General features: G+C 70.3%; 46 protein-coding genes, 1 tRNA gene, 1 rRNA gene and 1 pseudogene (1 of these 49 running past the window's edge). 16 read left to right on the top strand and 33 right to left on the bottom strand.

Annotated elements, in window-relative coordinates:
* The 3 genes in view from ACIQLK_RS11725 to ACIQLK_RS11715 are tightly spaced (at most 12 nt apart) and all read left to right on the top strand, a layout consistent with a single transcriptional unit that may run on beyond the window.
* A protein-coding gene (locus ACIQLK_RS11725) for a hypothetical protein (RefSeq protein ID WP_400364976.1) crosses the window boundary here: on the top strand, positions 1-589 show its 3' end. 971 nt of this gene lie to the left of the window's left edge; only the last 589 of its 1,560 coding nucleotides appear in the window; its start codon lies beyond the left edge, outside the window; the stop codon is at positions 587-589.
* 12 nt (positions 590-601) lie between these two features.
* Entirely contained in the window at positions 602-1,093 is a 492-nt protein-coding gene (locus tag ACIQLK_RS11720) for a hypothetical protein (protein ID WP_400364975.1), read from the top strand.
* Entirely contained in the window at positions 1,090-1,731 is a 642-nt protein-coding gene (locus tag ACIQLK_RS11715) for a hypothetical protein (RefSeq protein ID WP_400364974.1), read from the top strand. Before ACIQLK_RS11720 ends, ACIQLK_RS11715 begins: the two co-directional genes overlap by 4 nt.
* A 33-nt stretch (positions 1,732-1,764) precedes the next feature.
* Here ACIQLK_RS11715 and ACIQLK_RS11710 read toward each other — a convergent pair whose 3' ends face one another.
* The 6 genes from ACIQLK_RS11710 to ACIQLK_RS11685 form a co-directional block, all read right to left on the bottom strand.
* Positions 1,765-6,294: an FtsK/SpoIIIE domain-containing protein gene (locus tag ACIQLK_RS11710; protein WP_400364973.1), complete on the bottom strand. Its 4,530-nt coding sequence runs from the start codon at positions 6,292-6,294 to the stop codon at positions 1,765-1,767.
* A gap of 24 nt (positions 6,295-6,318) precedes the next feature.
* The gene (locus tag ACIQLK_RS11705) at positions 6,319-7,731 is read right to left on the bottom strand and encodes an RDD family protein (RefSeq protein WP_400364972.1); all 1,413 of its coding nucleotides are present in this window, start codon (positions 7,729-7,731) and stop codon (positions 6,319-6,321) included.
* A gap of 108 nt (positions 7,732-7,839) precedes the next feature.
* Complete coding sequence (locus ACIQLK_RS11700; protein WP_400364971.1) at positions 7,840-8,385, bottom strand: hypothetical protein; 546 nt, start codon at positions 8,383-8,385, stop codon at positions 7,840-7,842.
* 19 nt (positions 8,386-8,404) lie between these two features.
* The gene (gene purH / locus ACIQLK_RS11695) at positions 8,405-10,012 is read right to left on the bottom strand and encodes a bifunctional phosphoribosylaminoimidazolecarboxamide formyltransferase/IMP cyclohydrolase (RefSeq protein ID WP_400364970.1); all 1,608 of its coding nucleotides are present in this window, start codon (positions 10,010-10,012) and stop codon (positions 8,405-8,407) included.
* Positions 10,013-10,050: 38 nt separating this feature from the next.
* Positions 10,051-10,632 (bottom strand): phosphoribosylglycinamide formyltransferase, encoded by a 582-nt coding sequence (gene purN / locus ACIQLK_RS11690; RefSeq protein ID WP_400364969.1) that lies wholly within the window; start codon positions 10,630-10,632, stop codon positions 10,051-10,053.
* A gap of 4 nt (positions 10,633-10,636) precedes the next feature.
* Entirely contained in the window at positions 10,637-11,971 is a 1,335-nt protein-coding gene (locus tag ACIQLK_RS11685; protein ID WP_400364968.1) for a DUF6350 family protein, read from the bottom strand.
* 79 nt (positions 11,972-12,050) lie between these two features.
* Between ACIQLK_RS11685 and ACIQLK_RS11680 the strand changes: the two genes are divergently transcribed.
* On the top strand, positions 12,051-13,478 hold the full coding sequence (locus ACIQLK_RS11680) for an NCS2 family permease (RefSeq protein ID WP_400364967.1): 1,428 nt from the start codon (positions 12,051-12,053) through the stop codon (positions 13,476-13,478).
* 144 nt (positions 13,479-13,622) lie between these two features.
* On the opposite strand, the gene sucD is transcribed toward ACIQLK_RS11680, so the two are convergent.
* From sucD to ACIQLK_RS11655, 5 genes are all read right to left on the bottom strand, one after another.
* Positions 13,623-14,525 carry a succinate--CoA ligase subunit alpha gene (gene sucD / locus ACIQLK_RS11675; RefSeq protein WP_018188891.1) on the bottom strand — a complete coding sequence of 301 codons (903 nt, stop codon included), beginning with the start codon at positions 14,523-14,525 and terminating at the stop codon, positions 13,623-13,625.
* Positions 14,526-14,562: 37 nt separating this feature from the next.
* On the bottom strand, positions 14,563-15,729 hold the full coding sequence (gene sucC, locus ACIQLK_RS11670; RefSeq protein WP_400364966.1) for an ADP-forming succinate--CoA ligase subunit beta: 1,167 nt from the start codon (positions 15,727-15,729) through the stop codon (positions 14,563-14,565).
* A 133-nt stretch (positions 15,730-15,862) separates the two neighbouring features.
* On the bottom strand, positions 15,863-16,612 hold the full coding sequence (locus tag ACIQLK_RS11665) for a phosphotransferase (protein ID WP_400364965.1): 750 nt from the start codon (positions 16,610-16,612) through the stop codon (positions 15,863-15,865).
* A gap of 3 nt (positions 16,613-16,615) precedes the next feature.
* The gene (locus tag ACIQLK_RS11660; RefSeq protein ID WP_400364964.1) at positions 16,616-17,218 is read right to left on the bottom strand and encodes a response regulator; all 603 of its coding nucleotides are present in this window, start codon (positions 17,216-17,218) and stop codon (positions 16,616-16,618) included.
* Entirely contained in the window at positions 17,215-18,411 is a 1,197-nt protein-coding gene (locus tag ACIQLK_RS11655) for a sensor histidine kinase (RefSeq protein ID WP_400364963.1), read from the bottom strand. The genes ACIQLK_RS11660 and ACIQLK_RS11655 overlap by 4 nt, the downstream gene beginning before the upstream one ends.
* Before the next feature lie 152 nt (positions 18,412-18,563).
* Here ACIQLK_RS11655 and ACIQLK_RS11650 point away from each other — a divergent pair, with 152 nt between their 5' ends.
* Positions 18,564-19,064: a small multidrug efflux protein gene (locus tag ACIQLK_RS11650; RefSeq protein ID WP_400364962.1), complete on the top strand. Its 501-nt coding sequence runs from the start codon at positions 18,564-18,566 to the stop codon at positions 19,062-19,064.
* A gap of 1 nt (position 19,065) precedes the next feature.
* Here ACIQLK_RS11650 and ACIQLK_RS11645 read toward each other — a convergent pair whose 3' ends face one another.
* On the bottom strand, positions 19,066-20,580 hold the full coding sequence (locus ACIQLK_RS11645) for an FAD-dependent oxidoreductase (RefSeq protein ID WP_400364961.1): 1,515 nt from the start codon (positions 20,578-20,580) through the stop codon (positions 19,066-19,068).
* Between the two features lie 74 nt (positions 20,581-20,654).
* On the opposite strand from ACIQLK_RS11645, the gene ACIQLK_RS11640 reads away from it, so the two are divergent.
* The 4 genes from ACIQLK_RS11640 to ACIQLK_RS11625 are packed head-to-tail and all read left to right on the top strand — an operon-like array spanning position 20,655 to position 24,917.
* Positions 20,655-21,320 carry a TetR/AcrR family transcriptional regulator gene (locus ACIQLK_RS11640; protein WP_400364960.1) on the top strand — a complete coding sequence of 222 codons (666 nt, stop codon included), beginning with the start codon at positions 20,655-20,657 and terminating at the stop codon, positions 21,318-21,320.
* 59 nt (positions 21,321-21,379) lie between these two features.
* Entirely contained in the window at positions 21,380-22,606 is a 1,227-nt protein-coding gene (locus tag ACIQLK_RS11635; protein WP_400364959.1) for an acyl-CoA dehydrogenase family protein, read from the top strand.
* A gap of 47 nt (positions 22,607-22,653) precedes the next feature.
* Positions 22,654-23,694, top strand: coding sequence for an ATP-dependent DNA ligase (locus ACIQLK_RS11630; RefSeq protein WP_400364958.1), 1,041 nt, complete (start codon positions 22,654-22,656; stop codon positions 23,692-23,694).
* Between the two features lie 44 nt (positions 23,695-23,738).
* Positions 23,739-24,917 carry an AI-2E family transporter gene (locus ACIQLK_RS11625; protein ID WP_400364957.1) on the top strand — a complete coding sequence of 393 codons (1,179 nt, stop codon included), beginning with the start codon at positions 23,739-23,741 and terminating at the stop codon, positions 24,915-24,917.
* Between the two features lie 6 nt (positions 24,918-24,923).
* On the opposite strand, the gene ligD is transcribed toward ACIQLK_RS11625, so the two are convergent.
* The 8 genes from ligD to ACIQLK_RS11585 all read right to left on the bottom strand — a co-directional run bounded on the left by ligD (position 24,924) and on the right by ACIQLK_RS11585 (position 35,698).
* Positions 24,924-25,937 (bottom strand): non-homologous end-joining DNA ligase, encoded by a 1,014-nt coding sequence (ligD, locus tag ACIQLK_RS11620; RefSeq protein ID WP_400364956.1) that lies wholly within the window; start codon positions 25,935-25,937, stop codon positions 24,924-24,926.
* Between the two features lie 55 nt (positions 25,938-25,992).
* Positions 25,993-27,057, bottom strand: a complete 1,065-nt coding sequence (locus tag ACIQLK_RS11615; RefSeq protein ID WP_400364955.1) for a hypothetical protein — start codon at positions 27,055-27,057, stop codon at positions 25,993-25,995.
* Between the two features lie 54 nt (positions 27,058-27,111).
* A complete protein-coding gene (locus ACIQLK_RS11610; protein WP_400364954.1) occupies positions 27,112-28,347 on the bottom strand; it encodes a hypothetical protein in 1,236 nt (411 codons plus the stop codon).
* 97 nt (positions 28,348-28,444) lie between these two features.
* On the bottom strand, positions 28,445-30,895 hold the full coding sequence (locus ACIQLK_RS11605; RefSeq protein ID WP_400364953.1) for an ATP-dependent helicase: 2,451 nt from the start codon (positions 30,893-30,895) through the stop codon (positions 28,445-28,447).
* Between the two features lie 58 nt (positions 30,896-30,953).
* Positions 30,954-32,057: an aromatic acid exporter family protein gene (locus ACIQLK_RS11600; RefSeq protein ID WP_400364952.1), complete on the bottom strand. Its 1,104-nt coding sequence runs from the start codon at positions 32,055-32,057 to the stop codon at positions 30,954-30,956.
* Between the two features lie 92 nt (positions 32,058-32,149).
* A complete protein-coding gene (locus ACIQLK_RS11595) occupies positions 32,150-33,691 on the bottom strand; it encodes a glycosyltransferase family 2 protein (protein ID WP_400364951.1) in 1,542 nt (513 codons plus the stop codon).
* Between the two features lie 65 nt (positions 33,692-33,756).
* Positions 33,757-34,437 carry a LuxR C-terminal-related transcriptional regulator gene (locus ACIQLK_RS11590; RefSeq protein ID WP_400364950.1) on the bottom strand — a complete coding sequence of 227 codons (681 nt, stop codon included), beginning with the start codon at positions 34,435-34,437 and terminating at the stop codon, positions 33,757-33,759.
* On the bottom strand, positions 34,430-35,698 hold the full coding sequence (locus ACIQLK_RS11585; protein ID WP_400364949.1) for a PspC domain-containing protein: 1,269 nt from the start codon (positions 35,696-35,698) through the stop codon (positions 34,430-34,432). Before ACIQLK_RS11585 ends, ACIQLK_RS11590 begins: the two co-directional genes overlap by 8 nt.
* Positions 35,699-35,811: 113 nt before the next feature.
* Between ACIQLK_RS11585 and ACIQLK_RS11580 the strand changes: the two genes are divergently transcribed.
* The 5 genes from ACIQLK_RS11580 to ACIQLK_RS11560 all read left to right on the top strand — a co-directional run bounded on the left by ACIQLK_RS11580 (position 35,812) and on the right by ACIQLK_RS11560 (position 39,810).
* Positions 35,812-37,263 (top strand): PspC domain-containing protein, encoded by a 1,452-nt coding sequence (locus ACIQLK_RS11580; RefSeq protein ID WP_400364948.1) that lies wholly within the window; start codon positions 35,812-35,814, stop codon positions 37,261-37,263.
* Positions 37,260-37,619, top strand: coding sequence for a hypothetical protein (locus ACIQLK_RS11575; RefSeq protein WP_400364947.1), 360 nt, complete (start codon positions 37,260-37,262; stop codon positions 37,617-37,619). The genes ACIQLK_RS11580 and ACIQLK_RS11575 overlap by 4 nt, the downstream gene beginning before the upstream one ends.
* An 87-nt stretch (positions 37,620-37,706) precedes the next feature.
* Entirely contained in the window at positions 37,707-39,176 is a 1,470-nt protein-coding gene (locus tag ACIQLK_RS11570; protein WP_400364946.1) for a serine/threonine-protein kinase, read from the top strand.
* A gap of 81 nt (positions 39,177-39,257) precedes the next feature.
* Positions 39,258-39,332: transfer RNA gene (locus tag ACIQLK_RS11565), tRNA-OTHER, on the top strand.
* Positions 39,333-39,378: 46 nt separating this feature from the next.
* A complete protein-coding gene (locus tag ACIQLK_RS11560; protein ID WP_400364945.1) occupies positions 39,379-39,810 on the top strand; it encodes a hypothetical protein in 432 nt (143 codons plus the stop codon).
* Here the strand turns inward: ACIQLK_RS11560 and ACIQLK_RS11555 are convergent.
* Positions 39,795-40,424 (bottom strand): annotated as a pseudogene (locus ACIQLK_RS11555) (DUF1684 domain-containing protein). The gene ACIQLK_RS11560 and the pseudogene ACIQLK_RS11555 sit on opposite strands and share 16 nt — an antisense overlap.
* A gap of 73 nt (positions 40,425-40,497) precedes the next feature.
* Between ACIQLK_RS11555 and ACIQLK_RS11550 the strand changes: the two are divergent.
* Positions 40,498-40,917, top strand: a complete 420-nt coding sequence (locus tag ACIQLK_RS11550; protein WP_400364944.1) for a hypothetical protein — start codon at positions 40,498-40,500, stop codon at positions 40,915-40,917.
* Between the two features lie 58 nt (positions 40,918-40,975).
* Here ACIQLK_RS11550 and ACIQLK_RS11545 read toward each other — a convergent pair whose 3' ends face one another.
* The 5 genes from ACIQLK_RS11545 to ACIQLK_RS11525 form a co-directional block, all read right to left on the bottom strand.
* Positions 40,976-44,089, bottom strand: coding sequence for a S8 family serine peptidase (locus ACIQLK_RS11545; protein WP_400364943.1), 3,114 nt, complete (start codon positions 44,087-44,089; stop codon positions 40,976-40,978).
* A gap of 157 nt (positions 44,090-44,246) precedes the next feature.
* On the bottom strand, positions 44,247-45,326 hold the full coding sequence (locus ACIQLK_RS11540) for an ABC transporter permease (protein ID WP_400364942.1): 1,080 nt from the start codon (positions 45,324-45,326) through the stop codon (positions 44,247-44,249).
* Complete coding sequence (locus ACIQLK_RS11535; protein WP_400364941.1) at positions 45,323-46,255, bottom strand: ABC transporter ATP-binding protein; 933 nt, start codon at positions 46,253-46,255, stop codon at positions 45,323-45,325. Before ACIQLK_RS11535 ends, ACIQLK_RS11540 begins: the two co-directional genes overlap by 4 nt.
* A gap of 31 nt (positions 46,256-46,286) precedes the next feature.
* A complete protein-coding gene (locus ACIQLK_RS11530; RefSeq protein ID WP_400364940.1) occupies positions 46,287-47,537 on the bottom strand; it encodes an MFS transporter in 1,251 nt (416 codons plus the stop codon).
* Positions 47,538-47,627: 90 nt separating this feature from the next.
* Positions 47,628-48,626: a glycerophosphodiester phosphodiesterase family protein gene (locus tag ACIQLK_RS11525; protein ID WP_400364939.1), complete on the bottom strand. Its 999-nt coding sequence runs from the start codon at positions 48,624-48,626 to the stop codon at positions 47,628-47,630.
* A gap of 164 nt (positions 48,627-48,790) precedes the next feature.
* Here ACIQLK_RS11525 and ACIQLK_RS11520 point away from each other — a divergent pair, with 164 nt between their 5' ends.
* Entirely contained in the window at positions 48,791-49,687 is an 897-nt protein-coding gene (locus tag ACIQLK_RS11520; RefSeq protein WP_400365568.1) for a Bax inhibitor-1/YccA family protein, read from the top strand.
* 227 nt (positions 49,688-49,914) lie between these two features.
* Here the strand turns inward: ACIQLK_RS11520 and ACIQLK_RS11515 are convergent, their stop codons facing one another.
* From ACIQLK_RS11515 to rrf, 7 genes are all read right to left on the bottom strand, one after another.
* The gene (locus tag ACIQLK_RS11515; RefSeq protein ID WP_400364938.1) at positions 49,915-51,507 is read right to left on the bottom strand and encodes an ATP-binding protein; all 1,593 of its coding nucleotides are present in this window, start codon (positions 51,505-51,507) and stop codon (positions 49,915-49,917) included.
* A 124-nt stretch (positions 51,508-51,631) separates the two neighbouring features.
* Positions 51,632-53,212, bottom strand: coding sequence for a glutamine-hydrolyzing GMP synthase (gene guaA / locus ACIQLK_RS11510; protein WP_400364937.1), 1,581 nt, complete (start codon positions 53,210-53,212; stop codon positions 51,632-51,634).
* A complete protein-coding gene (locus tag ACIQLK_RS11505) occupies positions 53,209-53,727 on the bottom strand; it encodes a DUF3817 domain-containing protein (protein ID WP_400364936.1) in 519 nt (172 codons plus the stop codon). The genes guaA and ACIQLK_RS11505 overlap by 4 nt, the downstream gene beginning before the upstream one ends.
* Before the next feature lie 10 nt (positions 53,728-53,737).
* Positions 53,738-54,601, bottom strand: coding sequence for an SURF1 family protein (locus ACIQLK_RS11500; protein ID WP_400364935.1), 864 nt, complete (start codon positions 54,599-54,601; stop codon positions 53,738-53,740).
* Positions 54,601-55,722, bottom strand: coding sequence for a GuaB3 family IMP dehydrogenase-related protein (locus tag ACIQLK_RS11495; protein ID WP_400365566.1), 1,122 nt, complete (start codon positions 55,720-55,722; stop codon positions 54,601-54,603). Before ACIQLK_RS11495 ends, ACIQLK_RS11500 begins: the two co-directional genes overlap by 1 nt.
* 47 nt (positions 55,723-55,769) lie before the next feature.
* Positions 55,770-57,458, bottom strand: coding sequence for an ABC-F family ATP-binding cassette domain-containing protein (locus ACIQLK_RS11490; protein WP_400364934.1), 1,689 nt, complete (start codon positions 57,456-57,458; stop codon positions 55,770-55,772).
* Positions 57,459-57,584: 126 nt separating this feature from the next.
* Positions 57,585-57,671: ribosomal RNA gene (rrf, locus tag ACIQLK_RS11485) — 5S ribosomal RNA — on the bottom strand; the annotation flags it as partial.

Below are 57,671 nucleotides of genomic sequence, written 5' to 3'. Positions count from 1 at the left end.
GTACACCGTGACCCTCCCGAGCACCCAGGAGTGGCTGTCCCGGTTCGGCGACCAGGGCGCCGTGAACGACCTCGACAGCAACCTCGCCCTGATGCTGACCCCCGCTCTCCAGACGCAGTACGAGCGCGCCGTCCTCGAGGCGATGGCTCAGGAGGGCATCGGACCGGACGACCCCGTCATGCTCGTCGGCTTCAGTCAGGGCGGGATCATGGCGGGACACCTGGCCGCCTACAACACGGACTACAACTGGCAGGCCGTGGTCGCATCGGGCGCACCGATCGACCACATGCCGATCCCCGATTCGGTGGACGTCGTGTCGGTGCAGCACAACGGGGATCCCGTGCCGAACCTCGACATCGTCACCGGGGACCTCGGTACCGAGCACGGCTCGAACTGGACCAGCATCCGCGTGGACCCACCCAACCCCGACCCGATCCTCGGGGTGGACGTCGGCGCTCACAACGCGGAGAAGTACTCGTCGACGTATCAGGACCATGTCGCCGAGATCCAGGCCGCCCACCCGGAGCTCGCGAGTTTCTTCAACGAGGATGGCTACACCGATGTGTCCTACTACCGATGGAACGAGTGACCGATGAGACGGATGCGGCGCCGATCCCCTCTCGCGGCCGCGGCCCTGCTGGGTTCCGCTCTGGCCGTCAGCCTGACGGGATGCGCCATCGCGTCGCCCCCGGCCGCACCCACGACCACTGAGGAGGCTCCCGTGGCGGAGTACGGAAACCTGACCGCCGCCCTGTCGGCCGCGGTCCCGCGGATCGTCGGCGTCGAGGGCCTGAGTCGGTCCCGCAACGGCCTCGGCGAGCGTCTCAGCGCGACGCTGATGCTCGACTCCGCGGAGCCGTTCACCGCTGAAGAATTGGATGCCGTGGCGCACGCCATCTGGCGCGCTCTGCCGTGGGAACCCAACGCGATCGCGCTCGTCGCCGGCGTCGGCGCCACCGACGGCCCGGAGCCGGTCGACCTGCGGGAAGCGGCGGCGGGACTCGAGCCCATGGGCTTCACGAACGTCGGCCAGGGCGGCGTGAGCCTGTTCGACATGTCGGCGCGATACGGCGACTGGGCCGCGCCCGAATGACCGTCGGCGAGCTTCGCTTCCGTCTACCGGGCCGCTGGTTCTCCGTCGACCTCTCGACCGAGGCGTCGACGGCGGCGTCCATCTCAGCGATCGCGCGCGATGCCGTAGGACCGGCCGACGATCGCGCGACGGAGCGAGCCACCGTGCGCCGCGGGCTCCGCGAGGCGGTCGCTGCCGGCGCAGCCGGTGACATCCGCGCCCTCATGCTGGCCCACGAGATCACCCCGGGGACACCGCTCCCCGTGACCCTCCTGGTCTTCGAGCCGTCCGATCTGCGGATGAGCCCGGCCGTCGGCACCGAGCCCTCCAAAGTCCTGGGGGTCTTGACGGAGGCACTGGCACGACTCGACCCGGAGGCGCACGCCACACTGACTCAGGTGAGCGGGCCCGGCGTACCGGCGCTCCGCACGCACCGTGTCGAAGAGGTGGGACGGGATGAGGATCTCTCCGGCACCCGGCGGCTGAGCGCCGACTACTGGGTCCCGGTGCCCGAGACGAAAGGCGTCCTCGTCGTGCGGCTGGCCACCCCGCTCGGCGACATCGAGAACCTCATGCTGTCGCTGTTCGACGGGTTCGTCGCCGCCGCATTCTTCGCTGCCCCCGAAGCGTCGCCGTTGCGTCGAGCCCTTCGGCGCTGAGGCGGCAGCCCCGGTCGCTGCCGCCTCAGCGACTCACGTGTTCGCCGGTTCCGCCGCCGGAAGAGCCGCGGCTTCCACGAGCGGCATCTGCACGACCACTGCGCGACCGGCCTGCACGAACATGCCGCGGCCGGCCGGGAAGTCCGAGCGCTTGATCTTCGGGAACGGCACCTTGAAGACGGCGTCGCCGTCGAAGGCGTCCGGCTTCAAGATGATGCCCTTCCGGCCGCCCTTGAAGTCACCGATGAGTCCGAAACCGCTCGTGACCTGGTTCACGTCGGCGTCGCCGATGAGCAGATGGTCGCTGCGGTTGATCGCCTGGAAGAGCGCCTTCAGCGGGCGTTCCGCCGGGGAGTCCGCGAACTGCGGGACATCCTCGATGACGATCATGAGGCGCTGCCCGAGCGTCTCGTCCAGGACCAGTTCCGCCAGTTCCGTCGCGAGCTCCTTCGCGTCGTCGGGAGTCGTCGCGGTCCGCATCCACGGGGCGAACTCCTTGAGCTGCGCACGCCTCCCGCCGAAGTGGAACAGCTTGATCGACGGATCGAGTCGCGTCATCGAGAGGATGAGCGATTTGAGCGCCGTCGTCTTACCCGCCTGCGGCGGTCCGGCGACGATGAAGGTGCCCACCGGGTCGAACTCGCGAGCAGCGAGGGTGTCCTCGGCGACGCCGAGCGCGGGGAACTCCCCGATGCGGTCCGGAAGATCCGAGGCATCCAGTCGCGTCGGGAGCGCGCCGATCTCGGGGACCTCGCGGGCACCGCGCGCGCGCAGCTCCTGCGCGAGCTGATCGAGGAGCTTGGTCTGCTCGGCGACGTTCGGGGTTCCACCCAGGACGGCGATCTGGGTCTCCATGCCGTCCACGATCGCGCGGCCGGGTTCCGAGCGCTCGTCGAGCACGTCCTTGGGCGCGTTCAGCAGCGCGTAGGCGTTCGCGTCCGACAGGCGGAGGATGACGCGGCGCGACACGTTCGAGCTGACCGCCGTCGGCACCGAGCCCGAGCGGTCCGCCGTCGCGACGACGTGGACGCCCAGCGGGCGCCCCTCGCCGAGGATCCGCATGAACGCCTGGTAGAACGGCATCCGTGCGGTCGTGGACTCCCATTCCGCCCGGAACTGCGGCAGACCGTCGAGCAGTAGCACGATGCGCGCCTCGTCTCGCCCGGTGATCTCGCGGTACTCCGCGATGCTCGACGCGTTGGCTGCGCTGAACCGCTTTCCGCGCTCGTCGAGGACCGCGCCGAGGGAGCGCATGATGCGTTGGACGCGCTCGCTGTCGTCACCCGGGATGATCGACCCGACGTGCGGGAGCGTCTCGAGGCTCTTGAGCGAACCCGACCCGAAGTCGAGGCCGTAGACCTCGACGTTCTCGGTCCGGCGGCCCATTGCCGCCGAGATCGCGATGGTGCGGAGCACAGTCGACTTGCCGGATCCGCTGGTGCCGTAGACGAGCAGCGAGCCGTCGCGGTCCGGCTCGAAGTAGACCGCCTCCTGAAGCTGTCGCTCCGGGATGTCGGCCTTGCCGAGAAGGATCGCGCCGCGGCTGCCGCCGGGCAGTTCGCGGATGTCCACGTTGGTGGGCAGATCGTCGAGCCACGGTCGCCGCGGAGCGGGGATGCCGGCCTGGTTCGAGGCGGCGATGAGGGTCGAGACGATGCGCTTCTGGTCGTTGGGACCGGGATCGACGTCGTGGGAGTCGCTCTCGCCGGCATCCTCCAGCTCCCACCTCTGGATGGAACCGAAGCGGAGCTCGGCGACCGACACGTCGGCGGCGACGACCTCGTCGGTCGTCCACCCGCCCGCGTACGCCGACTGGAAGGGGATGAGACGCCCCGGTCCCGTCTTGGCGATACCGCGACCGGGGATCGAGGGCGGGAAGCTCGCCGCCACCGGATCGTCGACGACGTCCTTCGAGTCGGATTCGTCGGCCATGCGCAGCGCCACGCGGAGGTTCGTGTTCGCGCGGAGGTTGTCCTTGATCACGCCGGCCGGGCGCTGCGTGGCCATGATCAGGTGGATGCCGAGGGATCGACCGCGCTGTGCGATGTCCACCACGCCGTCGACGAACTCCGGGACCTCGCCCGCCAGCGCGGCGAACTCATCGATGACGAGCACGAGGGCGGGCGGGGTGTCGGGGTCGCGGCGCTTCTCGAGCTCGAGGAGATCCTTGGCCTTCTTCCGGTTGAAGAGATGCTCGCGATAGTGGAGTTCGGCCCGGAGGCTCGTCAGCGCACGCCGGACGAGGTGGGGGCTCAGGTCGGTCACGAGGCCGACGCAGTGCGGCAGCTCGACGCAGTCGGCGAAGGCGGACCCGCCCTTGTAGTCGACGAACAGGAACGTGACCCGGTCGGGACTGTGCGCGGCGGCCATCCCGAGGACCCACGCCTGCAGGAACTCGGACTTGCCGGCGCCCGTCGTTCCACCCACCAGGGCGTGCGGGCCCTGCGTGCGGAGGTCGAGCGTCATCGCGTCCGTGGCGCCTTGACCGACGATGGCGCGAAGGTTGCCCGCCTTCTTGAGCCGCGGGAGGGTCGCGCCGGACCGGTCGATGATCGTGTTGTTCTCGCGCCACCGCTCGATCGCGAACGCCGGATCGGAGGCGGTCTCGTTGCCCACGAGGGACAGGAACATGACCGAGTTCGGGATGTCCGACGAGTCCTCGATGACGGTGCTGGAATCCACGACGGGAGCGAGGCGCTTGGCGAGGACCCGCATGAGGTCGTTGGAGACGCCCTCGACCTTGGCCGGCGTGTAGTCCTCGCCGCTGCGGACGACGCCGACGTGCGCCTCGTCGAGTCCGCGGGAGACGTCGACGAAACTGCGGCAGACGGCCGGCAGGGCCTCGACCACCGGCGCGACGAAGAGGCCGTAGACGCCCACGTCGGCGCCGCGTTCGAGGACCTGCGTCAGGCGCGCACGGTCGACCGGGGCATCGGCGGTGACGATCACCAGGACGGCGGTCTGACCGGGGAACGTCGCCTCTTCCGCTGCGCGCCGGACGTCGGTGCCGAAGCGCATCGGATCCCAATCGTCGTCATACGGCAGGCGCGGGGCGGACGCGGCACGGGAGCGCCGCATGACCAGTTCCTCCAGACCTGACAGAAGGGCGTTTCCGGTCGAGGCCGAGTCCGACAGCGGCATGTCGCGGAACGGGCTGCGTTCACTCGAGGTGTGCGGGAGCCAGGTCAGCCAGTCGAGCTGCTTCGCCCACTCGGGCTCGGTCAGAGCGATGGCGACGAGCTCGTTCGGCGAGTGCAGGCCGAACAACTGCGTGCAGATGCCGCGCAGCGCGTCCCCCGCCTCGCGGTCGGGACCGGCGACGCCGATGACGCCGACGCTCTGCAGGGATTCGAGGACGGGGACGTCGTCGATCATGCGGTACCGGTCGCGCAGACGATCGACGCGCTCCACGTACTCCTGGAGCGCTTCGGGCGCATCGGCGCGCTTGATGGTGGTGCGGGACGGTGCCACGCAGGTCCCAAGGCGGACCGCGAGGAAGTTCCAATGCTCGGGACGGCGCGTCCACAGCATCCCGCCGAGCTTCATGGCCTCCTCGAAGACGACGGCGACGGGCGGGACCTCGGCGTTGCGGACCTCGCGCTCACGGGGTCGCTCGCGATAGAGGGTCTCTTCGAGCTCCTCGAAGCCGCGCTCGAAGATCTCGCCCTCCTTCCGGATGCGCTGGCCGATCTGGGTGCGTTGCGAGACGAAGTTGCCGAGCATCATCATCGGCGTCATCGCGACGATGAACAGCGCCTGCGGACGGTTGAAGACGAAGTACATCGTCACGCCGAGCAGGATCGGTGCCACCAGCATGGGCCACGGGAACAGCCGTGCCATCGGCTCCTTCGGCATCCGCGGTTCGGGAAGCTCCTCACCGACGTACCGCGGCTCGACGCGGGGGCTCCGGTTGAACAGCAGGGCGCCGCCGCGCTCGAGCACGGGGTCCTTCTCGACCGGTGCGAAGTCCGGCACGAGCTGGATGACGAGGTCCGAGTCGCCGAGCGTGAAGCGCTGCCCCGGGATGACGTTCAGGCGGGGTACGAGTCCGCCGTCGACCACGATGCCGTTGGCGGAGTTGAGGTCGACGACCTCCACCCCGCCGGAACCCACCTCGATGCGGGCGTGACGCTTCGAGACGAGCGGCTCGTCGAGGACGACATCGGCGCCGGCGGCGCGGCCGATCGTGAAGTGCCCCTTGGGGAGGGGGATCTCACGCCCGGTGAGGGGCCCGCCGACGATGTGGAGGATGGCCGCCGCGGGGCCGCCTCCCCCGCGGTTGGGGACGTGGTCGGGCCCGAGGTTCACCACCGTCGCGATGAAGCCGGAACCGACGGCGGCGTCGCTGATGAGGGTGCCCGGGTCGAGGAGGACATGATCGTTCGACGTCGGCGGGGCGACGGTCAGGGTCACGACGTCGTCGGGGCCGGCGATCGTCTCCCGAGCCGGATCGGTCTCGATGATGCGCCGGGCGACGTCCTGCACGGTGGCGGTCGTGTCCGCCGTGACCACGACGTCGATCGTCCGCGAGTCGCGACGCTGGAGGGTCAGTTTCAGTCTCATCGGGGGGTCCTCATCGGCCGGAGATCAGGTGAGGCGGACCGACGCGTGCCGGTCGCCGAATCGGAGGGTGTCGCCCGAGCGCAGCGTCGCGGGGGCACCGGCGTCGAGCTCGGTCTCGGCTCCTTCGCGGATGACGCCGCTGCCGTTCGTGGAGCCGAGGTCGACGGCGACGAGGGCGCCGTCGACCCACCGGAGCGCGACGTGGGTCTTCGAGACGGACTTGGTCGAATCGGCCACCGCGAGCGGTACGGCACCGGCATCCGCTCCGGCGACGGACGGGGCGCGCCCGAGGACCGCACCGGTCGCGGGGATGTCCAACTGCTCCCCCGAATCGAGGACGAGAGATGCCGTCGGTGCGGCGGCAGCGGCCGGAGGCGGCGGATCGTGAGGAATCAGCTCGGGGGCGGACCAGGTGGACGAGGTCGCGCCGGGAAGCAGGGTTTCGGCGGGAGCCGCCGAGGAGGCGGATGCCGCTGGGGCACCGAGCGGCTCGGGTCGCGACGCGGGCGCGGATTGCGGTTCGGGGGTCGGCGCAGCGGCCGTCGGCTCCGTCGCGGGACGCGCGATCACGACGGGCTCCCGCGTCGGCGGCGCGACGGCGGGCGCCGAATCCACGGCGAACGGGGACTCCTGGATCGGCGCGGCCGGACCGTCGTCGGCAGAGGGACGCTCCCCGGAGCCGACCCGATCCTTCGGTGCGCCGAGGACACCGCCGCGGTTGCGGGCGACGGGGATGTAGACGTCGGTCGCGGGACCGCTCACGGGGGTCGCGAGCGAGGGCAATGAGGCCTTCTCGTCCCGCAAGTCGGTGGCGAGGGTCTTCCGGGCGATGCGCATCCGCTTCGCGTCGTACGGGTTCAGACCCTTGCGGATGTCGACGAGATAGGTCTGCCCCGCGAGATCGGGCCATCCGCGACGCCGACGGTCGGGATCGAATAACGGCGACAGCGCGATGACGAGGAGCGGGCCGATCACCGGGATGAGCAGGCTCCCGACCTGGACGAGGTAGCGGACGACGGCGCCGCGCCAGAAACGGGGCCGCTCGAGCGTCTTGACGTTGACGGCTCGAAGCCCCGTCAGCGCCTTGCCGAGAGTCGCACCGCGTCGGCCGAGGACGATCAGCTGAACGAGGAGGAAGACGGTCGTGAGCGCGTACGGGACGACGGAGCACACGACGATCCAGACGGCATCCGATCGTCCGAAGACGGCGTCGACGGGGTCGGCCGTCCCGACCGCATCGATGATCGCCGGGAGTGCCACGAGGAGCATGGGCAGCTGCAGCAGCCCGATGAACACGCCCTCGATGATCATGGCGAGGACCCGTCGGCCGATCGGCGCCGGGACCAGTCCCAGGCCCGCCGCGTATTCAGGACGCGGCCGTCCCCGTTCGTCGAGCCCCTCGATGGCGCGCGGGCCGTCCTCGATCTCCCAGATCACCTGATCGGACCTCCTCGAATCCCCGGCATCGAGACTAACGGTTGGACGAATCCGCGTCGCAGGCAGAACTCCCCCTTGACCGCGACGGCCGCCTCCGCCAATGCTGGGTCATCCCGTCCCCGGGTGCCACGACAGATCGACGGCGCGGATCCGCCTCGACGGCGACACCTGCGACACCCATCCGAGCGGAACGACGTGCAGCGCGGACGCAGGTGCCGGCTCCTCCTGGGTCACCAGGACGAGCGCTTTCCGACCCGAGCTCCACCAATCCGCGCGACGGGCGCCCTGAGCGCGCAGCGCCGACACGTACGCGTTCGGCGCGTCACCCTCGAGATCGACCGACAGTCCGGCGCCGTGGCGGAACTCGCAGGCCCCGCGGATGCCGCGCCACAGCTCGCCGGCGCGCCGGCGGTGCTCCTCTTCTTCCGGCTCCGACACCGGTTGCCGGTACGTGAGCGGAACGATCCACGCATCGCCGCGCGAGAGGACGGGCACGCCCTCGCACAGCAGATCGGTCGGCCGAGGCGAAACGGCCGCACCCAGGTGCGCCTCGGCCGCCTCGACGATCCGGTCGCCGAGCGCGAGCATGCTCCCGCGCCCGGCCCCGGAGCCCCCGGTGACCCACGCGGCTCCCGCGCGGTCGGGAATGCTCATGCGATCGCGCGATGCCGGATCAGTGGAAGAAGTGACGCTCGCCCGTGAAGTACATCGTGACGCCCGCGGCCTGCGCGGCGTCGATGACCTCCTGGTCGCGCACGGATCCGCCCGGCTGGATGATCGTCGTGATCCCGGCATCCAACAGAACCTGCGGCCCATCTGCGAACGGGAAGAACGCGTCGGATGCCGCGACCGACCCGGCGGCACGGTCACCGGCGCGCTCGACGGCGAGGCGGCACGAGTCCACACGGTTGACCTGGCCCATGCCGATCCCGACGGTTGCGGAGTTCTTCGCCAGGACGATCGCGTTGGACTTGACCGCTCGGCAGCTCTTCCACGCGAACGACAGGTTCTCGAGCTGGTCGTCGGCCGGGCGCTCGCCCGACACGAGCTGCCACGAGTCCACGAGCGATTCGATCTCGTTCGGGAACCGGTCGGCGTCCTGGAGCAGCAGACCTCCCGAGACGAGGCGCACGTCCATGGGCTCCTGGCGCCAGTCGGCGGGCAGCTGCAGGATGCGGAGGTTTTTCTTGAGCCGGAAGACCTCGAGCGCCTCGGGCTCGAAGTCGGGCGCGACGATCACCTCGGTGAAGATGTCGCGCAGGTTCTCTGCCATCTTGAGCGTCACGGTCCGGTTGGCGGCGATGACGCCGCCGAAGGCCGACACCGGGTCGCATTCGTGCGCGCGCAGGTGCGCGGAGGCGATCGGGTCGAGAGCCTGCGGCGCGCCGATCGCGATGCCGCACGGGTTGGCGTGCTTGATGATGGCGACGGCCGGCTTGACCAGGTCGAATGCGGCCCGCAGTGCGGCATCCGCGTCGACGTAGTTGTTGTAGGACATCTCCTTGCCCTGCAGCTGCGTCGCCTGCGCGATGCCGTGACCGCCGACGCGCGTGTAGATCGCCGCTCGCTGGTGCGAGTTCTCGCCGTAGCGAAGGGTGGCCAGGCGCTCCGCTTTGATGGTCAGGTGCTGCGGCAGGTCGCCTTCGCCCTCGAGCGTCTCCTCGGCGAACCACGCGGCGACCGCACGGTCGTACGCCGCCGTGTGCGCGAATGCGCGCGCCGCCAGCTCTCGTCGCTGGACGAGGGTGGTGCCGCCCTGGCCGAGGGCGTCGACGATCGCCGGGTACGACTCGGGCGAGACGGCGATCGCGACGTTGGCGAAGTTCTTCGCCGAGGCGCGGACCATGGCGGGACCGCCGATGTCGATCTGCTCGACGACGGCGTCGCCCTGGGCGCCGGAGGCCACGGTCTCGACGAAGGGGTACAGGTTCACGACGACGAGCTCGAACGGCAGGATGCCGAGCTCGCCCAGCTGCGTCTCGTGGTCTTCGAGGCGCAGGTCGGCCAGGAGCCCCGCATGCACGCTGGGGTGGAGGGTCTTCACGCGTCCGCCGAGCGACTCGGGGAATCCGGTCACCTCGGACACGTCCTTCACCGCGATCCCGGCGTCGCGCAGCAGCGCCGCCGACCCGCCCGTCGAGACGATCTCGACATCGGCGGCGGCAAGAGCCTGACCGAGCTCGAGGAGCCCGGTCTTGTCGCTCACCGAGACGAGCGCGCGGCGGACGGGCACGACATCGCGTGCGCGGTAGAGGGACGGGTCGATCTGCGGGCCGGCCATGCGGGAACTCCTCGGGTCGGGGGCGTTCGGGTGTCGGTTCAGGGGGTGAGCGCGAGCTCGCCCGTCGCGATGCGACGGACGACGTCGATGAGCAGGCGACGCTCCACCGGCTTGATGCGCTCGTGGAGGGAGTGCTCGGTGTCGCCGGGCAGGACGGGCACGCGCTCCTGGGCGAGGATCGGCCCCGTGTCGACGCCGTCGTCCACGACGATGACGCTGGCCCCGGTCTGCTCGGCGCCGGCGGCGAGGGCGTCGCGGACGCCGTGCGCGCCCGGGAATTCGGGCAGGTACGCGGGGTGCGTGTTGATGAGTCGCGGGGCCCAGGCTTCGACGACGGCCGCGGGCAGCAGACGCATGAGACCGCTCAACACGACGAGGTCCGGCTCCCACACATCGAGATGGGCGAGCAGTTCCTCGCCCCACGCCTCGCGGCTGTCGAACTCCTGGAACGGGACCATGAAGGTCGGGATGCCGTACGCCTCGGCGTGAGCGAAGCCGTCGGCCTGCCGGTCGGCACCGACGACGATCACACGGGCGGGGAAATCGGGCTCGTTCGCGGCGTCGAGGAGGGCACGCAGATTGGATCCCGTGCCCGAGATGAGGACGGCGACCGTGAGCACCGGGTCAGTCTAGCGGGGTCGTGGGGAACTCATCGGGCGACGCCGCGGCGGCGGGCTCTCGGCGGGGTGCCGCGGCGGGCGCCGGTGCCGGCGCCTCCCGCGGGACGTCCGCCGCCGTGCGATGGCCGTGCTCGTCGGCGTCGTCGCCCCGAGGCGAGAACAGCACGACAGCGGCGCCGACACCGACCTCCACGGCAGCGAGGAGTGCCACGGACCACGGCTCGGGGCCCACCTGCGCGAGCCGTCCCGGGCCGATCGCCCCCCGTGCGGCCCATGAGAGGACGGCGACCACGATGCCGGTGCCGATCACGAGGACCGAGAGGGCGACGGCGCGCGGACGCAGCGGCTCGGCATCCGTCGTCGAACCCACCAGGAGCGATCCGCGCGAGACGGCGCCGGCGAGGGCGCCCGAGCCGACCACGACCAGAGCCAGCAGCAGCAGCCACGGCGACGTCGAATCCGGGACGATGCCGAGGACGGGGATGCCCGGCACGACTCCCAGACTCGTGCCGGCCGGCGACACCGCTGTGCCGGTTCCGACCGCGAAGCCCGGTCCGACGGCGAAACCCGCGAACCAGAGGACGAGGGTGGGCAGGTAGAGGATGCTGCCGAGCGCGAGGACGACCACGCCGATCAGGTCGGTCTGCGCCGCCTGCGTCAGGGCGATGACCTCACCGCCACGGGCGAAGAAGAGGACGCCGAGGATGAGAGCGCCGATTCCGACGATTCCCGCGACGGCGATCGCCACGCCGCGGACGCCCGCGTCGACGGCGTTCTGGACGTCGTCGGGGAGTCGTTCCGACACGGCGTCGACGATCCCGTCGTCGCCGTCGCTCCACGCGCGGACGATCGCCCCCAGAAGAGCGGGGACGGCGAAGACGAGCACAGGTCCGAGAACGGCCGGAAGGAGGTCCACGGACGCGACGTCGGCGTGTCCGGTGAGGGCGATGACCGTCGCGAGGAGCGCCACCGTGACCGTTCCGGCGAGGACGCCCGTCAGCCACGCGCCGGCGCGGGCGGCGCGTGCGCCGGAGCGCCACGCCGAGAACGCGGTGACGGCGGCCAGTGCGGTCGGGGCGAGCGAGACCGCGAAGTCGGCCCCCTTGGCGGGGAGCCCCGCGAGGACGACCAGTTCGGCCGGGAGCGACACCGCCACCGGGGCGAAGTGGCCCAGCTGCCAGATCGTCGCGCCCGCGGGCCAGAGCGCCGCCCAGTCGGCATCCCCGCTGATCCCGAACACCCACACGAGCGTGACGGGCGCGAGCACGATGCCGACGCCGACCGCGACGGTCACGAGGGCGTCGACGGCGGCGAGGAGGGAGACGAGCAGGCGATTCACAACGAACCGACCTTACCCGCGCCGGACCCCCTCCCCCGGCTCCCGCACCGGGCGCGCGAGCACCCACTACCCTCGGAGGGTGAACAGCACGACTTCCCGCGCGTCCCGCGGTGCCGCAGCCCCGGCATCCACCTCGTTCCTCGACCGCTACTTCGACATCACCGGCCGTGGCTCCACTCTCGGCACGGAGATCCGCGGCGGCATCGTCACCTTCGTGACGATGGCCTACATCGTCATCCTGAACCCGATAATCCTGTCGACCCCCGACGTCGACGGCGTGACCCTGCCCGGCACCGCCGTGGCGACCTCCACGGCCCTGACCGCCGGCGTCATGACGATCCTCTTCGGTCTCGTCACGCGACTGCCGTTCGCATTCGCGGCCGGGCTCGGCATCAACGCGTTCCTCGCCTTCTCGGTCGTCGGCCAGGTCACGTGGGGCGAGGCCATGGCGCTCGTCGTCATCAACGGTCTGATCATCGTCCTGCTTGCGGCCACCGGCCTCCGGAAGATGATCTTCGACGCCGTGCCCGTGCAGCTGAAGCTCGCGATCACGGTCGGCATCGGCCTGTTCATCGCCTTCATCGGCTTCGTCAACGCGGGCTTCGTCACCACGACCGGCAATGCCTCTCCCCCGCTCGACCTCGGCGTGGGCGGCTCGATCACGACGATCAGCACGGTGATGTTCATCGTCACGCTCTTCCTCTCCGGCATCCTGATGGCCCTCCGCGTCAAGGGCGCGCTCCTCATCGGCCTCGTCGGCGGCACGGTCATCAGCTACATCGTCAACGCCATCTGGCCGACCGCCCTCGGCCTGAAGGTCAGCGGGCTGCAGATCGTCGCCCTCCCCGACTTCGGTCTCGTCGGCAGGATCGACTTCGGCTTCGACTGGGCGAAGGTCGGCATCGTGTCGGTCGTCATGATCGTCTTCACCCTCGTCTTCTCGAATTTCTTCGATGCGATGGGCACCATGACGGGCCTCGCGAAGGAGTCCGGCCTCGCGAACGACAAGGGCGACTTCCCCCGCATCAGGTCGGCGCTCATCGTCGAGGGCGTGGGCGCGATCGCCGGTGGTGCGACCTCGTCGTCGTCGGCGACCGTCTTCGTCGAGTCCGGTTCGGGTATCGGCGAGGGTGCCCGCACGGGCCTCGCGAACGTCGTGACGGGTGTGCTGTTCCTGCTGGCGATGTTCTTCACGCCGCTCACCTCGATCGTCCCCGGCTACGTCGCCGCGGCGGCGCTCGTGCTCGTCGGCGCCCTGATGCTCGCGCAGATCAAGAACATCGACCTGAGCGACTTCAGCGTCCTGCTGCCGGTTTTCCTCACGGCGACCGTCATGCCGCTGACGTACTCGATCGCCAACGGCATCGGCGCCGGCTTCATCAGCTGGGTCGTCGTGAACGTCTTCGCCCGCAAGGCCAAGCAGGTCCACTGGCTGCTGTGGGTCGTCGCCGTCGGGTTCGTGATCTACTTCGCCCGCGGACCGATCGAGGCGCTCATCGGCGCCTGACCCCGCTCGCCGCCCCGAGGTCCCGATCGGGCCGGATACGCCCCGCGCGTCCCCAGCCGGATCGGGACCTCGGCCGTTGTGGCGACGCGCCGGGAACGACGAAGGGGCGGATGCCGCTCGCATCCGCCCCTTCGTTCGTGTGGCTTAGAGCGCCTCGATGATCGCGCGCATCAGGTCGGCGGTCTCGGACGGGGTCTTCCCGACCTTGACACCGGCGGCCTCGAGGGCCTCCTTCTTGGCCTGCGCGGTGCCCGCCGAGCCCGAGACGATGGCGCCGGCGTGGCCCATCGTCTTGCCCTCGGGAGCGGTGAAGCCGGCGACGTAGCCGACGACCGGCTTCGTCACGTGCGCCTTGATGTAGTCGGCCGCGCGCTCCTCGGCGTCGCCGCCGATCTCGCCGATCATGACGATGGCCTTGGTCTCGGGGTCGGCCTCGAACGCCTCGAGGGCGTCGATGTGCGTCGTGCCGATGACCGGGTCGCCACCGATGCCGATGGCCGTCGAGAAGCCGAGATCGCGGAGCTCGAACATCATCTGGTAGGTCAGGGTGCCCGACTTCGAGACGAGGCCGATCGGGCCTTTGCCGGTGATGTTCGCGGGCGTGATGCCGACGAGTGCCTCACCCGGGGTGATGATGCCGGGGCAGTTCGGCCCGATGATGCGGGTCTTGTTCCCCTTGCTCTTCGCGTAGGCCCAGGCCTCGGCGGTGTCACCGACGGGAACGCCCTCGGTGATGACGACGAGCAGCGGGATCTCGGCGTCGATCGCCTCGATCATGGCGTCCTTCGTGAAGGCGGGCGGCACGAACGCGATGGAGACGTCGGCGCCGGTCTTCTCGATCGCCTCGGCGACCGAGCCGAAGACGGGGAGTTCGACCTCGCCCTCGTGCGGCTTCTCGTGGGTGACGGTCGTGCCGGCCTTGCGGGCGTTGACGCCGCCGACGACGTTCGTCCCGGCCTTCAGCATGAGGGCGGTGTGCTTGGTGCCCTCACCACCGGTGATGCCCTGGACGATGACCTTGGAGTCCTTGTTGAGGTAGATAGACATGTCTGTGGTCCCTGTATCTCAGTAGTCTCGGCGCGTCTCAGGCGTTCGCCAGCTCGGCGGCCTTGTCGGCGCCCTCGTCCATACCGGCGGCGAGGGTGACGAGCGGGTGGTTCGCCTCGGCGAGGATCGCGCGACCCTCTTCGACCTGGTTGCCGTCGAGACGGACGACGAGCGGCTTGGTGGCCGCGTCGCCCAGGATCTCGAGGGCCTTCACGATGCCCTCGGCGACCGCGACGCACGACGTGATGCCGCCGAAGACGTTGACGAAGACGCTCTTGACCTGCTCGTCGCCGAGGATGACGTCGAGGCCGGAGGCCATGACCTGCGCGTTCGCGCCGCCGCCGATGTCGAGGAAGTTGGCGGGCTTGACGCCGCCGTGGTTCTCGCCGGCGTACGCGACGACGTCGAGGGTAGACATGACCAGGCCGGCGCCGTTGCCGATGATGCCGACCTGACCGTCGAGCTTGACGTAGTTGAGGCCGGATGCCTTCGCCTTCGCCTCGAGCGGGTCTGCGGCACCCTTGTCCTCGAGCTCTTCGTGCTCGGGGTGACGCACCTCGCTGGCGTTGTCGTCGAGCGAGACCTTGCCGTCGAGGGCGACGATGTCACCGGCGCCCGTGCGGACGAGCGGGTTCACCTCGACCAGGGTGGCGCCCTCGCCCTTGTAGACGTCGAAGAGCTTCACGAATACGTCCGAGACCTTCTCGACGAGGTCCTCGGGGAAGTTCGCTGCCTTCGCGATCTCGACGGCCTTGGCCTTGTCGATGCCCTGCAGCGGGTCGACCTCGATGCGCGCGAGCGCCTCGGGACGCTCGACGGCGAGCTCTTCGATCTCCATGCCGCCCTCGACCGAGCACAGGCTCAGGTACGAACGGTTCGAGCGGTCGAGCAGCACCGAGAAGTAGAACTCCTCGGCGATGTCGGCACCCTGGGCGACCATGACGCGCTGGACGACGTGGCCCTTGATGTCGAGGCCGAGGATGGCTTCGGCTGCCGCGTAAGCCTCGTCGGGGGTCTTGGCGACCTTGACGCCGCCGGCCTTGCCGCGACCTCCGGTCTTGACCTGAGCCTTGACGACGACGACGCCGCCGATCTTCTCGGCAGCCGCCTTCGCCTCCTCAGGGGTGTCGGCGATGATGCCGGCGAGCACCGGCACCTCGTACTTCTCGAACAGGTCTCGTGCCTGGTACTCGTAAAGGTCCACTGCAATCCTTCGCTGGGCGACGGTGGGGGTGACGGGCGCGGAATTATCTCGATGTCGAGAGATCGCCCGGTCGAAAAGCCTACTACCCGCGCCTGAGTGCCCCGCGCGGCCCCCTCGTCCGGCGGGGGTCGGCTCACGTCCGCAGTGCGGCTGCCCAGGCGTCCCGGTGATGCTCGACGTAGGCCGTGACGTTCCGCCAGTGCTCCCCGTGCCCGTGCACGAACATCGACGCCCACGGCTCGACGCCGATGTCGCGGGACCGGCGCAGCAGGTCGTGCATCGCCGCCGTGCGCTCGACCATCGCGTCCGGCAGCGCACGCCGGAGCTCGGCGTCGGCGCCGTACCCGTCGACGAGGGCGGCCACTCCCCGGGCCGCCTCGTCCGCCGCGACCGACGTGTCGTTCAGGGCGAAGGACTGCGCGGCGTAGGCGAGGTCCCACAGACGCGTGCTGGGAGCTGCGGCATCCCAGTCGATGAAGACCCAGCGCTCCCCCACCACGAGGTTCCACGGTGCGAGGTCGTTGTGGCAGACGAGCTCCGCCCCGGGCGCGGCGATCGCGGTCTCCCAGACGCTCCCGTCGGGCACGAGGTACCCGACGCTGGCGTCGTGGATCTTCCGCACCATCTTCCCCACGCGAGTCAGCTCGGCCGGGGACATCGGGCCGCGCTCGATCGCGAGCTCCCCGGGCACGTACTCGATCACCTGGCGTCCCGCCTCGTCGCGGCCGCGCGGCTCCGGCGCCTCGACCCCGGCGACGCGCAGGGCGGACACGTATGCGACGACGCTCGACGTCGACGCCGCCCAGGGCTTGCGGACGGTGTCGCCGATGCGCACGACGGCGCCGCTGGCGTTGCCGCCGTCGAGGGGCTCTTCGTGCGGCATCCGTCAGATCCAGCCGCGTTCGCGTGCCGTGATCGCCGCCTGCTGGCGCGTCGCGAGTCCGAGCTTGCCGAGGATGGACGACACGTGGTTGCGGACGGTTCCCGCCGACAGGTGGAGGGATGCCGCGATGTCGGCGATCGTCTCTCCCCGGGCACCCGCGCGCAGCACATCGAGCTCGCGGCCGGTCAGGGGCGAGCGTTCGTCGCTCAGAGCGTCGGCCGCGATCTCGGGATCGACGTATCGACGCCCTGCCGCGACCTCGCGTATCACCGCGGCCACGTCGCCCGCGGGTCGGGACTTCGGGACGAACCCGTCGACACCGGCGCTCAGCGCGCGACGTAGGACGCCGGGGCGGGCGTGACGGGTGACGACCACGCAGCGCGCCGGGACGCGCTGACGGATGCGGGCGGCGGCCTCGACGCCGTCGATCCCGGGCATCTCGAGATCGAGCAGACAGACGTCCGGGCGCAGCTCCAACGCGCGGGCGACGGCAGCTTCGCCGTCGGCGCACTCCGCGACCACCTCGAGGTCGTCCTCGAGCCCGAGCAGGGCGGCCAGCGCCGTGCGGATCATGTCCTCGTCGTCGGCGATCAGCACGCGGATCATGCGGCACTCCTGTCGACCGGCAGGGTCACCACGAGCTCGAACCGCTCTTCGTCCCGGCTCGACGCGACGTCACCGCCGGCCACGCCGACGCGGTGTGCGATCCCCTCGAGACCCGCTCCCGAGCCGATAGCCGAGCCCGGCCCCGGATCGTTCACCATCGTCAGTCGCCACGCGTCGCCGGTTCTCGCGAGTCCGAGCCGCGCCCACCGACCGCCGCCGTGCTTGAGCACGTTGGTGGTGCACTCGCGGATCACCGGCCCCAGCAGGTCGGCGGGAGCGGATGCCGCATCCCTCGCGACGTCGAGCGTGACCGACACTCCGGCCGCCCGCAGCAGATCCGCCGCGTTGGCGAGCTCGTCGGGCAAGGGCACACCGCGGAAGCGTCCGGCGAGCGCGCGCGTGCCGTCGCGCGCCTCGTCGACGGAGGTCCGGGCCAGCGCGATCTGGCGGGCGGCGGCATCCGGGTCCCGCCCGATCATGCGCTCGGCGAGTTCGAGCTGCAGGGCGATGACCTGCAGATGGTGCCCTTGCAGGTCGTGGAGCTCCCCGGCGAGGCGGAGACGCTCCTGGACGGCGGCGAGGCGCGCTTCGGTGCGGCGGGCGCGGTCGAGTTCGAGGACGACGTCCCACGACCAGAGCGAGAGCGCCTGCGTCATCGGGAGCGCGACGGCGAAGAACACGAGCACGAAGGCGTCGCTTCGCGACGTCGAGGCGGTCTGCTCGGCCACCCACAGCACGACGAGGGCGATCTCGAGCAGCACGACGCCGCGCCACCGGATGCCGGGGCCCCAGCGGATCAGGCAGAGGGTGGCTCCCACCAGCGCGGCACCGAGGAGCGCCGAGCCCGCCACGACGCCGAGAACCACTGAGGCGAGGACCGCCGCGACGACCGGGAGCGAGAGGAACCGGCGCCGCCAGGATGGGCGGTCGCCGTCGTCGAGGTCGCCGTCTCGGCGATACCGGGTGAGGAGCAGGACCGTCGCCGCCAGGACGACGACCGCCGAACCGACGAAGGCGACGAGGGCGACGGGGCTGCGCCACCCCTCACGGGCGACGAGCACGACGAGTCCCCACACGACCAGGGTGCCGAGCAGGAAGAACACCATCGACGTGGCGATGTACCACCCCGTCGCCGCGACGCCGCGCGCGAGCGATGCGGCGGTTCGCGTCGGAGTCGGGTCGGGCGTGGTCACACGGCCACAGTACGTCCATGACGAATGTCACCCCTCGACGCGCAGGACCTCCCGCCGGAAGGTGACCCGACGACACTGCCGCGCTCGGGCCCCGGGCGGTGGACTGGGGTCACGGCGATACGAGATCCGATCGCCGACTCCGAGAGGACACCATGTCGAACCCCGTCTCCGACCTCGTCGCCGGCTTCCAGGACCTGGTGGCGCAGATGCCCGACCTCGTCCAGCCGCTCGTCGTCGCACTCGCCGGCGCCGTCCCCTTCATCGAGGGCGAGGGTGCCGCCGCGATCGGTGTCGTCGGCGGCATCCACCCCGTCATCGCCGCGATCGCGGGGGCTGCCGGCAACTTCATCTGCGTCGCGATCGTCGTGCTCGCGACCGCTCGTGTGCGCACCGCCGTGACCTCCCGCGCGGGGGCGGCGGAGAAGACGCCGTCGGCACGGTCCGAGAAGTTCCAGAAGGCGTACCACCGCTATGGGACGCCCGGCGTCAGCCTGCTCGGACCCCTCATCCTCCCGACGCAGTTCACGGCCGCAGCGCTCAAGGGCACGGGCGTCCCCACCCGGACGGTGCTGTTCTGGCAGGCAACGGCGATCGCGCTGTGGACGACCCTGGTGACGCTCATCATCACGGGCGTGATCGCGGCGGCATCCTGAGTCAGTCGACCGGTCGAAGGCCTCTCGTCGCGGGGCCTTCGATGCGGTCGCCGGACGCCGTGAAGCGCGACGCGTGCAGCGGGCAGTCCCACGTGCACTCGAGGTCGTTCCACTCCAGGATCCCGCCGAGGTGCGGACACACGGCGCTCACCGCCCGGGTCTCGCCGTCGGTGGTCGAGATCGCGACCGGGCGCCCGGCGCGCTGCGCGACGACGCCCTGGCCCTCGGCCGGCTGCGACACGGGCACGGCCTCGGCCTCGGCTTCCACCCACCCCTTCGCGGCGGCGAGACCGACCTTGGCGTTCTCGACCGCCCCCTGGGCGACGTCGGCGGGCATCGTGAGGCGCGTCCCGATCTGCGTCATCCACCGCGGACGTTCGCTCCTCCTCTCGCCGCGCAGCTCGCTGACGATGCGCAGCGCTGCCGCGGGCGCGTTCGTCAGTCCCCACTTCGCGTAGCCGGTTGCGAACCGGACGCGCCCCAGCGACCGGGGCATCGCGCCGATGAACGGGATGCGGTTGTGGGACGTGTAGTCCTGCGCCGACCAGCGGTGCGTCTCCTCACCCACCGGCAGGGTCTGCTGCGCCCACCGCGACAGGTCGTCGAGCATCGTCCGTTCGGACACGGCCCGCCCGACCGGGTGCCCCGCACCTCCGACGACGATCTGCGCGACGTCGGCGGGGCCGTCCTCGGGGAGGACCGTGCGCACCGAACGCGTCGGTTCGTCAGCCGAGAGGTACATGCCGTCCGGCAGCGGTGCGGTGAGGGTGAACGAGACGCAGGCCGACCGCATCCCGCTCACCTTGGCCCAGTAGAGACCGCGGTCGAGGATCGGGATGCCGGTGGCCACCACGACGCGGGCTCCGAACATCGTTCCCCGATCGGTCTCGACGCGGGGCTCGGGGAAGACCTTCACCCCGCTGACCTCGACGCCGAGGTGGAGGGTGCCGCCGGCGGCGACGAACGCGTCGGCGAGCGCCGCGAGCATGCGCATCGGGTCGATCGCCCGCTGATCGTCGAGCGCGACGGCGGCGGTCATCGGAACGGCGGCGGCGCGCAGCTCCTCCTCCTCCACGAGGCGCACCGCGAGCCCTGCTTCGCGAGCGGCGTCGTACTCCTCCACCACGGATCGCTTGCCCTCGTCGCCCTGCGCGTAGGTGTAGGCCGTGCGGGCGGTCAGCGGCACGCCGAGGTGCGCCGCGGTGTCGGTCATCCACGCGAGCCCGTCCCGGTTCGCGTCGACATAGGCGCGGACCAGGGATGCCGGGTGCCCCGATCGCAGCGACGAGAGCGTCGTGCCCTGCAACAGCGACACCTTGCCCGTGTTGGACCCGGAGGCGAGCTCGCCGATGCCTCCGCGTTCCAGGAGGGCGACGTCGACACCGGACCGCGCCAGTTCGTAGGCGGTGGCCAGACCGGTGAGCCCTGCACCGATCACGACCACCTCGTGACGTGCATCGGGCTCGAAGGGAGTGCCGGCGGTCTCGGACGGGTGCTGCTTCCACAGGGAGGACATCTGTCGAGTCAAGGGGAGCACGGACGCCGGAACACGGGCCTTGACAGAACAGGGTGCGCACTAGGCTTCCCTCCATGGCCGACGACCTCCGCCCGACGGGCAGCACCGTGGTGGCCGCCGCGCTCGCGCTGTTCGCCGAGCACGGCTACGAGCAGACCTCGGTCGAGCAGATCGCGCAGTCGGCAGGAGTGTCGCGGTCGACCTTCTTCCGCCAGTTCGGCGGCAAGGACGATGTCGTCTTCGCCGATCACGAGCTGCTGCTCGACCGGCTGCGCGCGTACCTCTCCCAGACGCACGAGAATCCGTGGGCGGCGGTGTGCGAGGCGTCGGTGCAGATCTTCCGGCACTTCGCGTCGGACCCCGAGGTCGCCCGCCTGCGGTACGCCGTCGTCCGGCAGGTGCCGTCGCTGCGCGACCGTGAGATCGTGACGGTCTTCCGCTACGAGCGGGTCTTCGACGAGTATCTGCGCCGCTCGGTGCCGGGGCTCGATCCCGTCGACGCCGTCGCGTTCGCCGCCGCCGTCACCGCGGTGCACAACCACGTGCTGCGTCGTCTGCTGCGGGGGTCCGCCCGCGTGCCCGCCGCCGTGCTCGAGACCGCATACGACGAGCTCCTGCGCCGGTTCGGCGTGCACCCCGAGCCCGATCGCGCGGCCGAGGACGACATCGTCGTCGCGACCTTCCCCCGGCGGATGCCGCCCGCCGAGGTCGCCCGCCGGCTCGGCGCGCTCCGCGACTGACCTGATACGGCGTTCCACACGATGTGGAACTGAATCTCAACCGAGCGTATCCTGGCGCGATGACCACTCCCCTGCCCGGCGGCGCCTCCGGTCGCTACGACGTGCTCGGCCGTCTCGACACCGACTACTACGCCGTCTTCGCCGACATCCCCGACGCGGACCGCGAGGTGTGGCAGCGGACGCAGGGTTTCGTCGACGAGGTCGGCGATCGGATGCGGGACGCGTGGGACGCCGCGGAGTACCCGCTCGACATCGCCCGGCGCTTCGGCGAGCTCGACCTGCTGAACGACGGCATCGACCACCCGCGGCTGACGCGCTTCTCTCCGCTGGCAGCAGGCCTGGTGAACATGGAGATCTCGCGCGGCGACGGGTCGCTCGGCACCGTCCTCGCCGTCCAGGGCGGGCTGGCCCTGCGCACCCTCGCCCTCTTCGGTAGCGACGAGCAGCAGGACCGCTGGCTGACCCCGGTCGCCCGGTTCGAGGTCCCGGCCGCCTTCGCCCTCACCGAGCCGGACCACGGCTCGGACTCGGTCTCGCTCGAGACCGTCGCGCGACGCGACGGCGACGAGTGGGTGCTCCGCGGCGCCAAGAAGTGGATCGGCAACGGGGCATCCGACGGCATCACCTTCGTCTGGGCCCGAGTGGACGCCGAGGGCGACGAGCACCACGGCAACGTCCGGTGCTTCCTCGTCGAACAGGACCGCCCCGGCTACACCGGCACCGTCATCGCCGGCAAAGCGTCGCTGCGCGGCATCCATCAGGCTCACATCGCCCTCGATGACGTCCGCGTTCCCGCCGACGCCGTGCTGCCCGGTACCCGGACGTTCAAGGATGCCTCGACCGTCCTGTACGCCACGCGTTCCGGCGTCGCGTGGTCGGCGCTCGGCCACGCGACCGCCTGCTACGAGGCCGCGCTGCAGTACGCGCAGCAGCGCGTGCAGTTCGGCAAGCCGCTCGCCCGTTTCCAGATGGTGCAGGAGCGTCTCGCGCACATGCTCGAGGACCTCACCGCGATGCAGCTGTACTGCCGACGCCTGGCCGATCTCGAGTCATCCGGCGGACTGCGCCCCACGCAGTCTTCGCTGGCGAAGTACCACAACACCCGGGCCGCACGTCGCGTCGCCGCGACGGCGCGCGACCTGCTGGGCGGCAACGGCATCCTGCTCGAGAACGGCGTCATGCAGCACATGGCCGACATCGAGGCGATCCACACGTACGAGGGGACCGAGTCGGTGCAGGCCCTGCTGCTCGGACGGGACATCACCGGCGTGAGCGCCTTCGCCTGACCCGCAACCCCGTTCCGGTGGCGATGCCGGATAGGCAGGATGGGCGCATGTACGAGATCCCCGCGCCGATGCTCGCGAAGTCCGTCCCCGCAGTCCCCGACCCGGCCAGAACCGCCGGTGGATTGCTGTACGAACCGAAGTGGGACGGGTTCCGTGCGCTGATCGGCTGGGACGGTTCGGACGTCGAGATCGGATCGCGGGGGTCGAAACCGCTCACCCGATACTTCCCCGAACTCGTCGATGCGATCTCGCGTGTCGTACCAGAGCCCTGCCTGCTCGACGGCGAGATCGTCGTCGCAGACGGGGAACCGGGATCGCAGCGCCTGCAGTGGGAGCAGCTGTCGCAGCGCATCCACCCCGCGGCGTCCCGGGTCGCGATGCTCAGCGAGACCACGCCGGCCATGTTCGTCGCCTTCGACCTGCTCGCTCGCGGCGACCGCGACCTGCGCGACGAGCCCTTCTCGGAGCGCCGCGCCCAGCTCGAGGACCTGCTGCGCGATGTGCCGCATCCGATCCACCTCACCCGCACGACGACGGATCGGGCCCTCGCCGAGAAGTGGCTCGCCGATTTCGAGGGCGCCGGGCTCGACGGCGTCGTCGCGAAGCCGCTCGCCCTGCCGTACGCCCCGAACAAGCGTGCGATGTTCAAGATCAAGCACGCCAGGACCGCCGACGTCATCGCCGTCGGCTACCGCATCCACAAGAGCGGTCAGGGCGTCGGATCGCTCCTCGTCGGCCTGTACGACGGCGACGGGAACCTCCGCCAGGTGGGCGGAGTGGCCGCGTGGAGCAACGCGCGCCGGCTCGAGCTCATCGACGAGCTCGCCCCGCTCGTGGTCCGCGACGACGACGGCGAGGCGGTCACCGGCGAATCGGACCGGTCGCGGTTCACGGCGTCGAAGGACACCTCCTTCGTGCGGTTGCGCCCCGAGCGGGTCCTCGAGGTCGCCTACGACCAGCTCGAGGGCGACCGATTCCGGCACACGGTCCAGTTCCAGCGCTGGCGCCCGGACCGGGATGCCGCGTCGTGCCGATTCGACCAGCTCGAGACCGTATCGGCCTACGATCTGGCCGACGTGCTCGACTGAGTCAAGGGTCCTCTTTCGAAGAGGCGGGTCGATAGGGTCGCCTCATGGGCCTCTTCTCGTCATCTCCCCGATCGGTGCGTCTCGATGACGGGCAGCCCGTCCGCACGGCCGCAGCCGGCAAACCCGCGAGCATGTGGTCCGACGGCTTCGGCACCCTCGCGACACGCTCGCTGCAGGTCATCATCGTCGCGGTGATCGCGACGGCCCTCATCCTCGGGATGCTGCAGCTCACCGTCGTCGTCATCCCCGTCCTGCTCGCCCTCATCATCGCCTCGGCGGCGGCGCCCCTCATGGCCTGGCAGCGGCGTCTCGGCATCCCCTCCGTGTTCGCGACGATCCTCACCCTGCTGGCCTTCGTCGTCGTGCTCGGCGGAATCGGCTGGCTCGTGGTCAACGCCGTCCAGAACCAGTTCGACGAGCTGTCCAAGAAGGCCCAGGACGGCTTCCAGAGCGTGCTCGCCTGGGCGGAGTCCCTGCCGTTCGACATCGACCAGAAGCAGATCGACGAGTGGGTCGGGAACGCGACCGACTTCCTCACCAGCGCGCAGTTCGGTTCCGGAGCCCTCGCCGGCGTGAGCGCTGTGGCGAACTTCCTCACCGGCCTGGTCCTCATGATCGTGACGCTGTTCTTCTTCTTGAAGGACGGCCCGAGGCTCTGGGAGTTCCTCATCCGCCCGTTCCGCGGATCGGACTACGACCGCGCCGTGCGCGTCGGCCACAAGGCCGTCCAGACCTTCGGCGCCTACCTCCGCGGTACCGCGGCCGTCGCGGCCGTGGACGCGATCGGCATCACGATCGGTCTGCTCTTCCTGCAGATCCCCCTCGCCCTCCCGCTCGGAGCGCTCGTGTTCGTGCTCGCGTTCATCCCGATCGTCGGCGCGACCGTGGCGGGCATCCTGGCGGCGCTGGTCGCCCTGGTGACCAATGGTCTGGTCGCGGCGATCTGGGTGGTCGTCATCGTCGTCGCGGTCAACCAGCTCGAAGGCAACTTCCTGCAGCCGTTCCTCATGGGTCGGTCGATGAAGCTCCACGCGTTCGCCGTGCTCATCGCGCTGACGATCGGCACCGTCCTCGGCGGGATCGTGGGTGCCATCCTCGCTGTTCCCCTCACCGCCGCGGCATGGGGCATCATCCAGGTGTGGGACGGCCCGAACACTCCGGCCCGCTGGGCGCGACGCCGTCCGCCCGTCGAGGAGAGGGTCGACACGGTCGTCGCGGGCTGAGGCCTGTCAGTCCCTCTTCGCGCGGGAGGGCTGCACCCGCGGCGGTTCGCCCGGCATCTTGGGGAACTCGGGCGGGAACGGCAGTTCGCCGAGACCCGCCTCGAGGTCGCGCTGCCACCACTCCAGCAGCGTGTCGATGCGGCCGGGTGATTCCTGCAGGTCCTCCCACGGGTCGCCGGTCGCGGCGAGGCGGTCGGGCACCGTGCGCACGGTGAATGCCGCGGGATCGACGCCGGCGGCGAGCTCGTCCCACGAGATGGGGGTGGCGACGGTCGCGCCGGGGAGCGCGCGCGGGCTGTAAGCGCCGGCCATCGTGCGGTCGCGGTTGGCCTGGTTGAAATCGACGAAGATGCGTTCGCCGCGCTCTTCCTTCCACCAGTTGGTGGTGACCTTCTCCGGCATCCGTCGCTCCAGCTCGCGTCCCGCAGCTATCACCGCATGGCGGACGTCGAGGAACTCGTGCGTCGGCTCGATCGGGCAGAAGAGGTGGATGCCGCGATTGCCGCTCGTCTTGAGCCAGGACTCGAGCCCCGCCTCACGGAGCACCTCGCGCAGGACCGGCGCGACGGCGGCGGCCTCGGCGAAGCCCGTGCCGGGCTGCGGGTCGAGGTCGATGCGCAGTTCGACGGGGTTGTCAGTATCGACGGCCAGCGAGGCCCACGGGTGGAAGACGACCGTGTTCATCTGCACAGCCCAGACGACCGCGGCGGCCTCGTTGAGGACGACCTGCGGATGCCGCCGGCCACTGTTGTAGGTGCACATCACCTGGTCGACGTAGTCGGGGGCACCCTTCGGAGGATTCTTGGAGAAGAAGCTCTCCCCATCGACGGTGTCGGGAAAGCGCTCGAGCGAGACGGGTCGGTGCCCGTTCGCCCGGAGGAACGGTTCCGCGACCGCGATCACGTACTCGGCGAGCTCGTGCTTCGTGATCCCCGGTTCGGGGAAGACGATCCGATTGGGGCTCGAGAGCGACAGCTCTCTGCCTCCGGGAAGCTGCAGGGTGATCCGCTCCGACGCCATGCGGCCACCCTAGGTGCGGGCCGCGGGTGCGGCCAGGGGCTTGCTCCTCGCCGCCTCAGTCCTCGTCGGACTCGGCGGCGGCGTCGACCGTCTCCGCGGCGTCGGCGATCGTGATGAGCGGATCGAGGTCCTCGCGCTCGAGCCGGATCCACGGCCCCGCGGCATCGACGAGGAAGCCGCTGAGCTCCGGTTCGCTCTTGAGCGCCTCGCCCAGCTGCGCGGCGGTCAGCGGCATGGGCTGATCCTCGCGACGGAGGGTGAGGATCTCGAGCGGGTGCGAGAAGACCTGCAGGTAGCGGGTGCCTTCGGCGGATCGCGCCTCGGCGACGCCCATGCTGCCGTCGGGACGACTGCCTGCCGCGATCCACCCGCCGCGGGTTACGAGCGCATCGATCACGGCGCGCGCCGTTTCGGGGGTCCGCGGCCCTGCCAGCAGGTTCTTGATGGTGAAGTCGGGGTCGGCCTGGTCGAGGGCACGCGAGATCAGGCCCGTCGGGAGGATGATGCGACGACCGGGGCCGGCGTGATCGAAGACGATTCCGTCGTAGCCCGCATCGACGACGTTCCGCAGCACGTTCTGCGCCGGCTGACCGAGGACCGACGTGTTGGCGGCCTCCGGGTCGTCGCCCAAGCCCGCCTGCAGAGCAGCGGCACCCGTGTACGCGAGCAGGAATTTCTTGTCGTTCATGATCGAGATCGCGAGGCGCAGCGGTTCTCCCGCGGCGACCTGCGCCTGTGCGTCACCCATGATGCGGAGGTACAGGGTTCCTTGAAGCGCCTGGCGCGTGACCCCGAGGATCGCCGCGTTGTCGGGCTCTTCGGGCGCCTCCATGAGCGCGGCGAGGAGGAGGGAGTTGTCGGGCATGCCCGGACGACCCTCGGTCCGCTCCGGGGCGGTCTCCTCGACCTGCGGCAGCCGCTGCTGCACGGGCGGCGGCACGGGCTGCCCGTAGGTCGACATCGAGATCGGCACGAACGGCACGTCCTCGGCATCCGCCTGCTCCGCGGCGACCGCGGCGCTCACGTCCTGCTGCACGTCGGACACGTCCGCCTGCGCGTCGACGGGAACCTCGTCGGATCCGTCGGAGTTCTTCTTCGGACGGCGGGAGAACAGAGCCATGTGCTCAGCGTACGCGGGTCGCGCAGGGCTCAGCCCCGCGCGACCCGCATGCTGTCACCGCTTGGCGGCTACCGCGGCTGTGGCGCGCGAGGTGGTGCTCACCGTCGCGTAGCCGGACTTCGTGCCGGTGACCTTGACCGTGATCTTCTTGCCCTTCAGGTTCGACGACACCGTGAAGGTCGGCTTCGTCGCCTTCGAGATCGCCATGCCGTTCGCGTACCACTGATACGACAGACGCGTGCCCGCGGTCCATCGACCGGGCTTGGCCGTCAGCTTCTGACCGACCTTTGCGCTGCCTGAGATCGTCGGCGTCGCCGACAGCGCGACCTTCGCGGTGGCCTTGGACGCCTTCGAGGTAGTGACGTGACCGGCTTTCTTGCCGGTCACCGTGACGGTGATGTTCTTCCCGACGAGCGAGGACCCGACCTTGTACGTCGACTTCGTGGCGCCGGTGATCTTCTTACCCGAGGCGTACCACTGGTACGAGAAAGTGGTTCCCTTTGCCCAGGTGCCCGTCTTCGCCGAGAGGGCAGCGCCCACCGTGGCCGTGCCGCTGATCGACGGCGTGCCCGACGGGAGCGCGGCTGCCTTGACGGGTGTGGTCTCGAGCGTGCGCTTGAACTGGATGGTCTCATCCGACGGCGTGCCCGTCGGATAGAGGTAGGCGTAGACATCGACCGAGACTCGCTTGCCCACGGCGTTCGCGCCGAGGGTGAGAGTGGCGGAGGTTCCCTCCTGCAGGAGGTCGTCCCCCGCGTACCACGCGTACTGGAGCTCGGTATTCGCGGGCCACGCGCCCCGCGACACCGAGAGTTTGTTTCCAACGACCGCCGAACCGGAGATCACCGGGTTGCTGGCGACCTTCCCGACCTGGTCGACGTTCGCGTCGATGTCGGTGACCGGCGCATCGCTCACGGGCACGCCCCTGCCGTCTGCGAGGGTCAGCGAGTCGTCGTACCACTCCATCCAGCTGGTGACAGTCTCACCGTCGTCGTAGCCCAGCTCGTTGAAACCTACGTGGTACGTGCCGGCTGGAAGTCCCGTGATCGCATACGTGCCGTTCGACGCGATCTCGCCGTAGTAGACCTCGTACTCCGAGCCGTTGTCGAGCCAGGCGGTTACGAGGCCGTTGCCTTTCGCGATCTGATCGCCCGTGACCTTGCCCGAGATGGCACCGGTCGGTGCCGCGTCCTCGGCGAGGGCTGCCTGCGGCAGCGCCCAGATCGTGCCCGTCAGAAGTGCCGCGCCGGCTGCGAGCGCAACCGTACGACGGCGCAGCGATGCGCCCATTCATTTCCCCAGTCCCGCGACCCCCGTCGCGCGCTATCAGCGAATTCCCAGCGAATCGCTGGGCACAGTCTGACACATCGTGAGACCGGCTCTGTGCTCAGAGCTTCGTGATCGGCGCGACCTTGATCAGGAGCTTCTTGGGGCCAGCCGTGTCGAAGCGGACGTGGGCGACGCGCTTCGCGCCCTCGCCCGTCACCATGTCGACCTTTCCCTCGCCGAAGTCGTCGTGACGGATGCGGTCGCCTGCCGACAGCTCCATGTCTCCGTTGTCGCGGATCTTGGCCGGGATGCGGTTGGCGAACTTCGCGAGCGCATCGGACTTCTCCCGCGGCGGGAGCGGCACGAGGTCGTCGCCGTACCGACTCGACCCGCCGAAGCGCGAGCCCCCGCCGGGGCGGCCGTTGAGCGCTCGCGACTGCGTCCCGCCCCGCGAGTTCACGTCGCCGGGCGACTGCCGCCAGTCGATGAGCTCGTGCGGGATCTCTTGCAGGAACCGGCTCGGCATCGCCGCGGAGACCTCGCCGAACTGCGCGCGGGTCATCGCGAGCGAGAGGTGCAGTCGCTTGCGAGCACGCGTGAGCGCGACGTAGAACAGGCGCCGCTCCTCCTGGGGACCGCCCGGCTCCCCCGCCGAGATGCGGTGCGGGATCAGGTCCTCCTCGACACCCGTGACGAAGACCGCGTCGAACTCGAGCCCCTTCGCGGTGTGCATCGTCATGAGCGAGACCGAACCACTGGCGTCGTCGAGGTCATCGGCATCCGACACCAGCGTCACCTCGGTGAGGAAGTCGAGCAGCGTCCCGTCGGGGTTGTTGCGGGCGAACTCGCGCGTCACGGCGACGAGCTCGTCGAGGTTCTCGACGCGAGCCTCGTCCTGCGGATCCTTCGACATCCGCAGCGCGTCGTAGTATCCGGATTTGTTGAGCAGAACCCGCAGCCCCTCGGTCACCGACGTGGACGGAGCGATCTCACCCGAGCTCGGGAGCATGATCTCGGATGCCTCGACGAGGACGGCGTCCAGCTCGGCGATCGCCTTCTGCACCTTCGCCCCGACGCCGAGGGCAGACGCATTGGCGAGGGCGTCGCGGAAGGTGATGCCTTCGGACGCCGCGTACCGGCCGATCGCGGTCTCGGTGACGTCTCCGATGCCGCGACGGGGCTTGTTGAGGATGCGGCGGACAGCCATCTCGTCGGCGGGGTTCGCTACCGCGATGAGGTACGCCATCGCGTCCTTGATCTCGGCCCGGTCGTAGAACTTCGTGCCGCCCATGATCTTGTACGGGACGGCGGAGCGGATGAAGATCTCCTCCAGTGCGCGGGACTGGGAGTTCGTCCGGTAGAACACTGCGACCTGCGAGTAGTCGACACCCTTGCGATGGAGGGCCTCGATCTCGTCGGCGACGAACTGCGCCTCGTCGTGCTGCGAGTACCCGGTGAACCCGATGATCGGGTCGCCGTCACCGACGTCCGTCCAGAGCTTCTTGTCCTTGCGGTCGAAGTTGTGGCCGATCACCGCGTTCGCGGCGGACAGGATGTTCTGCGTCGACCGGTAGTTCTGCTCGAGGAGCACGACCTTGGCGCCGGGGAAGTCGCGCTCGAACTCGCTGATGTTGCGGATGTCGGCGCCGCGGAAGGCGTAGATCGATTGATCGGAGTCGCCGACGACGGTGAGCGAGGCACCGTCGACCTCGGGCGCCTCGTCGGGCTCGAAGATCATCATGCCGCCGCTCGAGAACGCATCACCGGCCTTGCCGACGACGGGTCGGGTGAGCTCGTGGATGAGCGCGTACTGCGCGTGGTTCGTGTCCTGGTACTCGTCGACGAGGACGTGCCGGAACCTCTTGCGGTACACATCGGCGACGTGAGGGAACGCGCGGAAGAGATAGACGGTCTGCGCGATGAGGTCGTCGAAGTCGAACGCGTTCGCCTTCTGCAGCGAGCGCTGATAGTCCGCGAAGATGTCGACGAAGACGCGCTCGGAGGGGTCGCTCATGTTCGCCTGCCGCGCGTAGGACTCGGCGTCGGCGAGCTCGTTCTTGAGCTTCGAGATGCGCCCCTGGACGGCCGCGGGAGTGAAGCCGAACGAGTCGCCCTCGTGCTCCTTGACGAGTCGCTTGATGAGGGCGCGCGAGTCGCCCGAGTCGTAGATCGTGAAGCTCTTCGTGAAGCCGAACTGGTCGGCCTCGCGGCGCAGGATGCGCACGCACGCGGAGTGGAAGGTGGAAATCCACATGCCCTGCGCGCTGTCGCCGACGAGCTGCCGCACGCGCTCGCGCATCTCTCCCGCGGCCTTGTTGGTGAACGTGATCGCCAGGATCTGGCTCGGGTAGGCCTCGCGGGTGCGCAGCAGCGAGGCGATGCGCCGCGTGAGCACGCTCGTCTTGCCCGAGCCCGCACCCGCGACGATCAGCAGGGCCGGCCCCCGGTGGGTGACGGCCTCGCGCTGAGGCGGGTTGAGGCCGGCGAGGAGGTCCTCGTCGGGGCGGGAACCGCCCGCGGGGCGGGGCGCTCCGGCGCCGACGATGACGGGCTTGATGGAGTCGCTCATGTCCCCACGAGTCTACGTTCGACCACCGACATCGACGCCCGGCGTCGTCGGCGGGAGCTCACGCCAGCGCGTCGGACACCCGCCGCGAGATGTCGGTGATGCGCCCGAGCGTGGCGGCGATCCACAGCCCCGGCTGATCGTGCGCGTCGGCGGTCGCGTCCGGGGCGGGCAGAGACTCCGCATATGCGTCGATGGCGTGCCACGCGGCATCCACCCTCGCGGACATCTCTTCGTCGGCGGGCGGCGTGGCCATGAGCTCCGCGACCCGGCGCATCGCGGCGTCGAGCAGGGCGGGATCTCCGTGCCGTTCGTCGAGGCGTTCGTGCTGCCCGAGGACGTCGAGCAGGTCCCGGGTGAGGTACGCCGCCCGCTCCAGCCCCCACCATCGCTGCGCGTTCTCGTCGTGGACCCCGCCGACGCCTCGCGCGCGGATGTTGGCCCGCTCCGACCGGGACGCCTCGTCCACATCGGCGGCCACGGCGATGACGAGCTCGGCGAGCGCGTCACCATCTTCACGCAGGCTCGCGAGGTCCGGTTCCGCCTCGCCCGCCGAGTCCGCCGCGCGATCGAGAGCCGACGAGACGGCGGCGCGCAGCTCGGAGAGCCGGTCGCGAGCGGACTGAAGATAAAGAGGAGGGACGAGCACGAAGTTGGCCACGACGCCGATCAGCACACCGAATGCCATCGTCGCGAGGTAGGACGATGAGAAACCGTCCGGGTCGTTCCTGCTCAGCAGGAGCACGAAGAGGCCGGCGAGTGCGACCCAGTCGCGTCCGACGCCGAGGGCACGGATGCCGCCGATCGCCACTCCGATGAGCACCACGAGTCCGAGGGCGACGATCCTGGGCGCCCCCGCCGCGACGAGGGCCAGCCCGCCGAAGCCGAGCGCGATGCCGCAGGCCAGTCCGATCAGCGACTGGATGCCGGCTCGAGCGGAATCGGCGACCGTCGGATACATGCTCACGAGCACGCCGAGGGGCGCGTAGTAGGAGTAGTCGGCATCGGCGAACGGCACGAGCGGGGCGAAGAACCAGGCGACCCCCGCGGCGAGAGCGGTCTTGAGTGCCAGGATCAGGCGTCGGGGGGTGAAGACGTCCCCGCCGGCTCGGCGCAGACCGAGCGCCAACTGCGCCGCCGTCAGGCGGGGGGTGTAGCGGGGCATGCGGGGCACGGTACCCGGGCCCGGGGTGTCGGCGCGCGCCCCTTGCGTCCGCGCGGTCGGCGTCGTACGGACGGCCGGCGGACTCACGACGATCAGCCGGCGAGCGTGCGCGAACGGACCACGATAGCCGCCGGCGGGCGGTGCACTGTCATCGTCGACCGGCGAGGGGCCGGCACCGGGACGAGCACCCGATCGGTGCGCGCGCGACGCAGCATGCCGACGGTGAAGAGCGCGGCCAAGGTCGCGGGTCCGAGCGGTCCCCCCGCGGCGAGCAGCGAGCCCGAGACGATGACGGCACCGACCGCGAGCACCGGGACGAGGATCATCTCGTCCTTGAGCAGCGCTGCCGTCTGCGCCATCCCGCGCCGAGTTGCGGTCTTCGGCGTCACCCAGAAGGTCGCGCGTCGGCCGAGGGCGGTACGGACGACCGCGCCGAGGACGACGAACGTCGTGGATGCGTAGAGGAGGCCTGCGGCCAGCGCGAAGGCGAGTCCTGCGGCGAGTCGCTGCGATCGTGCCCGGCGCACCGCCTCGGGCAGGAGCGGTGACGCTGCGGCGAAGGCGGACACGATCATGACCCAGATCGGGGGCGGCGTGCCGGTGCCTGCGAGCGCGGCCCCGGTCACGAGGGTCGCGGCCCCGGCGAGAGCGGTCACGGGCACGAGAGCCGTCTCGAGCGCCAGGTCCAGCGCTTCGCGCAGGCGGAGCCCCCGCATCCGGCCCGGGCGGCGCAGGAACTCGACGGCTCCCTCGGCCGTCTTGCGCATCTGCACGCGGAAGGCCGCGTAGTCGATCGGATAGTCCTCGGTGAAGGCGACGTCGGCGTCGACGACCCGCCAGCCGCGGCGTCGCAGCCGCACGGTCATGGCGAGGTCCTCGGCGACCGCCTCGGGGAAGCCGTCGACGTCCTCGATGGCCGCGGCCCGGACGAGGGCCCCGCGTCCGAGGAATGCGGTGACCCCGTGCGCTCCCCGCCCGCGTCGGGTGACGCCGAGGTGGGTCGCGAGGAGGGGCCCGAAATAGCGGGCGAACCGGCTCTTGCCGATGGATGCCGCGGGCGAGGCCTGCGCGACGGCGACCGTCGGATCGGCGAGCGCCGCCGCGCAGACCCGCGCGACTCCGGCATCCAGGACGACGTCGCTGTCGCAGATGAGGTAGGCGTCGTAGCGGCCCTGGAGCTGCGCGATCCCGGCGTTGAGGTTGCCGGCTTTGAAGCCCGACCGCACCCTGCGACGGATCACGCGCCACCCCCGGGCGGCGGCGAGCGCGTCGACGCGCGCTCGCACGCCCTCGTCCCGGGAGTCGTCGAGGAGGACGACGTCGACGGGAGAGTCCTGACGGGAGCTGCGGATGATCGCCGCCTCGTCGAGGTCGTCGCAGATGCACACGAGCAGCGCGATCCGCTCGGCTCCTCTGCCCGCGGCGTCGACCGGGACGTTGCGCCGGCTGGACGAACGCATCCACAGTCCTACCGCCCGGCCGCCCGCGATCCAGGTGATCGCGCTCGCGACGGCGAACGACACGGCCAACGGGGACTCCTGCGAGGCGGCCCACACGACGACGAACACGACGAGCGCCGCCCACACGGCACCCACGACGAGGGTCGACGCCCGGTTGCGGAAGCGGGAAATCACATACGGAGTATATGTATACATAGAATCTTTTTTCCGGGATGCCGCGGCCCCGCCCCCGGGACGGCTCACAGCAGCCGCCGCTCGGAAGCCCACGCGGTGAGCTCATGGCGCGACGACAGCTGCAGCTTCCGGAGCACCGAAGACACGTGGGTCTCGACGGTCTTCACGGAGATGAACAGTTCCTGCGCCACCTCTTTGTAGGCGTAGCCACGGGCGATGAGTCGCATGACCTCCTGCTCGCGCCCCGACAGTCGGTCGAGCTCGTCGTCGACGGCGGCGGTCTCCCCCGCCGCGGCGCCGAAGGCGTCGAGGACGAACCCCGCCAGCCGCGGCGAGAACACGGCATCCCCGCTCGCGACGGCGTGCACGGCGCGGCTGACATCCGCGCCCGAGGATCCCTTCGTGATGTAGCCGCGCGCACCGGCGCGGATGACCCGGACGACGTCCGCGGCGGCATCCGACACGCTGAGAGCGAGGAATCGCGTCGGCGTTCCCGTCGAGCCGAGGATGACAGCCTCGCCGCCGAGCGAGTGGAACGTTCCGTCCGCTCCCGGCAGGTGGACATCGAGCAGCACGACATCGGGGCGCTCGGCGGCGATGATCGCCACGGCGCCGTCGACGTCGGCCGCTTCGCCGACGACGCGGACGGAGGCGTCGAGGTCGGCCCGCAGACCCGACCGGAAGATCGAGTGGTCGTCGACGATCACGACGCGCAGGCGCTCGCGGCCTGTCGTCGCGTCAGTCACGCCGCCCTCCCGTCGGCAGGCTCAGCCGTACCTCGGTGCCCGAGACATCGGGAACCGACCGGATGACCGCGGTCCCGCCGATGCGCCGCATCCGTCCGATGATCGACTCGCGCACGCCCCAGCGGTCCGCGGGCACCGCGGCCGGGTCGAAGCCGGCACCGCGATCGCGGATGAAGACGTCCACGGCGGATGCCGCCCCCTCGATGTACACCGAGATCTCGCCGCCCGCGTGCCTCGCGGCGTTGAGCATCGCCTCTCTGGCGGCGGCCGCGAGCTCACCGCTCGCGCGCTCGGTCGAGGTGCCGGTCGAGACGACGTCGATACGGACCGGGTAGTCGAGCTCCAGTGCGCCCGCGTAGTCGCGCAGGTCCGTCGCCAGGTCGCTGTCGGCGGGCGAATCGCCGTCGTACAGCCAGGCGCGGAGCTCCCGCTCCTGGGCGCGCGCGATGCGCGACACCTCGCTCGAGGCCTCCGACCGGTTCTGGATGAGCGCCAGCGTCTGCAGCACGGAATCGTGCAGGTGTGCCGCCATGGCCGCCCGCTGCTCCTCGCGCACCCGTCCGATCCGGTCGTCGACGAGCTGACGCCAGGCCTGGAGGAGAGCGGATGCCGCGATGACCACGGCACCGATGAGGGGTAGGACGAGCTCACCGAGGACCGCGCGCACGCCGCGGACGTCAGCCAGCGGGAGCATGGTCAGGAAGACGACCGCGAGGCCCGCGACGGCGAGGAGGCGCACGGTCCCGGCGTGACGGGGACCGCGAGCGGGGTCCACTCGGTCGATGACGCCGCCCCAGACGCCGGCCGCGGTCGCGAACATCGTCGCCGACCACACCCACGGCTCGGTCGGCCAGAACGCGAAGGTGTACCCATGCGGTCCCACGGGCGGGAGGTCGACACGGACCATCCCGTCCTGCGACGCCGCCGCCACCGCACCCGCGACCGCGATCCCCGCGACGCCGAGCGCGAGCCAGGCCACCGGTACCCGCCGAGTGGGTGTCGCGTCACCGGAGGTCATCGGCATGAACATCCAGCACCAGACGTAGAACAGGACGCCTGCACCTCCCGCGAGAGTGCCTGCGATGAGCAGGACGCGCACGCGCGTTACCGCGACACCGAGATGGTCGGCGAGCCCGACAGCGACCCCGGTCACCGCCATGGCTCGCGGTCGCGCGAGAGGCGGCCGGGTGGGGCGCCGCCCGGGGCGCGTCGGGCGCACCGGCCGGGCCGCGGCATCCGACGCCGTCGCAAGGGAGGACATGTCCACATCAAACCATCGGGCCCGGCCGGAGGACATCATCCGGAAGAGGGATCAGGGACCGATCAGGGTGACCCCTGATAGCGGCCCTGTAGCTCCACCGGCATGCTCGGAACATGCCCTCGCCGCACACCAGCGCACCGCCCACCGAACTCCCGCCCGCTCCCGGACGCGGCGACCGCTTCTTCGAGTGGACCTCGAGTCTCGGCGTGATGCGCATGGACGGCTGGTTCGGCGGGGTTGCCGCCGGCACGGCCGCACGGTGGGGAGTCGACCCGCTGATCGTGCGCGGCATCCTCGTGGTCCTCGCGGTCATCGGCTTCCCCGTGACGCCGGTCTACGGAGTCGCCTGGGCGCTCCTGCCCGACGCGGCCGGCCGAGTCCTCGCGCGGGAGGCCTGGCACCGCCGATTTCACACCGGACAGGTCGGAGCGCTTCTGTTCCTCGCCGGGTCGTTCGTCCCCCCTCCATTGCCCCTGCTGTTGGGCATCCCGAGCCTCGCCCTCCTCGGCGGCGCCTGGTTCGGTGACATCGGTGTGGGCATCCTCCTCCTCGCGGCCGGCGCGATCGCGGTCTCGGTCGTCGCCGTGCTGATCGCACCGCGGCGCGCCCGGTCGACCATCGCGCCCGCCGGGCCGGGTGCCGCGGAGCAGGATGCCACCGAGGCGCCCCTCGATCTCGACGCGCCGGCCGCACCCACGACGCCCGCCGACTCCGCCACGGAGGACGATCTCGCGCGGTGGCGCGAGCAGCACGCGGCGTGGAAGGAGCAGGATCAGGCGTGGCGCCGGGAGCAGCAGGATGCCGCGCGATCCGCGCGTGACCAGTTGCGCCGCGAGCGCCAGGAAGCCGCCGCGGCCTTCGCGGCCGAGGCTGCAGAGCGCCGTCGCGAGCGGCATGCGGTCGCGCCCCGTGCGCCGCTCGCGTTCGTCGCTCTCGCCCTCGGGGCGGCAGTGATCGTGGGGACGATCTTCGCGCTGTCGACAGCGGGGGGCGATCCGATCGCCGCCGGATTGTTCGCCGCGGCAGTGGTCCTCGCGGCGGCGATGACGGTCGCCGGTGCCCTACGGCGCCGGAGCGGGTTCCTCGCCTTCGTCACCGCGGTCACCCTTCTCGGGGGCGTCGCAGCCGTCGCAGTCACGGTCGGGCGGGAGCTGCACGTCGACACCGGGAGCGTGTCGAACGCCGATGCCCCCATCGGCACGTTCCGGCAGCCGTGGGGCACTCTGTGGGTCAGCCTCGAGGACACAGGGCGCGACGGCACGATGCATGTCCAGAAGCGCTTCGGGGCGACGTACGTCACCGTGGCCGACGGGGTGCGCCTGGATCTCGAGATCGTCACCACCCATGCGAACGGCGGCATGTCCGTCGCCGATGGGTACGTCGGGCTGCGCGACATAGACGGAATCGTCATCACACCGCTCGCAGACGGCCGCATTCGCTACACCGCCGCTCTGGGCGACACCGCGGCACCGCTGACGACGCAGAGGCTGCTCGTCGAACAGGACTCGGGCTACATCCAGATCGAGCTGGATGACGCCCCCGGCTCCGAAGGGAACCCGTCATGACCGATGCATCCGCCGCCCCGCTCGATGATCTCGAGCCGGCGATCTCCGACGGACCCGCGGCATCCACTCCCCGGACCGACGGACCCCGGACCCGCTGGGCCGCGATCGTGTGGGGTCTCACCTTCGCGGCGATCGCCGCCGCGGGATACTCCGTCACCTCGTCCGCCCGCGCGATGACCGTGCTCACCGACGCCGTCGCTGAGGCGCGGATCGGCCCCGCTGTCGCGATCGGGCTGCTCGTCATCGGCGGGCTGGTGGCGGTCGCCGGCGTCGCGGGTCTGCTGCGAGCCGGGCAACGGTCTTCAGCGCGACGCCGCTTACATCAATCCGATCACGAGTCAACCCGCCAGACGTGACGCTGTCGACCCTTTACGTTCGTGGTGTCGCTTTACCCGGGTGGCACAGGAGCGGACGTCAAGGTCCGGAGTATCGCAGGAGTGGCCGTGACCGAATCGTCCGACGAGTACGCGACGTCGGGCATGCTGGACGGACGGTACGTCCTCGGTCCCTGCGTGGGGCAGGGCGGCATGGCACGGGTGTATCGAGCAGAGGATGTCGTCCTCGGCCGCACCGTCGCGATCAAGATCATGCGGACCGAGTCCGAGAACCCGGCGATCCTCCCCCGCGCGCGCACGGAGATGTCGCTGCTCGCATCGTTGAACCACCCCTCCCTCGTCACGCTGTACGACGCGAAGATCGTTCCGGGACAGCCCGAGTACCTCGTCATGGAGTTCATCGAGGGCGAGTCGCTCGCCGTCGCGCTGAAGGACGGCCCTCTGGATGCCGCAGAGACGGCCGGTCTCGTCGCCGAACTCGCCGCGGGCCTCGAGGTCGTTCACCGCTCCGGCATCGTCCACCGGGATGTGAAGCCCTCGAACGTCCTCTTGGCACCCTCTCATCTACCCGGCCGCCGATTCTGGGCGAAACTGGCCGACTTCGGCGTCGCCTATCTCGCCGACAGCACCAGGCTCACGACACCGGGCACCGTCATCGGGACCGCGGCGTACCTCGCACCCGAGCAGGTGCGCGGCGAGCCCGCCGGTCCGCCCGCGGACGTCTACGCGCTGGGGCTCCTCGCCCTCGAGACGATCACGGGCGGTCGCGCGTTCCCCGAGGCCTCGGGCATCGGGCGCGTGATGGCGCGACTGGTGCAGACTCCTGAGATCCCCGCCTGGCTGGGGCCGGAATGGTCCGCACTGCTGGGCCAGATGATCGCGCGGGAGCCCGGCGACCGCCCGACCGCGGCAGAGGTCGCGGAGCGTGCGCGGTCTCTCCCGACGAACCTCGTCCGAGTCCCGCGCCCTGCGACCTCGATCCTCGAGCAGGAGACGCAGGCGCTCGAGGTCCCCTCCGCGAAATCCCCGTCCACGACGCTCGCGGCGAGCGTTGCGCCGGCGCCCCTGGCAGCGAGCGCGCCACCATCCGATGTCGCAACCCAGGGACTCTCCCGTCGGGCCAGCCGATCGCGGCGACGCGGCCGCCGCTCGCGGGCGTGGATCCTCGCCGGCGCGGTAGGGATCATCGCCGCGATCCACATCGTCCTGCTCAGCTCGTGGTGGGCCGACGGCACCCCCGGCGGCCGCCCCGCACCGGAGGAGACCGTCAGCGAACCGACGGCGCCCGCCCCTGCGGAGCTCGTCGTCGACGGCGGCGAACCGGCCGTCGTGACGCTCGACACCTCGAGCGGCGACCGGACGGACGAACCTGCACCGAAGGCCTCCGATCCGACACCGACGAACGCCGAGCCTCAGTCCCCCGCCCAGGAGAACGCCAACGAGAGGGCGAAGGAGCGCGCGAACGAGAACTCCGCGGTCCACGGCGACAAGAGCACCGGCAACAGCAACAGCAACAGCAACAGCAACAAGGGCAAGGGCAACAACAACGGCAACGGCAACGGCAAGAAGGGTCAGTGAGGCCGTCACACACGGACACGCCGCGTCATGTGCGGTCATCCGTTGCGGCGACGTCCGCCGTCCGGATTAGCGTGACATCATCGCGACGGTCCGGGTGGTCCCGGGCACCGGGTCATACCGGATGTGCAGCGGGTTCGACTCCCGCCGTCGCGTCCACGTCGGAGGACAGCCCTCCCGGGCCGGATGTCGTTACGCTCGATCCGTGAGCGCGCCCCGGACCATCACTCGCCTGATCCTCGGGGCGGGACTCGTCTTCACCGGAACCGCGCACCTGACGTTCGCGCGCGAGGACTTCGTCGCCCAGGTTCCCCGGTGGCTGCCCCTTCCCACCGACCTCGTCGTGGTCGGCTCCGGAATCGTCGAGATCGCGCTCGGCGTCGCCCTCCTGGTCGGACGATATCGCGTCGCCATCGGGTGGGTCGTCGCGGCGTTCTTCGTCGCGATCTTCCCCGGGAACGTGGAGCAGTTCGTTCGAGGCACCGACGCATTCGGGCTCGACACCGACCTCGCCCGCGGCATCCGTCTGCTCTTCCAACCGTTGCTCGTGATCGCCGCACTGTGGTCGACAGGCGCGTGGGCATCCTGGCGAGCCCGCCGCCGGAGGACGAAGAACCGGAATCAGACCCCGGGGTAGCGCTCGCCGACCGGCACGTCGACGGCGAGCACGTTGCCGGGCTGCGCGAGAGGGCACGCCCAGGCGGGGTCGTACGCGCACGACGGGTTGTACGCGAAGTTGAGGTCGAGGACGATCGTCCCGGCGTCGGCATCCGCCCCCAGGTCAGCGCCCTTGATCGTGTCGATCAGGTACCGGCCGCCGCCGTAGGTTCCGTCCGGCCGTCCGGCCAGCGCGTCTCGCAGCGGGATGAAGAGCCCGCCGCCGTACGTCGTGAGCCGCCACACGTCGAGCGAACCGACGTCCGGCAGCTCGACGACGGCGACCCGCTCGAACGGAACGACCCCGTCCGTCCCGGTCGCGAACTCGAAGCCGCCAGGCTCCGCGGGCTGCAAGGGCACCTCGAGCCGCCAGGCGGGGTCGTACGGAGCGACCGGTACGCCGTCGAACGCCAGGCGATCCTCGGGGAGGATCGGCGTCGCAGGGTGATGCGCGAGCAACTCGTTCCGCCCGCGCTGTCACAGCGCGTGCCCGGCCGCAGGATGAGATGCGGCCCGCACCTCGGCGTACAGGGCGAAGACGCGGCGACGCCAGTCGACGACGTTCAGAGCGGTTCGAGCAGCCGAAGGGATCATCGGCCCAGGCTACGCGCATCCTGCCCTGCCCCACGGCGACGGACGCGCGTAGCCTTCCGGGAGGAGGTGCCTCATGCGAATGCGTGCCACGTCCGCCGCGGCGGTCATCGTGTGGGCCGGCCTTGCCCTCACCGCCTGCGCGAGCGAAGGAGCCGCCATGCCCGCCCCGAGCGAGAATCCCCCGTCGAGCCGCCCGCCGTTTCGCACCGCGAGCCCCGCGCCCCTCGGGCCGACCGGGTCGCCCGCGGACCTGCCGCCGGCGAAATGGGACGCGCTGATCGCTGATCTCACCGCCCGCGGCGTCTCGGGTGACCCCACCCTCGTCTCCGCGGAGCGCGTCGAGTTCTCGGACGGCTCCCTCGGGTGCCCCGCCCCGGGGATGACGTACACGCAGGCCATCGTCGACGGATACCGCGTCATCGTCCGTGCGGACGATCGCACCTTCGACTACCGCTTCGGCGCAGGCGACGAGCCGCGCCTCTGCGAGCGCTGAGGACGGATGCCGAAGGGGCGGCGCGTCATCGACGCACCGCCCCTTCGTACCGCGGGTCCTACTTCGTCGAGACCAGCAGCGCTTCCTTGGCTCCTGACTCGTTGTCGACGACGACGACCATCGCGCCGAGCGGCTTCTGCGCGGCGTACGCCGACGCGCTCGTCCGCACCGTCACCGACGCCTTGCCGCCCTTCGGCACGACCTCGTACTGGCCGTTCTCGAAAGCGGGCTTGCTCGGGTCGTATGTGGCCGTTCCGTCGACGGCGTCGCTTCCGTCGGTCGTTCCGCTGAACGACTGCACCGTGTAGTCGAACGGCCCCGTGATGCCGAGGTCGGCGAGGTTCACCGGCAGCAGGATGGTGCTGCTGTCGGTCGGCGCCTGCGCGAGGAATCCGCTCGGGATGAGCTCCTTGGTCTTCACGTTCTGGACGAAGACCTCGGCGACACCGTCGACCGAACCGGAGCGTACGGCGCCCGAGTCGTACGAGAACACGACCCAGTCCGGGGTGCCGTCCCGGTTGGAGTCGATCACCACGTCGAACTCGTTGGATGCCGCATTCGACCACCGCGACCAGGTGTTGACCGCGAAGACGGCCAGGTGGTCGCCCCCCGTCGTCGCGAATGACTGCACGCCGGCGGCGCGGAGGTCGTACCCGGTGTCGGTGAGCGACCTCGGGGCATCCTTCTTGTCCGACAGACCCCACGTGTAGACGTCCGCCGCAGCGTCCAGAGCGCCCTTGCGGTTGCTCAGCTCGAGCTTCCGGTCGCCGTCGGTGATGCGGCCGCGAGAGCTGAGGGCTCCCGTGACCGTCACGTCGCTGTTCGAGCGGGGGACGAGCAGGTAGGGAACCCGCAGCGTCGAGTCCTTCGACGTCAGGACGACGTTGCCCGAGACCTCGTAGAACGAGAACTGGTCGTCAGCGGAGAGCGAGCTCGGGATCGACGACGCGGCGATCGAGACCGACACCCGGAAGGTCGCTGTCCGCCCGGGGCGCACGGTGACCGTCTTGGTGTTCGTCGTGACCTTGGCCCCCAGCGACTGCGCCGACGGAGCGGTCGACACACGGAACGTGACTGCCTTCTTTCCGTCGTTGCGGACCGTGACCGTCTTGGTGCTGTCGAGCTTGCCGGTGGCCTCGTCGAAGCCGAAGCTCAACGCGCTCTCGCGCATCCGGCCGCTGTCGGTGCGGAAGACGTCGCCGGTCGCGGTGACCGTGGTCGCGACCGCCTGAGCGGTGTCGACGAGTCCCACGCCTCCGCGCGTCGGGTCGACGCCGGCGACCGCATCCGGGTCCGCCGTCGAGACCAGGGCCGCCGAGATCTGCTCGGTGTCCCAGGTCGGATGCGCCTGCACCGTGAGCGCGGCGACGCCGGCCACATGGGGCGCAGCCATCGACGTGCCCGACAGGACGGCCGAGTCGCTTCCGGTGCCGACGGCGACGGACGAGATCGAGACGCCCGGCGCGGCGACATCGGGGCTGATCGAACTGTCACCGCTGCGGGGTCCCGACGAGCTGAACGAGGCGTACCCGCGGAAGGCGGGGTTCGCGATCTCCTTCGCGGTGATCGTCACCGCCGCACCGTCGACGAACGCCGCACCCGAAGACGAACGAACGCCGAGGAACGGGATCGTGACCTCGTACGGCGTGCCGTCGTCGGGGTTCTCGGTGATGGCGCCTTCATACGGCGGCAGGTCGTTGGTCGAGTTGACCATGACCGCAGCTGCCGCTCCGGCCTGCTGCGCGAAGATCGCCTTCGCGGCGCGGGCGCAGGTGCCGCGCTCAGCGACGGCGATCTGGTTGCCGCCGGGGGTGACGCCGGCGCGGGTGTAGTCGGATGCCGCGCACCCGAGCGCCTCGTTGGCCGGCGTGGCCGGGTCGTCGGTGAGGCGCACGACGGTCAGCGTGCCGAGGCCGCCGAGCGAGGCGCCGTTGGCGTTGATCGCCTCGACGTTCTTGCCACCGACCGTGAGGGCGGCGCCGGGGAACGACGGGGTGCTGTCGATCGCGGAGACGGCGATGACACCGTCACCGCTGCCCGGCGAACCGGTGAGGTACGGGCTCGGACCGGAGTTGCCGGCCGAGGCCACGACGACCACACCGGCTCCGACCGCGTTGGCCGCGGCGACGGCGCTCGGGTCGTCGCCCGTGCCGAACGAGGAGCCCAGCGACATGTTGATGACGTCCATGCCGTTGTCGACGGCCCAGTCGATGGCCTGGATGGTCATCTCGGTGGAGCCGTCGCAGCCGAACACGCGGACGGCGTAGAGGTCGGCCTCGGGCGCGACGCCAGGGCCGACGCGGAAGTCGACGGACGGCGTCGACTCGTCGTAGGGACCGGTGTATGTCGATCCGTCGGCCCGGACACCCGAACCGCCGGTCGTGCCGGCGACGTGCGATCCGTGGCCCTCGCAGTCGAGGGGGTTCGCGTCGGGCTTCGGGATGAGGGCGTCGCCGGTGCCGGACGGGTCGTAGTCGTCGCCGACGAGGTCGATGCCCCCCTTGACTCGGGGAGCCTTCGGACCGAACAGTGCGGGGTCTGCGGGCTGATCGGATGCCGCGGCTGCCGCCTCGTACGCCTCGACCGTGCCGGGGCCGCCGAATCCGGCGTGGGTGTAGTCGATGCCGGTGTCGATGATGGCGACCTTGACGTTCTCACCGGTGTACCCGGTGCTCTCCCACACCTGGGGGACGCCGAGGAACGGCACGGAGACGGCGTTGTCGAGTTCGTGCCGGACGACGGGGTGCACGGCGACGACCCCGGGGAGGGCTGCCACATCGTCCAGTTGAGCGGCGGGGACGGTCGCCTGGATGCCGTTGTAGGCGGACTGCATCTGCGCGCGGATCTTGCCGCCGCGCTGGGTGATCCCGGAGCGGATCTTGTCCTGCGCCGCCTTGAGGTCCTTCTTCACGGTGGTGCGCTCGCTCTTGCTGAGAGAGCGCCCCTCCTCCGCCTCGACGACGGCGACGGGGTCGCCTTCCATCTCGAGGACGACCGAGACCTGTCGGTCGGGGTCGATCGCGGCGGCGGAGACGTCACTGTCGAGCGCGCCGCTTGAGACGCTGCGATCGAAGCGAGCCGCGGGATCGTCGTCGGGTGTCGCGGCGAGAGCCGCGGTCGTGGGCAGCGAGAGCGCGAGGACGCCCGCGACCGCCAGGATGCGTCGGTGCAAGGGGGGACCGCCTTTCCTTCTGGGAAGAGCGCTCGGCGGGGCTGTCGCGGACCGTCCGTGACGGATGCCGCGGCCGAGGCTGATTGGAGGCTATGCACCGCCTGACGATCTCCCAAGAAGAATGTGCGCAGATGAGAGGATCCTCACCGAGTGAGGGTCAGGCGATGCGGGTCCCCGGAGGCAGCCGGCGGGCGGGCGTCGCGGTTCGGAGGATCGCCCACCACATGAGCCCGCCGGCGAGCAGCACCTGGCCGCCCAGTCCGACGAACCAGCTGGGCACGGTCGAATCGAGCACCTCCTGCGGGGTCGGCCCCGATGACATCGGGTCGCAGTCGCTGTAGAAGACTTCGAGTTCCGGGGTGACCTGAGCCTGTCGCAGGCCGTACCGGGTCTGCCCGAACAGATCCTCCGGGTATCCCTGCGCATCGAATCCGCTCGGCGTCGCGTCGGCGAGGATGACGAACGGATTCGCCGCGAGGATCCACCACACGTAATCGAAGCGCGGCACCCGGTACGTGCTGACCTCCTCGTCGTCGCGGCAGACCTGCTCCCCCGGATTGTCGGCGCACCCCGTCGTGCCGTCCTTGCACTCCGGAGCACCGGTGACGCCGTCGTAGACAACGGTCTGGTAGTGCTCGACACGTTCCGACGTGATCCCCGTGCCGATGAGAGCGAAAGCGATGGGCGTACCCAGGGTCAGCGCCGCGACGACGAGGTAGGTCGCGGCGACGGAGAAGAGCGGCCGGGCCAGCACCCCGCTGATCGCCGTGCCGAAGGCCGCGACGACACCGGTCTCGACGACGAGGATCACGGTCGACACCACGACCGTGATCGGCTTCACACCTCCGCCGAGGGTCGCGACGAACAGGAACGGCACCGCGACGGCGGCGAAGGTGAGTCCCGTCAGCCACGCGGCGAGGAACTTGCCGAGGACGATCTCGACGGTCGTCGCCTGGGTGACCTGTAGCGAGGCGAGGGTCGCGGCATCCCGGTCGCCGTTGATCGAGTTGCCGCTGAGCGTCGGAGACACGAGCACCACCAGCAGCAGGGTGATGAGGACCACCACCGAGTAGACGCCGGAGCCGGAGTCCTCCTGGCTCGAGAAGGAGAGGAACGACAGCGCGGTCGACGCGACGAGGACGAGGGCGAAGACGCCGAGCATCACGTACCAGGAGACCGTACGGATGCGCTGCGTCAGATCGAGGCGGGCGATGGTCCACAGACGCGACGCGTTCATCGCGAGCCCCCTTCGAGGTCGAGGAAGGTGTGTTCGAGGATGCCGCTGGCCGCGGAGAACTCCGCGACCGGCAGTCCCGCGGAGACGAGGGCCGCGAGTCCCCCTGCCGCCGCGGTCTCCCCCTCGAAGCTCAGAAGCACGTCGCGTCGGTCGACCGCGACCGTCGCGACGTCGAGCCCCAGGGCCTGTGCGACGGGGAGTGCGGCCGCGACGGCATCCCGATCGGCGAGGCGGACCCGCCATGTGCGGGCGCGACCGGCGGCTTCGGCGACCCGCTCGGAGCTGACCGTCTCGCCCTGCACCATGAACACCGCGTCGTCGACGACCTCTTCCAGTTCGGAGAGGATGTGGCTCGAGACGAGCACCGTGCGCCCCTCGGCCGCGAGCGACCGCAGCAGCAGGCGCAGATCGATCCGCGCCTGCGGGTCCAGTCCGGACGCCGGTTCGTCGAGCAGGAGCACCCGCGGGTCGTGGACGAGGGCACGGGCGAGCCCGAGCCGTTGCTTCTGCCCACGCGAGAGGACGCGCGCCGGCGCATCGCCGAGCGTCTCGAGTCCCACGGTCGCGAGGAGTTCCGCCGCGCGGGCGGCTGCGGCATCCCGGCTCAGTCCGCTCAGGCGACCGGTGACGGCGATGGTCTCCCGCGCCGACAGCGACGGCCACGCACCCAGACTGTCAGGCATCCATCCCAGCTTCGCGCGCGCGGCGGCCGGCTCGGCGACGGGGTCGACTCCACCGATCCGGATGGTGCCGGCGTCGGGCGCGAGGAGCGAAGCCAGCATGAGCAGCAGCGTCGTCTTCCCTGCACCGTTGGGCCCCACGAGTCCGGTGACCGCGCTTTCGGGCGCCTGGAAGGTGACGCCGCGGACGGCGTGGACGTTCCCGAAGGACCGTCGCACCCCCTCGGCGACGATGCCGGCAGTAGTCATAGGGCTCACCCTAGGGGGTGGCTGTGATCCGTCAATGAACGGGGCGACGCACCCGGAGATTGGCGAGACCGAACACCAGCAGCAGCGCCACCGAGACGACGGGTGCCCACAGTGCGGTCGCCGCCCCTGCGGACTCGGCGAGCGACCCCACGACCATGCTCGCGAGCGCCTGCCCGACGACGACGGCCGAGCCGAGGACGGCCATGACCGTCGCCTCCCGCCCCCGCGGCGAGCGCGCGGCCGCGAGCGCGTAGAGGGTCGCCAGGGTCGGCCCGATCCCGCAGCCTGCCAGAGCGAGCGCCCACCCCATCGAGATCGCCCCGGTGGCGCCGGCGGCGAGGAGTGCGCCGGCCAGCAGGATGATCGTGAACGCGATCCAGCGCCACGGCAGGGCGAACCGCCTCGGCAGGAGCCCCACGCACATGGCGAGGATCGCGGAGCCGATGCCCATGATGCCGTAGAGGATCGCGGTCTGCTCTGGGAAGCCCCCCTCCTTGGCGAAGGCGGTGAGCGAGGTCAGCATCGCTCCGAAGAAGAGCCCGGTCGCGAAGGTGCCGCCTGCGGCGAGGAGGATGCCGGGGCGCGCGATCCGGCGCGCGGGTTCGCGCTCGGCCGCGTCGGCGGTGTGGCCTGCGGTGCGTGCCGTCGGGTGTAGCGCGAACGTGGTGACGAAGACGATGGTGAGCGCTGCCGCGGCGAGGACCGGAGCCGCGGGGTTCGCGGCGATCGCGATCACACCGACGAGGACGGGGCCGAAGACGAAGACGATCTCGTCCACTCCGGACTCGTACCCCATCGTCGATTCCTGCAGCCGTCCGCGGGCGGACGCCTCGACACGCAGGCGTCCGATCGCGCCGACCAACCGGGCACGCGACATCGGCGACACCTGCGGCGCGGTCGCCCCCGCCAGCGCCGACACGAGCAGGAGCAACCCGTCCGGAGCCGCGCCGTAGGCGACGGCGACGAGAGCGACGAGCACGACGCTCTGGACCAGCGACGCCAGCAGCAGGACGGGTCGCTGACCCCAGCGGTCCGCAGCGGCGCCGATCAGCGGGCCGGTCGCGATCGTGCCGAGACCGACCATCGCGGACGTGAGCCCGCCGACGGCCAGCGACCCGCGGGCGTCGACGACCATGGTCAGGACGCCGACGACGATCATGGCGTAGGGCAACCGCGCGACCAGGGCGATGGCGAAGTATCCGATGCCGACGCTTGCAGCGAGCGTGCGGATGGGGCTGTCGCGTTCGGCCCGGCGCACCGGGGTCGAATCGGTGAGGGACAAGTGTGACCTCCGTGTAGACGAGGCGTCGTGCCGCCTTGACTCTCCACGGATCAGGTAGTTACACGGGGTGCTGTCGCACCGGCATCCATTCTACCGATCGGTGCCTGAACGTCCGAAGAACCCGACGCCCAGATCGGGATGGTCGACGAAGACCCCGTCGACACCGGCGTCGGCGATGCGCTGCCACTCACCCTCCCAGTCGCCGAACGACTCGGCGTCCGGGCCGCGTCGGAACTCCGAGGAGAGGAACGCGTTCTCGGGGCGGCAGGTCCAGGTGTAGACGTCGAGGCCGCGACGATGGGCATCGGCCACGATGCCCGGCTGCTCGAGGATGATGCGCTTGTCGAGGCTGATCCCGTCGACCTCGCGACCGAGACGGCCGAGCCCGTCCTTTGTCAGCTGCTCCGCGTACGTGGGGGCGTCGGAGCCCTGCGCGGCGAGCAGGTCGGCGGCGCGACCTTCGGCTTCGAGCAGATAGATGTAGCGTGCCCGGATGCCGCGGTCCCGCATCCGGTGCAGGATCCGTTGCTCGAACGACTCGACCACGAGCTGTCGCGCCCCCGAGTTCCAGCCCGCGTCCTGCAGTTCGGCCGCGAGGAGACCGGCGACGTCGTACCCGAGCGAGGCGAAGTAGGTCGCGTGCTTGACCTCGAGGACCACGCCGACGGTGCGCGCCTCCCGCTCCCCCGCGGATGTGACCAGGTCGAGAAGCTCCCGCAGCCGCAGGATGGGATGCCGGTCGTCGAACTCGGCGCTCCGCGGGCGCAAGTGCGGCAGCCTCTCCCGGCACCGGAGGGTGGCGAGTTCGTCCCAGGTGAAGTCCTCGACGAACCACCCGGTGCGGCTCACCCCGTCGACCTCCTTCGTGACCCGTCGGGACGCGAACTCGGGGTGATCCGCGACATCGGTCGTCGAGCCGATCTCGTTCTCGTGCCGGATGACGGCGACCCCGTCCTTCGAGAAGACGACGTCGGGTTCGACCGCATCGACTCCGAGGTCGAGTGCGAGCTCGTACGACGCGACGGTGTGCTCGGGGCGGTACCCCGGGGCTCCGCGGTGGCCGATGACGAGCGGGCGACGACGGGACATGCGACCAGGCTAACGACCGCGTCGGGCCGGGAATCCCGGATCCCTTGCCGCGACGGCACCCTCATAGTCCTCTCACAGCGGCGGCCCCCACCCGCGTATTCCGTGTCCGATACGCTGGATCGACAGCACAGCGCTGTGAGTCGACTTTTGGAGTGAGACACACAATGGCAGCGTCCGGCAATTTTGCCTTCAACAATCCGGTCTTCCAGGAGCAGCGCCCCGGCCTGACTCCCCCGGCAGCCCAGACGAACTACGCGGCAGCCTCGCACCAGGCCGCCGCCGTGGCGTCCAACGCCCAGCTCGAGGGGATGTACGCGGCGCCGACCGCGTCGTCCGCCGACACCGGCCGCATGACGGTCGAGGACACCGTCCTCAAGACGGCCGGCCTCTTCGGCATCCTTCTCGTCACCGCCCTCGTGGGCTGGTTCTGGACCCTCGGGGGCACGCTCGACGCGACCCGTCCGGTCGGCCTCACGATCATGCCGTGGATCATCGGCGCTCTGGTCGGTTTCGTCCTCGCCCTCGTGATCACGTTCACGTCGCGCAAGAAGGTGCGTCCGGCTCTCATCTGGGCCTACGCCGCAGCGGAGGGCCTCTTCGTCGGCGGCATCTCCGCGTTCTTCGAGGTGCAGTGGAGCGGCATCGTCATCCAGGCGACGATCGCGACCCTGTCGGTCGTCGGCGTGACGCTCGCCCTCTTCGCCAACGGCAAGGTGCGCGTCAGCAAGCGCGCCAACAAGATCTTCATGATCGCCCTCGGCGGCTACCTGGTCTTCGGCCTCGTCAACCTGGTGCTCATGTGGACCGGCGTCATCGACGGTCGCTTCGGGCTCTACAGCGCTGAGATCTTCGGCATCCCGCTGGGACTGGTCATCGGCATCGTCGTCGTTCTGATGGCGGCGTACTCGCTTGTGCAGGACTTCGACCTCGTGCAGCAGGGCGCCCGCAACGGTGCTCCTCGTCAGTTCGGCTGGGTCGGCGCCTTCGGCATCATGGTGACGGTCGTCTGGCTCTACGTCGAGATCCTGCGCCTCATCGCGATTCTGCGCGGCAACGACTGATCCTCTGATCAGCTCACGCGAAGGCCGCCCGGGCAACCGGGCGGCCTTCGTCGTTCCGGCGTGCACCTCTCTCCCTGCACCCTCTCTCCGCGAGACTGCACGCGGCGCGCGAGACAGCAGCCCCGCGCCGCGGTCTCGACGCACGCGTGCAGTCTCGGCGATCGTGGGCGGCCGCGTGCCGGCCCCGGCCGCGGCGGCCCACGCCGGCCGGGCGGCGCGCGCGTGGCTCAGGACGGGAGGCGGAGGACGGCGACGGTGCCGCGCGGCGTGTTGGGCTCGAGGGTCACGCTCGCACCGTACGCCTCCGCGAGGGACGCGGCGTTCGAGAGCCCGATCCCCGTGCCCGGGATCGCCGCATCGTGCGCGTACGGTGCCCGGTAGAAGCGCTCGAACGCGAGCACCCGCTCCTGCTCGGTCATGCCGACGCCCTGATCAGCGATCGTGACGACGATGTCGCGCCCGTCCTCCTGCGCCGAGACCTCGACGTCACCGCGGCCGACGGCGGTGAACTCGACCGCGTTGCGCAGGAGCTCCTCGAGGATCGATGCCAGGTCGCGCACGGCGATGCGCGCGGCGCGTTCGGGCATGGCGCCGATCCGGATGCCGATCCCTCGCTCCTTGGCGCGACCGGCGACCTCCGTGACCGCGTGCCTGACGACCGGTCCGACGTGCGAGGCACCGGAACGGGCTTCGACGTCGCGCGTCGTCTGGCCGGCGGCGATGAGACGCTCGACGAGACGGAGCAGCCTCTCCGCCGAGCGCTCCACGGCCTCCCATCGATCCGCCTCGGCCGAGCCGTGCATGAGAGCGATGTCGGTGTGCCCGAGGATCACCGTCAGCGGCGTGCGGAACTCGTGCCCGACGGTGCTCAGGAACCGATCGCGGACCTCGACGGCACTCACGAGGTCGGTGACGTCCTGCCCCACGATGACGATCCCGACCTCGTCACCGCCGGCGACCACGGGTCGGACGATGACCTGCATCACGCGACGAGGATCCCCGCCGAACTCGACGGTGCGGGGAGCCGCGAAGTCGCCCGAGCGGACACGCTCGACGAAGTCGGCCGAGGTGGCCTCCGACGACATCGACGGATCCGCCCGCCAGATGAGCGAGGCGAAGCCGTCGCGGTCGACCTCGTGGATCCCCGACCGACCGCTGATCTCTGCGGCGACGGCATTCAGAAGGATGGGACGCCCGTCGCGGTCGAAGACGGCGACGGCGTTGTCGGTCGCATCGAGGGTCGCGCGCAGCATCGCGGTGTCGCGGTCCGACAGCCGCAGCGCGTGGTCGAGATCGTCCGAGACGCTCTGCATCCGCGCTCGCATGCGGGCGAGGTCGCGCGAGATGAGGGCGACGGTCACAGCGACGAGTGCGGAGAGGATCGGCAGCGCCGCGACGGCCATGACGTCGCCGAGATCGCGGAAGCCGCCGCCCCCAAGAATCTGCACGAGCGGGCCGAGTGCAGTGAGCAGCACCCCGAGCGCCACCGCGACCGGCGGGAACGCGAATGCGAGCCACCCCAGCGGGAAGATGATGAGCATCGACGCGGACGGGAGGACGTCGACGCCGGCATCACGGACGGGGACGCACGCGACGATCTCGATCAAGGGGATCGCGGCCAACCACTCGGTGCGCCGGGTCGGCTGCACGAGCCACACGGCGGTCATGACCGCGGTGTTGAGGACGATGACCCCGAAGCCCGCGAGCAGAAGCGGAGTCACGCGCGCGCCGTCGATCGTCCCGAGGATCAGGACGACGATGAGGGATGCCGCGGCCAGCACGAATTGCGCGTAGGGCTGCGTACGCGAACGCTCGATCAACGCCTCACCCCCTCCTCAGACGGTGGTGCAGAAAGGGGCTGGGTCCCGCGCTCACTCTGTCGGCGCGGCGTGTCCTCTGTCAAGAGCGGGTGGGGTGCGCGGTCGCGGGGGTCTCCCCCGCGACTCACTCCCACTCGATGGTCCCCGGGGGCTTCGACGTCACGTCGAGCACCACCCGGTTGACCTCGCGCACCTCGTTCGTGATGCGGTTGCTGATCTTCGAGAGCACGTCGTACGGCAGTCGAGTCCAGTCCGCCGTCATGGCGTCCTCGCTCGAGACGGGACGGAGGACGATCGGATGCCCGTAGGTGCGCCCGTCCCCCTGCACGCCGACCGAACGGACATCCGCCAGGAGGACCACGGGGCACTGCCAGATCTCGTTGTCCAGACCGGCCTTCGTCAGCTCGGCGCGAGCGATGGCATCGGCGTCACGCAGGATCTCGAGACGGTCAGCGGTGACCTCACCCACGATACGGATGCCGAGGCCGGGCCCCGGAAACGGCTGGCGACCGACGATCGCCTCGGGCAAGCCGAGTTCGCGCCCGATCGCACGGACCTCGTCCTTGAAGAGGGTCCGCAGCGGCTCGACGAGCTCGAACTGGAGGTCCTCGGGGAGGCCGCCGACGTTGTGGTGGCTCTTGATGTTCGCGGTGCCGGAACCGCCACCGGACTCGACGACGTCGGGGTACAGCGTGCCCTGGACGAGGAAGCCGATGGGGTCGCCGTCCGCCGCCGCCTCGGCGATGAGGTCGGACTGCACCTTCTCGAAGGCGCGGATGAACTCGCGCCCGATGATCTTGCGCTTCTGCTCCGGGTCGCTGACGCCGGCGAGCGCGTTCAAGAAGGTCTCGCGCGCGTCGACCGTGATGAGGCGGACACCCGTCGAGGCGACGTAGTCGTTCTCGACCTGCTCGCGCTCACCCTTACGGAGAAGGCCGTGGTCGATGAAGACCGCCGTCAACTGATCGCCGACGGCCTTGTGGACGAGCGCGGTCGAGACGGCGGAGTCCACACCGCCCGATAGAGCCGAGATGACGCGTCCCGTGCCCACCTGAGCCCGGATCTTCTCGACCTGTTCGGCGATCACGTTGTCGCTGTTCCAGTCGGCGGGGAGCCCGGCGGCCTTGTGAAGGAAGTTCTCGAGCACACGCTGACCGTGATCGGAGTGCTTGACCTCCGGGTGCCACTGCACGCCGTAGAGCTTGCGGTCGTCATCGGCGAAGGCGGCGACGGGCGTGGCGGCCGTGCGAGCCAGCACCTCGAAGCCGGCCGGGGCCGCGCTCACCTGGTCGCCATGGCTCATCCAGACGTTCTGATCGACCGGCTGTCCGGCGAGCAGGACGTTGTCGGTGACGATCGTGGCATCCGTCGCGCCGTACTCGCGGAGACCGGTGTTCGCCACCTCGCCGCCGAGGGTCTTCGCCATCACCTGGAAGCCGTAGCAGATGCCGAGGGTCGGGACGCCGAGGTCGAAGACACCGGCGTCGAGCTGCGGCGCACCCTCCTCGTACACGGACGAGGGGCCGCCCGAGAGGATGATCCCGACCGGGTTCTTCTCGGCGATCTCCGCCGCGGTCGCGGTGTGCGGAACCAGCTCACTGTAGACGCCGGCCTCGCGCACGCGGCGGGCGATCAGCTGGGCGTACTGGGCGCCGAAGTCCACGACCAGGACGGGGCGCTGGGAGGTTTCGGTCTGCTCTGTCACCGGGACTCCGTGGGGGTTTCGAGGGGGGTGGATGCCGTGGCTTCCCGCGTGGCCAGGTACTCCCTGACTTCGCGAGCGACCTTCGCTTCCATGAAGAAGGACAGGAGGGGGACGATGCCGCCGAGCGCGAGGACGATGAAGCGCGGGAAGCCCCAGCGCATGAGGCTCCAGACGCGGAAGCACGCGAAGAGGTACACGACGTAGAACCAGCCGTGCACGATGAGGATCGCGAGGGAGATGTTCACCCCGTCGCCCGTCGAGACGATGTCGCATGCGCTGCTGCCCGGCACGAACAGCGAGAACCACTGGCAGTCGGGGCTGGGGATCGCGGTGGCGAACCACAGCAGCCCTCCGGAGCCGCCGGCGAAGAGTTCGACGTGCAGGGGCGTGTACTTGAGGATCATCTCGGTGACCAGCAGGAGCAGGCCCACGCCGGTGATGATCGATGCGATCTGGTAGAACTTCAGGGCGCCGCGGATCGCCGGGAAAGAGGCGAGTTTGGGCTGAACGGGCATGGTTCCCAGTCTACGGGCGCGCCGAGGGCTGCTCGGCGCCGTCGAGATCGTCGTCCCCGGTCAGCGCTTCGACTTCCTTCTCCCACGCGTCGCGGGCGAGGCGGTACCACATGTAGAACGCGAACCCCGCGAACACCGCCCACTCGACGGCGTAGAAGATGTTCAGCCAGTTGACCGAGGACAGCTCGGTGGGAGCAGGCGAATGGATGCCGCGGAGCCCCCCGAAGGCCTCAGCCGACACGAGATATGGGCGGTAGACGTCCAGGTCGGCGGTGTCGTTCCACTGCGACAGGAGCGCGGGCGGCGACATGGCGCTGATCTCGAACGGATCGCCGTCGCGCGGCGGCTCCTTCGCTCCCTCGTCCGAGATGAGCCGTCCGCTCAGGTTGACGTTCTGCGGCGGCGCGGCATCGAGCGTCGCCGCAGCCTCGTCGGCTGCCGCCCGGTCCGACGTGAAGCCGACGGCGACCGCGAGGGAAGTCGGTCCGTCCGTTCCTGCCGTCGAAGGATCGACGCGGAACTGACCCGCGACCCAGTAGCCCGGATCGCCGTCGTCGAAGCGGGACGTGATCACCCGGAAGTCGCCCGCCACGAAGGATCCGCCGACCTGGACGCGCTGGCCCACCAGCGGTTCGGGCAGCGGGGCCCCGGGTTCCACGACATCGCCGAGCGGTCGCACCTGCTCGGTCATGCCCGCGGCCGGGGGGTCGGTGTCGATCGCGTTGCCCAGCTGCCATTGCCCCAGCCACGCGAAGACACCGGCGACGAGCAGGGCGAGCCCCAGCATCCCGATCCAGAACGGACGGACCATGACCTCCCGCAGCGTGGGCGGGAATACCTCGGGGAGGTCGTCGACGGGTGGGGTGCTGGTCATCAGTGCGACGACGCGTAGGGCGCCACGACGACCTCCACGCGCTGGAACTCCTTGAGGTCCGAATACCCGGTGGTGGCCATGGACTTGCGGAGCGCGCCGATCAGGTTGGCCGTGCCGTCGGCGACCGGAGCCGGCCCGTAGAGCACTTCCTCCAGGGAGGAGACCTGTCCGACCTCGACGCGACGACCCCTCGGGAGCTTGGAGTGGTGCGCTTCCGGACCCCAGTGGAAGCCGCGCCCCGGAGCGTCGGTGGCACGGGCGAGGGCCACGCCGAGCATCACGGCGTCGGCGCCCATGGCGAGCGCCTTCACGATGTCGCCCGAGGTGCCCACTCCCCCGTCGGCGATGACGTGCACGTAACGCCCGCCGGATTCGTCGAGGTAGTCACGTCGCGCGCCGGCGACATCGGCGACCGCGGTCGCCATCGGCGCGTGCAGACCGAGCGTCGCACGAGTGGTGGATGCCGCGCCTCCACCGAAGCCGACGAGGACGCCGGCTGCGCCCGTGCGCATGAGGTGCAGCGCAGCCGTGTAGGTCGCGGCACCGCCGACGATGACGGGGACGTCGAGGTCGTAGATGAACTTCTTGAGGTTGAGGGGCTCGTCGACACTCGAGACGTGCTCGGCCGACACCGTCGTGCCGCGGATGACGAAGAGATCCACACCGGCGGCGACGACGGTCTCATAGAGCTCCTGCGTGCGCTGCGGCGTCAGAGCACCCGCGACGGTGACCCCGGCTGCACGGATCTCCGCGAGCCGGTCACGGACGAGCTCGGGCTTGATCGGCGCCGAGTACAGCTCCTGCATGCGACGCGTCGCGCCGTCGGCCGGGAGCGCAGCGATCTCGGCGAGCAGCGGCTCGGGATCGTCGTAGCGGGTCCACAGACCTTCGAGGTCCAGGACACCGAGTCCGCCGAGCTGGCCGAGCATGATGGCCGTCCGCGGGCTCATGACCGAGTCCATGGGGGCGCCCAGCACGGGGATTCCGAAGCTGTACGCATCGATCGACCACGAGGTCGAGACGTCCTCGGGGTTGCGTGTGCGGCGCGAAGGCACCACGGCGATGTCGTCGAAGGCGTACGCGCGACGCGCACGCTTGGCGCGGCCGAGCTCGATTTCCATGGTCACCCTGCCAGCCTACCGTCGAGGCCTCTCACCCGCCCCCGCGGTCAGCGGGCTCGCGTGACGCGTCGTTCATCCCAGACGGGCGCATCCGACTCGTACACCTCCCCGTCCGAACCGAACACCACGAAGCGGTCGAAGGAGCGCGCGAACCAGCGATCGTGGGTGACGGCGAGAACCGTCCCCTCGAACGACGCGAGAGCGGCCTCCAATGCCTCCGCCGACACCAGGTCGAGGTTGTCGGTCGGCTCGTCGAGCAGGAGAAGCGTCGCACCCGAGAGCTCGAGCAACAGGATCTGGAACCGGGCCTGCTGACCACCGGAGAGCCGGTCGAACGCCTGCTCCGCGTGCGCGACGAGCCCGTACCTGTCGAGCGCGGAGCTGGCGGCGTCGCGCGGCATCCCACTCCTGTCGCTGTCGCCGCGGTGGAGGATGTCGAGCAGCGGTCGACCGGTGTACTCGGGATGCTGGTGGGTCTGGGCGAACCAGCCGGGCACGACGCGCGCACCGAGAGTGACGCGCCCGGAGTGCGACACGCGTTCGAGCGATGCCCCCGCGTCGGTCAGATGGCCCAACCGAACGTCGGGATCCGTGCCGCCTGCAGCGAGAAGACGCAGGAAGTGAGACTTCCCCGACCCGTTGGACCCGAGGACGGCCACGCGGTCACCGAACCAGACCTCCAGATCGAACGGTCGCATCAGACCGCTCAGCTCGAGCGACTCCGCGATGACAGCCCGCTTGCCGGTGCGGGCACCGCGAAGTCGCAGGTCCAAGCGCTGCTCGGCCGGTCTCGCCTCGGGCGGTCCGGCGTCCTCGAATCGCCGCAGGCGCGTTTGCGCGGCGCGGTAGCGGGACGCGAATTCGTCGCTGGCGGCTGCTTTCACCTTCATGTCGGCGACGAACTTCTTGAGGGCGACGTGCTGTTCATCCCAGCGCCGCCGCAACTCGTCGAGCCGCGACATCCTCTCTTCGCGTGCCCGGTGGTAGCTCCGGAAACCCCCACCGTGCACCCATGCCGTGCTGCCCGCCGGTCCGGCTTCGAGCGTGACGATCCGGTCGGCCGCGCGGGCGAGCAACTCCCGGTCGTGCGAGATGAGCAGGACGGTCTTCGACGTCTCACGCAGACGCTCCTCGAGCCATCGTTTGCCGGGTACGTCGAGATAGTTGTCGGGCTCGTCGAGGACCAGCACCTGATCCGTACCGCGAAGCAGCGCTTCCAGCGCCAGGCGTTTCTGCTCACCTCCCGACAGCGTCGCCAGATCCCGGAATCTCGCGCGTTCGAACGGGATGCCGAGGGCCGCGATCGTGCACGTGTCCCAGACGGTCTCGTACACGTACCCGCCGGCATCCGCGTAGTCCGCGATCGCCCCGGCGTATCGCATCTGCGCGTCGAGGGTGTCGTCCTCGATGACAGCGTTCTCGGCGTCGTCGAGCTCACGTGCCGCCTGCGAGATACGGGCCGGCGCGACGGTGATCAGGAGATCGTGGACCGTGCTCCCCTGCGCCCCGTGGCCGATGAACTGGTCCATGACACCCAGCGCGCCGTCGATAGTCACGACACCGTGCTCGGGCGACACCTCGCCCTGGATGATCCGCATCAGGGTCGTCTTGCCGGCACCGTTCTGGCCGACGACGGCGGTCGTCTTGCCCGATGGCACCCGGAAGGTGACGTCCGCGAGAAGGCGACGCCCATCGGGCAGTGAAAGTGAGACGCTCTGAACGTCGATGTGCGACACGGGATGGTCCTTCCGCTCCGAGAGCGGAGCCGACCAGCTTATCGGACAGCCACCTCGCGCAGAAGAACGTGCGCGTTAACCACGAAAGCCCCGACCAGCATTGGTCGGGGCTTTCGATCGAAAGAAGTCCGGCGGTGTCCTACTCTCCCACAGGGTCCCCCCTGCAGTACCATCGGCGCTGTGAGGCTTAGCTTCCGGGTTCGGAATGTAACC

The sequence above is a fragment of the Microbacterium sp. NPDC091382 genome (genome assembly GCF_044757025.1).
Taxonomy (GTDB): Bacteria; Actinomycetota; Actinomycetes; order Actinomycetales; family Microbacteriaceae; genus Microbacterium.
This window is presented reverse-complemented; position numbering and strand designations above follow the sequence as displayed.

What these genes read in the sequence shown, in the direction of transcription:
- purH (WP_400364970.1), bottom strand. Translation starts at nt 10,012, where the DNA reads ATGGCCGGCCCGCAGATCGACCCGTCCCTCTACCGCGCACGCGATGTC.
- ACIQLK_RS11500 (WP_400364935.1), bottom strand. Translation starts at nt 54,601, where the DNA reads ATGACCAGCACCCCACCCGTCGACGACCTCCCCGAGGTATTCCCGCCC.
- ACIQLK_RS11535 (WP_400364941.1), bottom strand. Translation starts at nt 46,255, where the DNA reads ATGACTACTGCCGGCATCGTCGCCGAGGGGGTGCGACGGTCCTTCGGG.
- ACIQLK_RS11645 (WP_400364961.1), bottom strand. Translation starts at nt 20,580, where the DNA reads ATGTCCTCCCTGTGGAAGCAGCACCCGTCCGAGACCGCCGGCACTCCC.
- ACIQLK_RS11625 (WP_400364957.1), top strand. Translation starts at nt 23,739, where the DNA reads ATGGGCCTCTTCTCGTCATCTCCCCGATCGGTGCGTCTCGATGACGGG.
- ACIQLK_RS11610 (WP_400364954.1), bottom strand. Translation starts at nt 28,347, where the DNA reads ATGGGCGCATCGCTGCGCCGTCGTACGGTTGCGCTCGCAGCCGGCGCG.
- ACIQLK_RS11605 (WP_400364953.1), bottom strand. Translation starts at nt 30,895, where the DNA reads ATGAGCGACTCCATCAAGCCCGTCATCGTCGGCGCCGGAGCGCCCCGC.
- ACIQLK_RS11615 (WP_400364955.1), bottom strand. Translation starts at nt 27,057, where the DNA reads ATGGCTCTGTTCTCCCGCCGTCCGAAGAAGAACTCCGACGGATCCGAC.
- ACIQLK_RS11520 (WP_400365568.1), top strand. Translation starts at nt 48,791, where the DNA reads ATGGCAGCGTCCGGCAATTTTGCCTTCAACAATCCGGTCTTCCAGGAG.
- ACIQLK_RS11505 (WP_400364936.1), bottom strand. Translation starts at nt 53,727, where the DNA reads ATGCCCGTTCAGCCCAAACTCGCCTCTTTCCCGGCGATCCGCGGCGCC.
- ACIQLK_RS11600 (WP_400364952.1), bottom strand. Translation starts at nt 32,057, where the DNA reads ATGCCCCGCTACACCCCCCGCCTGACGGCGGCGCAGTTGGCGCTCGGT.
- ACIQLK_RS11635 (WP_400364959.1), top strand. Translation starts at nt 21,380, where the DNA reads ATGACCACTCCCCTGCCCGGCGGCGCCTCCGGTCGCTACGACGTGCTC.
- ACIQLK_RS11550 (WP_400364944.1), top strand. Translation starts at nt 40,498, where the DNA reads ATGCGAATGCGTGCCACGTCCGCCGCGGCGGTCATCGTGTGGGCCGGC.
- ACIQLK_RS11665 (WP_400364965.1), bottom strand. Translation starts at nt 16,612, where the DNA reads ATGCCGCACGAAGAGCCCCTCGACGGCGGCAACGCCAGCGGCGCCGTC.
- ACIQLK_RS11715 (WP_400364974.1), top strand. Translation starts at nt 1,090, where the DNA reads ATGACCGTCGGCGAGCTTCGCTTCCGTCTACCGGGCCGCTGGTTCTCC.
- ACIQLK_RS11585 (WP_400364949.1), bottom strand. Translation starts at nt 35,698, where the DNA reads ATGTCCTCCCTTGCGACGGCGTCGGATGCCGCGGCCCGGCCGGTGCGC.
- ACIQLK_RS11495 (WP_400365566.1), bottom strand. Translation starts at nt 55,722, where the DNA reads ATGGAAATCGAGCTCGGCCGCGCCAAGCGTGCGCGTCGCGCGTACGCC.
- ACIQLK_RS11580 (WP_400364948.1), top strand. Translation starts at nt 35,812, where the DNA reads ATGCCCTCGCCGCACACCAGCGCACCGCCCACCGAACTCCCGCCCGCT.
- ACIQLK_RS11525 (WP_400364939.1), bottom strand. Translation starts at nt 48,626, where the DNA reads ATGTCCCGTCGTCGCCCGCTCGTCATCGGCCACCGCGGAGCCCCGGGG.
- ACIQLK_RS11710 (WP_400364973.1), bottom strand. Translation starts at nt 6,294, where the DNA reads ATGAGACTGAAACTGACCCTCCAGCGTCGCGACTCGCGGACGATCGAC.
- ACIQLK_RS11540 (WP_400364942.1), bottom strand. Translation starts at nt 45,326, where the DNA reads ATGAACGCGTCGCGTCTGTGGACCATCGCCCGCCTCGATCTGACGCAG.
- ACIQLK_RS11720 (WP_400364975.1), top strand. Translation starts at nt 602, where the DNA reads ATGCGGCGCCGATCCCCTCTCGCGGCCGCGGCCCTGCTGGGTTCCGCT.
- ACIQLK_RS11630 (WP_400364958.1), top strand. Translation starts at nt 22,654, where the DNA reads ATGTACGAGATCCCCGCGCCGATGCTCGCGAAGTCCGTCCCCGCAGTC.
- ligD (WP_400364956.1), bottom strand. Translation starts at nt 25,937, where the DNA reads ATGGCGTCGGAGCGGATCACCCTGCAGCTTCCCGGAGGCAGAGAGCTG.
- sucD (WP_018188891.1), bottom strand. Translation starts at nt 14,525, where the DNA reads ATGTCTATCTACCTCAACAAGGACTCCAAGGTCATCGTCCAGGGCATC.
- ACIQLK_RS11640 (WP_400364960.1), top strand. Translation starts at nt 20,655, where the DNA reads ATGGCCGACGACCTCCGCCCGACGGGCAGCACCGTGGTGGCCGCCGCG.
- ACIQLK_RS11660 (WP_400364964.1), bottom strand. Translation starts at nt 17,218, where the DNA reads ATGATCCGCGTGCTGATCGCCGACGACGAGGACATGATCCGCACGGCG.
- ACIQLK_RS11700 (WP_400364971.1), bottom strand. Translation starts at nt 8,385, where the DNA reads ATGAGCATTCCCGACCGCGCGGGAGCCGCGTGGGTCACCGGGGGCTCC.
- ACIQLK_RS11650 (WP_400364962.1), top strand. Translation starts at nt 18,564, where the DNA reads ATGTCGAACCCCGTCTCCGACCTCGTCGCCGGCTTCCAGGACCTGGTG.
- ACIQLK_RS11575 (WP_400364947.1), top strand. Translation starts at nt 37,260, where the DNA reads ATGACCGATGCATCCGCCGCCCCGCTCGATGATCTCGAGCCGGCGATC.